Source organism: Zoogloea sp., assembly GCF_017302315.1.
Classification (GTDB): domain Bacteria; phylum Pseudomonadota; class Gammaproteobacteria; order Burkholderiales; family Rhodocyclaceae; genus Zoogloea.
The window spans coordinates 1-48,011 of record NZ_JAFLDT010000025.1 but is presented as its reverse complement, the minus strand read 5'-3'; the positions used below and the strand labels follow the sequence as shown (position 1 = coordinate 48,011).

Sequence of the window (48,011 nt, the reverse complement as noted above, 5' to 3'; positions counted from 1 at the left end):
GGCCGTTGCCGCCGCAGCTGGGGCCGTCCTGCTTGTGCTCGAGGCCCAGGTCGTGGCCCTGGACGTTCATCAGCACGAAGCGGGTGGCGTTCCACAGCTTGTTGCAGAAGTTGCGGTAGCCCTCGCAACGGCTCATGTCGAACTTGATGTCGCGACCGGGGCTGGCCAGGCTGGCGAAGGTGAAGCGCAGGGCGTCGGTGCCGAAGGCGGGGATGCCTTCGGGGAATTCCTTGCGGGTCTTCTTCTCGATGCTGGCGGCCTGCTTGGGGTTCATCAGGCCGGTGGTGCGCTTGGCCACCAGGGCATCGATGCCGATGCCGTCGATCAGGTCGATGGGGTCGAGCACGTTGCCCTTCGACTTGGACATCTTGGCGCCTTCGGCGTCGCGGATGAGGCCGTGGACGTAAACGTGCTTGAAGGGGATCTTGCCGGTGATGTGCTTGGTCATCATGACCATGCGCGCCACCCAGAAGAAGATGATGTCGAAGCCGGTGACCAGCACGGTGGACGGCAGGTAGAGGTCCAGCGCGTCGTTGGATTTCTCCGGGTATTCGGAGGTCCAGTCCAGGGTCGAGAAGGGCCACAGGGCGGAGGAGTACCAGGTGTCCAGCACGTCCGGGTCGCGGTTCAGGGCGCCGCTGTAACCAGCCTTGTCGGCCAGGGCGCGGGCTTCATCCTCGCTGTGGGCGACGAAGGTCTCGCCGTTCTCGCCGTACCAGGCGGGGATTTGGTGGCCCCACCAGAGCTGGCGGGAGATGCACCAGTCCTGGATGTTGTTGAGCCACTGGTTGTAGGTATTGACCCAGTTCTCCGGGACGAACTTGATCTCGCCGGACGAAACCACTTCCAGCGCCTTTTCGGTGATGGACTTGCCGTCCTCGCCGGGCTTGGACATGGCCACGAACCACTGGTCGGTGAGCATGGGCTCGATGACCACGCCGGTACGGTCGCCACGGGGTACCTGCAGCTTGTGGGGCTTGACCTCGCCGAGCAGGCCGAGGGCTTCGAACTGGGCTACCACCTGCTTGCGGGCTTCGAAGCGGTCCAGGCCGGCCAGGTCGGCGGGCAGCGGGGTGTTGCCGCTGACCACACCCTGGGTGACCACACTACCCTGCGCCGGCACGGTGCCTTCCAGGGTCAGCACGATGATCATCGGCAGGCCGTGGCGCAGGCCGACGGCGTAGTCGTTGAAGTCGTGGGCGGGGGTGACCTTGACCACGCCGGTGCCGAATTCGCGATCCACGTATTCGTCGGCGATGATCGGGATCTCGCGGTTCACCAGCGGCAGGCGCACGGTCTTGCCGATCAGGTGGGCGTAGCGCTCGTCTTCAGGATGGACCATCACGGCGGTGTCGCCGAGCATGGTCTCAGGCCGGGTGGTGGCCACGGTGAGGCTGCCGCTGCCGTCGGCCAGCGGGTAGCTCAGATGCCACATGAAGCCGTCTTCCTCTTCCTGGACCACTTCCAGGTCGGATACGGCGGTGTGCAGCTTCGGGTCCCAGTTGACCAGGCGCTTGCCGCGGTAGATCAGGCCTTCGTTGTACAGACGCACGAAGGTTTCGGTGACCACCTTGTTGAGGCCCGCGTCCATGGTGAAGCGTTCGCGGCTCCAGTCGGGGCTGGTGCCCATGCGGCGCATCTGCTGGGTGATGGTGCCGCCGGAGTATTCCTTCCACTCCCAGACCTTCTCGAGGAACTTCTCGCGGCCTAGGTCGTGGCGGGAGATGCCCTGGGCGTCCAGCTGACGTTCGACGACGATCTGGGTGGCGATGCCGGCGTGGTCGGTGCCCGGCTGCCACAGGGTGTTCCAGCCGCGCATCCGGTGGTAGCGCGTGAGCGCGTCCATGATGGTCTGGTTGAAGCCGTGACCCATGTGCAGGGTGCCGGTGACGTTGGGCGGCGGCAGCAGTATGCAGAAGGATTGGTCGGCGGGCTTGCTGCGGTCGAGACCGGCGGCGAAATAGCCGCTCGTCTCCCAGTGCTCATACCAGCGGCGTTCGATCTCCGCCGGCTCGAAACTCTTGGCCAGTTCCATGGGGTCTGTCTTTGAAGGCAAAACGCGGATTATAGCGGATGCACCCGCCCCGCCCGCCGGGAAGACTTGGCGGGGGGCGGTGGCAAGGGGTGAATTCAGCCCTCGTTGTCGTCGAGGGTGTTGGCGATCTCGGCGGAGATGAGGGGCTGGAGGGTTGCGCGCAGGTGGGCGCTGGCCTTTACGCGCAAACGTTCGGCCAGATCGTCAAGCTCGCGGGAGACGAGCTGGGGGAGTTCATTGGCCACCCAGTCGTCGATGAGCCGGCTGATGGCGGTGTCGAGGGTGACCAGACGTTCGGCCAGGTCGCCTGGAGGCTGGGTGATGCCAGCCGGGGGGGCTGTGTGGGCAAGCTCCGCTTCAGTCCGCATGGGCTCCAGGATGATGGGCTCGCTGGTGCCGATGTAGGGCTCGATCCGCTCATCCACCACGTCGGTCAGAACGGGGAGGTCGTCACCGTCAATGCTGGTGGGCTCGTCATCGTGGTTTCGGCTGGATTCGGCTTCCTCGTCTTCAAGGGAAATTTCGAACTCGGGGTTTCGGGGGGTGTTCATTCGCCACTCCGTTGGGCCAGATCGTGGGCGCTCAGGGTGTAGCCGCGCGCCTTGTAGTGCCGGTAACGACCACGGGCTGCCTGGCGTTCCGGGTCGGTGGGGCCGACGATCTCGAGCACCAGCGCAAAGCGCTCGAAGCCATCGGGCAGCTCATCGCCGAGATTGATCAGCACGTCCTCGTGGGGCAGGGTGTCGAGGCGGCTGCCGATCACCACAGGGGTTTCGGCTGCGAGGGGCGAGTCGGCGGCGACGTGGGGAATGAAGGACAGGGGCTGGAGGCCCCAAAGCATCTGATCGAACTGGCGGGCGATACCGCCATCCGGCGCGAAGACCGAGATCCGGTGCCCGCCTGCGCGTGCCTTGGTGCTCAGCACGCAGGCGACCCGCAGGCGGTCGGGGGCGTTGTGATAGAAGCGGATCTCGGTTGTCACGTTGCGGGTGTCCGGGGTCTCAAAGCCCGGCGCGGCCAATCAGGAAACGGGTCAGCAGGGGCACGGGGCGCCCGGTGGCACCCTTGTCTGCACCGGATTTCCAGGCGGTGCCGGCGATGTCCAGATGTGCCCACTTGTAGGCCTTGGTGAAACGGGCCAGGAAGCAGGCGGCCGTGATGGTGCCGGCCCCCTTGCTGCCGATGTTGGGGATGTCGGCAAAATTGCTCTTGAGCATGTCCTGGTATTCGTCCCACAGGGGTAGCTGCCACGCCTTGTCGCCCGCGGCCTGACCCGAGGCCAGCAGCTCGGCCGCCAGGGCGTCGTCGTTGGCGAGCAGGCCGGAGGTGAGGTTGCCCAGGGCGATGATGCAGGCGCCGGTGAGGGTGGCGATGTCCACCACCGCAACGGGGTCGAAGCGCTCGGCGTAGGTTAGGGCGTCGCACAGGATCAGGCGGCCTTCGGCGTCCGTGTTGAGAATCTCGATGGTCTGGCCGGACATGGAGGTGACGATGTCGCCGGGCTTGATGGCCGAGCCGCCGGGCATGTTCTCGGTGGTGGGGATCAGGCCGACCACGTTTATAGGCAGCTCCATGCGGGCGATGGCCTTGAAGGTGCCGAGCACGCTGGCGGCGCCGCACATGTCGTACTTCATCTCGTCCATGCCTTCGCCGGGCTTGAGGGAGATGCCGCCGGTGTCGAAGGTGATGCCCTTGCCCACCAGCACGACCGGCTTGTCCTTGGGTTTGCCGCCCTTGTAGTTGAGGATGATGAACTTGGGCGGCTCGTGGGAGCCCTGGGCCACCGACAGCAGCGAACCCATGCCGAGCTTTTCCATGTCGGCACGTTCGAGGATCTCGACCTTGATTTTATGCTCCTTGGCGAGTTTCCGGGCGGTGGTGGCCAGGTAGCCAGGGGTGCACACATTACCCGGCAGATTGCCGAGGGTCTTGGCCAGGGCCATTCCGTCGGCAATCGCCTCACCTTCCCTCACAGCGGCATCGAGATCAGCGGCGGGCTTGCCACGGGTGACAAAGACGAGGTTCTTGACGCCCTTCTTCGATTCGTCCTTCTTTGATTTCAGCTCGTCACAGCGGTAGGTGCTGTCCTTGAGGATCTGTGCAGCCTGGGCGAAGCGCCAGGCGGCGTCGCGGCCGGGAAGGTCCACATCGGTCAGGCAGAAGGCGGCATCGTCTGCCGGGGAGCCGGTCAGCTGGCGGGCGGCGGCCGAGACAGCGTCGCGGAAGGTCTTGTCGGTGAGTTCGCCGGCTTTGCCCAGGCTGACCAGCAGCACGCGCGGCGTGGCCAGGCCGGGGAGGGCGTGAAGGGTGAGGGTGGCGCCGGCCTTGTCGTCCAGATCACCCCGCGCAAGGATGGCGGCGATGCTGCCGTCCGTGGCCTTGTCGAGGGCCTTGGCTGCGGCGCTGAGCTCGCCACCGGAAAATACGCCTGCTACCACACAGCCGTTCTTGAGTTTTTCCGGCGACCCGGCCTTTATGGTAAATTCCACCCGCTTCTCCTTGGAAACACGCGTCAATTGGGACTTCGCGGCACATTATGGCCGGCACCCCGGCGGACGTCAAAAAGGCCTTTCCCCGGCGCGACCATTCCCCCCGCATGATTTTTCTCCGAGCTGCCCAGCGCGAATTCACGCAGAACGCCGTGGCGGTCTTCGTGGCGCTGTTCGCCATCCTGATTTCCACCGTTCTCATCCGGCTGCTGGGGCAGGCGGCTGGCGGGCGGGTGCCCGCCGATGCGGTGCTCGCCCTGATCGGTTTCGGTGCCATTGCGCAGATGCCGGTGGTGCTGTCCCTCACCGTTTTCATCGCGATTCTCATGTCCCTGTCCCGCTGTTACCGGGATTCGGAAATGGTGGTGTGGTTCTCCAGCGGATTGCCACTGACCGCCTGGATGCGTCCGGTGCTGCGTTTTGCGGTGCCAGTGGTTGTTGTGATTGCAGCCATGTCGCTCTTTGTGGCGCCTTGGGCGCAGAAGAAGAGTGTGGAATACAAGGAGCAGTTGAACAACCGGGACGATGTATCCCGGGTGGCGCCGGGGATGTTCAGGGAGTCCTCCGGGGGCGAGCGCGTTTTCTTCGTGGAAGCCCTGTCGGGTGAGGAAGGACGCGTGCGCAACGTTTTTGCCAGTAGCATGCAGCATGGTCGCCTGGGGGTGATGGTCGCGGCCCAGGGGCATATGGAGGTGGATGCCTCGGGCAATCGCTTTGTCGTTCTCGAGAACGGTCGGCGCTATGAAGGAACGCCGGGCACGCCGAGTTACCGGGTGATGGAATTCGAGCGCTACCAGATCCGCATGGAGTCCAAGGAGGCGAGTGGTGGCCCCCGGCAGCCGAAGACCCTGACGCTGCCGGCATTGCTGAAGAACCCGGACAAGCGCAACCAAGCCGAGCTGCTGGGGCGTATCGGTACGCCTTTGCTGGCCATCATGCTGGCCTTGCTCGCCATTCCACTGTCGTTCGTCAATCCCCGCGCGGGACGGACCAACAATCTGATTCTCGCTGTCCTGGTATATCTGATCTACAGCAATGCGCTGAGTGTGTGTCAGGCCTGGGTGGGACAGGGGCGCTTGCGCTTTGAGGTTGCTCTGCTGGCGCCGCACCTGATCATGCTGGGGGTGCTGGCCCTGCTTTTCTACAAGCGCCTCAGCGTGTTTGCACGGTGGCGGAGGACTTGATGATTCCTGTCTATATCCGCTATGTGAGCCGTGAAATCTACGCAGCAGTGGCACTTGTGCTGCTCGCCTTTCTGGGGCTCTTTGCGTTCTTCGATCTGGTCAATGAGCTTGATGAGGTCGGGAAGAACGGTTACGCGCTGCATCATGCGGCGATCTACGTGGCGATGATCATGCCGGGGCGTGTCTATGAGCTCATGCCCATCGCGGTGCTGATCGGTACGCTCTATGCGCTCACGACACTGGCCCGCCACTCGGAGATCACCGTTCTGCGGGCTTCGGGTTTGTCCACGCGGCGCTTCCTGCTCGCCTTGCTGTCGGTGGGAAGCGTATTCGTATTGCTGACCTTCGTTTTCGGCGAGTATCTTGCGCCGCCGGCGGAGCGCGCGGCGCAGCAATGGCGGCTGGCGGCCACACGCTCCATGGTTTCCCAGGAGTTGCGCACCGGGCTGTGGGTTCGGGACGGCAAGCTGTTTGTGAATGTGCGCAGCATTCTGCCTGATACTTCTCTGCAGGGGGTTCGCATTTACGAGTTCGATGACAGGGCTGCACTGGTGTCCATCAGCGAGGCGGAGTCCGGCGTCTTTCAGGAGGGTGCCGGATGGCGTCTGAGGGGGGTGGGCAAGACGCTGTTCCAGGGGGATCGGACGGAGGTTCTCACCTTGCCGGAGCTTGTCTGGCGCTCCGAGCTGACGCCGGATGTCCTGTCAGTGTTGATGGTTGTGCCGGAGCGGATGTCGGTGACAACGCTGTATTCATACATACGTCACCTTGAAGACAATAAGCAGCGCACCACGCGTTATGAGATCGCGCTCTGGAAAAAACTGGCCTATCCGTTTGCTGCCCTCGTCATGATGGGGCTGGCGCTGCCATTCGGTTACATGCAAACCCGCATGGGGGGCGTGAGCCTGAAGGTTTTTTCCGGGATCATGATCGGGGTCGGCTTCCATCTGCTGAACGGGCTGTTCTCCAACCTGGGCGTCATCAACGGCTGGATGCCGGCAGTGGCCGCACTGACGCCCAGTATCGCCTTCCTGCTGGCGGCAATGGGCATGATGTGGTGGGTGGAGCGCCGTTGAGGGCGTTTGAAGGGACGGGCTGCGCGGCCTGATTGCGCCGCCAAAATAGTTACCGCCCGCCGGATCTGGTCACCCTTGACGGAGTAAAACCGAAGCTTTCGCTACGATGGCTTCGCAAGCCCTGAAGCTTGTCAGTGCTGAGGCGCGGCGGGCAGGAGAACAATCCGCGTACCCGCGAGGCGGTCGTGCAGGAATTGGCGGTCCCTGTCGATCAGTGCCCACATCAGGCCGACGCCGAAAAAAAGCACCGATGGCCACGCCAGCGCATACCTGAGCCATCCCTGGCGCAAGCTGACAGGATTTCCGGACACGTCCACGATGCGCAGCTTCCAGGTCTGCATGGCAAGGGTCTGACCGCCACGCCGCCAGTACCACAGGAAGTACATGCCGAGTACGCCGAATATGTACACCCAGAGGATCCCGCCGGATGGCGTGTATTCGGTGCCGATACCGAGTATCAGCAATGGCACCATGAAGGTCAGGGCAAGGACGCCCAGCAGGAGCAGTGACTCGTAGAGCATGCTCGCCAGCCGGCGGCGCAGGCCCGCGAGTTCGACGGAAGTGCGATGGGCGGGCTGGCCCCCTGGTGCGGCGGCTTGTTGGAAAGGCATGGGCAGGTTCAGGGCTTGACGCCCGCCGCGACAGTGTTGGCGGCGGCGGTGCCGCTATCGGCGGCAGGCAGGGCGCTTGCGGGCGCTGCCGCAGTTGCGCTGGCAGGTTCGGGAATGGTGTCCGGTTGCAAGGGGGCGACTGCCGGTTTTTTCGGCACGATGACCCGTGGAGGTGGTGGGGCCGTGAGGGGCTTGAGCGGCATGGCCGCTGTCTTGGTTTTGGGTGCTTTGACCCGGGGCTTTGCGGCGGCTTCCTTGAAGCGGGTCTTCTCTTCGCTCGGCAATTCCTGATAGGCGTTCCATTTGTCGCGCAGCACTTCCCGCTTCTCGGGCGGGATGCGTTGGAGGTTGCGATACTGGTCGCGCGCAGTGGTGCGTTGTTCGGGGGTCAGTGAGAACCAGGTTTCGATCCGTCGTTGCAGCCGTGACTGCTCCTCGGGCGTGTAGCCCGGGAAGCGATCGGCAATGCCGACCCATTTGCGCTTCCTGTCGTCAGGAAGATTCTTCCATTCGCTTGCCAGCGGTGCCAGGGTGCGCTGCTGGTCCGGGGTCAGATCCGTCCACGCCGGGGCCGTGATCGGCGGCGTTGCCAGAGCCTGAGTCGAAAGAATGACAAGGGCGGCGACGATCAGTCGGGCGAGTCGTTTTGAACCCATGCGTCGAATCCGCGATCCAGGTAGGCGTCAATCGGAAGGTCGTCGGCAAGCAGGGCGCTGTCGACCTCTTCGAGGTCCGCCGTGTGCTGCCATTCGCCCAGGAAGCCACTGCCCAGCGCAAGCAGGATGACGAGAATCGTCGCAAGCGTCGTGCGCCCGTGGGGCATCAGATGTTCTGAGAGCGTCTGGCCGATGCCGGCAAGACTGAGCTTTCTCACAGTCTTCTTCTGGCGCGACAGCGCTAGCTGCCGAGCCTCAAGAAGGCGATCTGCCACCGAGGCGGAGCAATTGCGGGCCGCTACGTTGAGGTGCTGGCGTATCCGGTTGTGGAAGTCCTGTTCGTTCATGGTTTGATACCTTTTGCAGCAAGTGCGGCGGCCAGGGTGTGCGTCGCCCGGGAGCAATGCGTCTTCACGCTGCCTTCCGAGCATCCCATGGCCGCAGCCGTTTCAGCGATGTCCATTTCCTCCCAGTAACGCATCAGGAAGGCTTCACGTTGACGGGGCGGGAGCTTTTCAATCTCTCTTTCTATGACGCCCAATGTCTGGCGTTGTTCCAGTTGGGCCTGGGGAGATTCACTCTTGTGGTCGCGGTCGGCCGACTCGAGAGTGTCGAGCGGGTCCTGATCGTCGTCCTCCGGGCCGGAAAAGGCCGATAGCAGCGTGGTCCACATGCTGCGGACCTTCTGGCGCCGGTAGTAGTCCCTGATGGCATTCTGCAGGATGCGCTGGAACAGCATGGGAAGCTCGTCGAGCGGCTTGTCTCCATACTTTTCGGCAAGCCGCATCATCGAATCCTGGACGATGTCGAGGGCCGACTCTTCGTTGCGAACCGCAAACAAGGCGTGTTTGAAGGCCCGTTTCTCGACGCTGGCGAGGAAGTCCGATAGTTCGAGGCGGGATGGCAGGGGGTGATCCTCTGTGAGCCAGGTGGGGGTGTTCCTGGAGGTCGTCGTTTCTGGTGCAGTGATGAGGGCGGCGGCACCGATACGGTGCGCCTTGACCAATCGCCGGGTCGGCGGTATGGTTCAACGTTTTACATCGCCGATACAGCTCGGGTGCAGTGATGGTCATTACCGGTGCGGAAATTGTAATCAGGTGCCTCCAGGAAGAAAAGGTCGATTATCTTTTCGGCTATCCCGGTGGGGCTGTGCTGTACATCTACGATGAGCTCTTCAAGCAGGATTCGGTGCGCCACGTTCTGGTGCGCCACGAGCAGGCGGCGATCCATGCGGCGGACGGATATGCCCGTTCGACCGAGAAGGTGGGCGTCGCCCTCGTGACATCGGGGCCGGGGGCGACAAATGCTGTGACCGGCATTGCGACCGCGTTTTGCGACTCAATTCCCATGGTGGTGATTTCCGGCCAAGTTCCCTCCGCCGCCATCGGACAGGACGCTTTCCAGGAGGTCGATACCGTTGGCATCACTCGCCCCTGTGTGAAGCACAACTTCCTGGTCAGGGATGTCCGGGAGATCGCGGAAACGATCAAGAAAGCCTTCTATCTGGCCCGTACGGGCCGTCCCGGCCCGGTCCTGGTCGATATTCCCAAGGACATCACCGCTCAGAAGTGCGAGTTTGTCTACCCGCAAAGCGTCTCCATGCGCTCCTACAACCCGACGATCAAGGGACATCAAGGCCAGATCAAGAAGGCCCTGCAGCTTCTTCTGGAAGCGAAGCGGCCCATGGTCTACGCCGGCGGTGGCGTGGTGCTTGGCGATGCGGCGGACAAGCTGACGACACTGGTGCGCAAGCTGGGTTTCCCCTGTACCAATACCCTCATGGGCCTGGGAGGCTATCCGGCCACTGACAGGCAGTTTGTGGGCATGTTGGGCATGCACGGCAACTACGAAGCCAATATGGGCATGCACTACTGCGACGTTCTCCTCGCAGTTGGCGCCCGTTTTGACGATCGGGTGATCGGCAGCCCGGCGCATTTCGCCTCCGAACCGCGCAAGATCATTCATATCGACATTGATCCTTCGTCCATCTCGAAGCGTGTGAAGGTGGATGTGCCTATTGTGGGTGATGTGGGCGAGGTTCTTGGAGAGCTGCTTGCCTTGCTTGAGGGCGCCTCCGAGAAGCCCGACCAGGAGTCCCTTGGAAGCTGGTGGAAGCAGATCGAAGAGTGGCGTCGCCGGGATTGCCTGAAGTTCTCCCAGGACGACGGCCTGATCAAGCCTCAGTACGTGATCCGGAAGCTATGGGAAGTCACGGGGGGGGATGCCTTCGTGACCTCCGACGTGGGCCAGCACCAGATGTGGGCTGCCCAGTACTACAAGTTCGACAAGCCGCGCCGTTGGGTGAATTCTGGCGGACTCGGCACCATGGGCTTCGGTCTGCCCGCTGCCATGGGTGTTCAGCTCGCGCATCCCGGGTCGCCAGTCGCCTGTGTTACCGGCGAAGGGTCAATCCAGATGAACATCCAGGAGCTCTCTACCTGCAAGCAGTTCCGTCTGCCCATCAAGGTCGTCCTGCTCAACAATGGCTACTTGGGCATGGTGCGCCAGTGGCAGGAGCTCTTCCACGGGAACCGTTACTCCGAGTCCTACATGGATGCCTTGCCTGATTTTTCGAAGCTGGCTGCGGCCTACGGCCATGTGGGCCTGCGGGTGGACAAGCCGGGCGATGTGGAGGGGGCGCTACGGGAGGCGTTCAAGCAGAAGAACGATCTGGTCTTCCTCGATTTTCAGGTCGATGCCACAGAGAACGTGTATCCGATGGTTCAGGGGGGCAAGGGCCTGACGGACATGATCCTGTCGGCCGAGGATCTCTGATCGACTGGCAAGGCCTGCAGTGGGAATCCGCTTGCGCCCGTTTCCCGAACCATCCCAGACGCTCGACGCCCAATGGTTGCGCGGGCTGATGACCATCCAGAACAAGACGCCTATGAGACACGTCATCTCCCTTCTCATCGAGAATGAATCCGGTGCGCTGTCGCGCGTGTCCGGCCTGTTTTCCGCCCGTGGCTACAATATCGAGTCACTTACGGTGGCGCCCACCGAAGACGCTTCCCTGTCGCGCATGACCATCGTCACGTCCGGCTCGGATGACATCGTCGAACAGATCACAAAGCATCTCAACAAGCTGGTCGAGGTTGTCAAAGTGGTCGATCTGTCGGAATCTGCCCACATCGAGCGCGAGCTGATGCTGGTCAAGGTGCGGGCAACCGGCAAGGACCGGGAGGAAATGAAGCGCATGGCAGATATCTTCCGTGGGCGAATCATTGATGTCACCGATACCAGCTACGTGATCGAGTTGACCGGTAATCAGGCCAAGCTCGACTCTTTTGTTGGCGCCATCGACGCGAGCCTGATTCTTGAAACCGTCCGCTCCGGCATCTGCGGTGTTGGCCGCGGTGATCGGGTATTGAAAGTTTGATGCGGGTCCGGTTTGGGTGATGACGCCCGAGCCGTCCCGTGAATTGCTCCTCTTTTGTCAGAAAGGCATGAAATGAAGGTTTATTACGATAAGGACGCTGACCTCTCCCTGATCAAGGGCAAGCAGGTCACCATCGTTGGTTACGGCTCCCAGGGCCATGCCCACGCCCAGAATCTGCGCGACTCCGGTGTCAACGTGACCGTCGGTCTGCGCAAGGGTGGAGCCTCCTGGAGCAAGGCTGAAGGTGCCGGCCTGAAGGTTGCCGAAGTGGCTGAGGCCGTTCGTGCCGCCGATGTGGTCATGATCCTGCTTCCGGATGAGAACATTCCCGACGTTTACAAGAATGATGTTGAGCCGAACATCAAGCAGGGTGGCGTGCTGGCCTTCGCCCATGGCTTCAACGTGCATTACAACCAGGTCATCCCCCGTGCCGATCTGGATGTGATCATGGTTGCCCCCAAGGGCCCCGGCCACACCGTCCGTTCCGAGTACCTGAAGGGCGGCGGCGTGCCTTCCCTGATCGCTGTGTACCAGGACAAGTCCGGCAAGGCCCGTGACATCGCCCTGTCCTACGCTGCGGCCAACGGCGGCACCAAGGGTGGCGTGATCGAGACCAACTTCCGCGAAGAGACTGAAACCGACCTCTTCGGCGAACAGGCCGTCCTTTGCGGTGGCGCCGTCGAGCTGGTGAAGATGGGCTTCGAGACCCTCGTTGAGGCGGGCTACGCCCCCGAGATGGCTTACTTCGAGTGCCTGCACGAGCTGAAGCTGATCGTTGACCTCATGTACGAAGGCGGTATCGCCAACATGAACTACTCCATCTCCAACAACGCGGAGTATGGCGAGTACGTGACCGGCCCCGAAGTGATCAACGAAGAGTCCCGCTACGCCATGCGCGAAGCCCTCAAGCGTATCCAGACGGGTGAGTACGCCAAGATGTTCATCCTGGAAGGCAAGACCAACTACCCGTCCATGACCGCCCGTCGTCGTCTGAATGCCGTGCACCCGATCGAGACCGTCGGTGCCCAGCTGCGTGACATGATGCCGTGGATCAAGGCCAACAAGCTGGTGGATCAGTCCAAGAACTGATCGCATCGGGCCTGAAACGCGCACGGGGGACGAAAGTCCCCCGTGTCGTTTTCGGATCGCGCGCAGCGTCCTGCGTTACAATCGCATTCGACTTCACCCATCGTCCCCTCCATGGCCGATCTGCAATCCCGCAAACCCCTGCTCAACCCGGAACGGCGTCGCAGGGGCATCTACATTCTTCCCAATCTGTTCACCACGGCCGCGCTCTTCGCAGGTTTCTACGCGATTGTCCAGGCCATGAACGGGTTGTTCGAGCAGGCGGCAGTGGCGATCTTCATCGCCATGGTGCTCGATGGCCTGGATGGCCGGGTGGCCCGTCTGACGCGGACCCAGAGTGCTTTCGGCGCAGAGTACGATTCGCTCTCCGACATGGTTTCCTTCGGGGCGGCCCCGGCGCTGATCATGTACGAATGGGCGCTCAAGGGCATGGGCAAACTCGGATGGATGGCGGCTTTCATCTATTGCGCAGGTGCGGCCCTGCGGCTTGCGCGCTTCAACACCAATATTGACGTCATCGACAAACGCTATTTCCAGGGCTTGCCCAGTCCGGCTGCGGCCGCCCTGGTTGCAGGGCTGGTGTGGGTCGTGATTGATAATGGTATTGCCGGGCCCGATGTGCGCTGGTACGGCTGTGCTCTTACCATCTTTGCTGGCGTTTCAATGGTCAGCAACGTGCTGTTCTACAGTGGAAAAGAGATCAACCTGCGCCGTAGTGTGCCCTTCATTGTCATCATCGCCTTCGTTCTCGGCTTTCTGCTGATTTCCAGCTATCCGCCCGGAGTGCTGTTTGGCCTTTTCCTCTGTTATGCGGTCTCTGGCTATGTCCTGGGTGCCTGGGCCTGGATCAAGGGTCGTCGGCAAAAGGCTTCGGTTGCAGCGTCGGAAAAGACTGATTTATAGTCCGGGCCCCGGTGCGCTTGGCTGTGAGCCGAGTGTCCAGATGCCAGATTCAATTCGCAAACTCCTGCACCTTCGGCTGATTGAACGCCGAGGGTGCGCCTCAATCCAACTACAAAGAACCGGCGGGAGCCCATGATGAACGACCAGCTGATCATTTTCGACACGACCCTGCGCGATGGTGAGCAAAGCCCGGGTGCATCGATGACGCGGGATGAAAAGCTGCGTATCGCCCGGCAACTTGAACGGATGAAGGTTAACGTCATCGAGGCGGGCTTTGCGGCAGCCTCCAATGGCGACTTCGAAGCCGTCAAGGCTGTTGCTGAGGCCATCCGTGAGTCCACCGTGTGTTCCCTGGCGCGGGCCAACGAGAACGATATCCGCCGTGCCGGTGAAGCGATCCGTCCTGCTGCGTCGGGCCGTATCCATACTTTCATCGCCACCAGCCCGATCCACATGGAGAAAAAGCTGCGCATGACGCCCGACCAGGTGGTCGAACAGGCCGTGCGGGCAATCGGCTGGGCGAAGGAATACACGGACGATATCGAGTTTTCTGCGGAGGATGCCGGCCGTTCCGAAATCGATTTCCTTTGCCGAATCTTCGAGGCGGTGATCAAGGCCGGGGCGACGACCATCAACGTCCCTGACACCGTGGGTTACAACGTGCCGGAGCAGTTTGCGGAGACCATCCGCCGCTTGATCGAACGTGTGCCCGGCTCCGACAAGGTAGTCTGGTCGGTGCATTGCCACAATGACCTGGGGTTGGCCGTTGCGAATTCCCTGGCTGCGGTGCGTGCCGGTGCCCGGCAGGTCGAGTGTACGGTCAATGGCCTGGGTGAGCGTGCCGGCAACGCCTCGCTCGAGGAGATCGTGATGGCGGTGCGGACCCGCAAGGATGTCTTCCAGTGCGATACCCGGGTGGATACCACCCAGATTGTCCCGGCTTCCAAGCTGGTTTCCGGAATCACGGGTTTTCCCGTTCAGCCCAATAAGGCGATTGTGGGTGCCAACGCCTTTGCCCACGAGTCCGGGATTCACCAGGATGGTGTGCTCAAGCATCGTGAGACTTATGAAATCATGCGTGCCGAGGACGTGGGTTGGAGTACCAACAAGCTGGTGATGGGCAAGCACTCCGGACGCAATGCCTTTCGCTCGCGCCTTCAGGAGCTGGGTGTCGATATCGCTTCTGAGGAGCAGCTCAATCATGCCTTTGCCCGATTCAAGGAGCTGGCCGACAAAAAGCACGAGATCTTCGATGAGGATCTGCAGGCGTTGATGAGCGATGAGAGCTCAGAGCCGAAGGAGTATTTTCGCTTGCTGTCGTCCTCATTTCACTCGGAGACTGGCGAGATACCCTGCGCGCGAGTGACCCTCGCGGTAGGGGGGGCTGAAGCCAAGGCCGAGTCCTGTGGTTCTGGGCCCGTGGATGCGGCCTTCAAGGCGATCGAGGTGGTCGCGAAGAGTGGAACCGAGCTGTTGCTGTATTCGGTGAATGCCATCACCACCGGTACCGACGCCCAGGGTGAGGTCACCGTGCGCTTGTCGAAGGATGGCCGTGTGGTGAATGGCCAGGGCGCCGACACCGACATCATCGTGGCCTCCGCCAAGGCCTACCTCAATGCCCTGAACAAGATCCAGGCGGGGGCGGAGAAGATGAATCCGCAGGTCTGATACCGCCGTTCAGGCTTTCCCGGACATCCGCGCCAGACGTGAAGGCGCGGTGTTGCGGGCGTAGAGCACCACGACGATGAAGAAGATCACGCTGAGCACAGCCTCCGCCAGGGCAAGCATGTTTCCAGGGGGGGCGTCGTTGGTGCGCACGACTCCTTCCGTCAGATAGAGCAGGATCATCATCGAACTCCACTGGTAGGTGTAGCGTGTTCCGCGCAGGATGCCGAAGAGCGCGGCCATCAGGGGCAGAACCTTGAGCGTCATCCAGGAGCCACCCGGGCGCAGGGGGGCCAGCGTCGTCTCCCAGGCGAGGCACAGGGCGATCAGGCTGAGCAGGGTGATGCTGGCAATCAGGGAGAGGGTCTTGGGTTTCATGGTCTGGCGAGCTTGAGTGCGGTTTCGGCCAGGCGTTTGCCCAGGGCCGTGGCGAGGCGTCGTTCCTCGTCGGTCAGTTGGGTGTTTTCGTCCTTGCCCGCCCAGTGCGTTGCTCCGTAAGGTGAGCCGCCGCTGCGGGTGAGCGTCAGATCGGGCTCCGAGAAGGGAAGGCCGACGATCAGCATGCCGTGGTGGAGAAGGGGTGTCATCATCGACAGCAACGTGCTCTCCTGCCCACCATGCTGACTGGCGGTGGATGTGAATACGCAGGCAGGTTTGCCGGCCAGGGCGCCAGAGAGCCACGGGCCGGCCGTGCCGTCCAGAAAGTGTTTCATGGCAGCCGCCATGTTCCCGAAGCGGGTGGGGCTGCCGATCGCAAGGCCGATGCACTCTTCCAGATCCCGCATTTCGGCATAGGGGGCGCCGTGGCCGGGCACATCGGGTTCCACAGCCTCACATACGGTCGACACGCGTGGCACCGTCCGTAACCTTGCGGCTGCTCCGGGCACGGAGTCGATACCCCGTGCGATCATTTCCGCAAGGGCACGAACCGAGCCCCGGTGACTGTAGTAGAGAACGAGGATTTCCTGCATGAATGAGGTCTTTGACGCGGAAAGGCATTATACGTAAATGAACTCCGCGCTTGATTCCGGTGACCGCCTTCGTTCATCAGTCGTGGCATTGCAGCTATTGCTGAGCGCGGTATTGCGGCGTTTCAGGGATGGTCGGTGCTCTCAGGTTGCGGCCAGTCTGGCGTTTACGTCCCTGTTGTCACTTGTGCCCTTTGTGACGCTCGTCGCCGTGGTATTCAGCAAGTTTCCCCAGTCCCAGCGATTCAGGGATGCGTTGCAGGGCTTCCTGCTTGATAACCTGCTTCCCGAGAAGGCGGGAAAGGTGATCGCCACCTACGCTTTGCAGTTCAGCCAGAAAGCCACCAATCTGACCATTGTGGGCGGCGTTGTGCTGATCCTGACGGCAATCATGCTGATGCGGACCATCGATCAGGTGATCAACCAGATCTGGCGGGTGCAGGCCCACAGACCCTGGGCCAGCCGCCTGGTGGCATATTGGGCTGTACTTTCCCTGGGGCCTCTCCTGTTGGCCGGGGGCGTCTTTGCTGCCGGAGCGATGCTGAGTGTGTCCCTGGATCTGATGAATGAGCCCGTCTGGCTGGAGGTGGCAGGTTTGCGGCTGGTTTCCCTGGCTGTGCTCTCCGGGGTTTTTGCAACGCTGTATTTTGCTGTTCCGCATTGCAGTGTCCGGCTTGCCGACGCCGGTCTGGCGGGCTTGCTGGCGGCCGGTGCGTTCCTTGTCATGCAACGGCTTTTTGGGCTCTACCTGGCTCACTTTCCCAGCTACACCCTGGTCTATGGGGCATTCGCCGTCGTACCGATCTTTCTTCTGTGGCTCTATCTCTCGTGGATCATCATCCTGCTCGGAGCCGTCGTCGCGGCCGTCCTTCCCGAGCGGAGTCTGCGGAGGCGACCGTTGCCCGATTTTCCCGGGCGTCCCCTCTATGTGGCATTGCTGATCCTTGCCGAGCTCGCTGAGGCTCAATCTGTCGGCGAGTGCCGGTCGGTGGTGCGACTGGCCGACGTGGCGCGGGTCGGCCATGACGAGGTTCGAGAGGCGCTCGCGCTTCTTTCTTCATCGAGAATCGTCGTGCGCGGGGATTCCGGTGGATGGTTGCTGGCGCGTTCTGCCGAGGGTGTGCTGTTGTCGGAACTGGTGGCGCTTTTTGGCTTGGCGCCCCTGCCGGACACCGATGGTCGGGCAAACGGGCCTGAATCATGGGTCGTGGCGCCATGGCAGCACTTGCTGTCGGCCGTGCACACGGCGGCGGATGTGTCACTCAGCCAGTTGCTGGCGCGCGGGCGGGCCGCCAGTCAAAGGGGGTAGGGGTCGATTTCGTACTGAAAAAGTTCTACTGCGGCGGTCTGCATGTCGAGGCTTAGGAGGCGTCCCTGGGCGATGTAGAGGCGATTGGTGTCCGACACAAGCATGAAGCGGCGTGCCGAATAAGTACCCGCAGGAGCAAGAATGGACTGCTGACGACCGAGCGCAAGAACTGGCGGCAACACCAGGGCTGGACTCATGGGCCGGGTGCGGTTGGCATTGCGGAAGCCAACGGTAACCGGTTTGGCGGAATTGGCAAGAACTTGCAGGCCGAGCTCGATCTGCTCGGGTGTCTCGGTGCGGATCCAGCGCACCACGCACAATGTCCAAGGCTCCCCATCGCTGCGGCGCAGGGCCAGCGCCATGCCGGCAGTCAGATCACTGGCCGTACCCGTGACTTGCATGATGGCGTAGCCGGTGGGGCTTTCATTGATCACCATCCATTCAGATGAGTACAGCGCCTGACGGGGCAGGCCCGGATCACGGAGCATCTTCCAGATGGTGTCAAGTCCACAGCAAACCCGAACGGCATATTGACTGCGTCGGCGCGAGTGCTCCCGGCGCGGTGGGCAGGCCCAGTACTCCCTGACCCGCCTCAGGAGTGAGGCCGCTTCCGCCCGGTCCAGCCCAGCATGGAAGTCGCTGGGTGGAGGGGCGTCGCCTTCAAGGCGATCTATCAGGGATGTGGCACGACGGGCAAGTTCTTCACCCGAGAAATAGAGCAGCCCGTCCAGGTCGGGTGGATGGCGCCGGTGTATCGACATGGGCTGAGTGTCTTGATCCGGGTCCAGCCAGAACCAGCCCAGTTCGTCGTCCCCCGGGGGCGAGTGGCGAATCGAGGTGCTGCTTGCATTGCCGGCGATGAACTCGGACAGCCAGCAGATCTCCTTGCCCGTGAGACCCTCTGGGTGAGCGGCCGAAAAGGCCAGGAGATACTTGTAAGCGGCTTTGGCACTTTCGGGTGCTTCGTCGCCTTGCCCGGGCTCCGCCTCCGCTCCGCTCCCTGCATATAGGGAGTGGGCTTTCAGCCAGAAGTCGTAGGGCGCGCTGTTGCCTGCGAGGTGGGCCACGGTGAGCTGCTCGCCGAGCAGCTCAAGCGCCTTGGCGCTGATCGTGGCCGGATTGCGGCGTAGTGTCCGAACCAGCCGGTGGCGTATTTCGTTCAGGACTTCCTCGTGCCAGATAACCAGCTTGCCGAGTGCCGACACCAGTCGTGTCGCTGAACGATGCAACCCAAGAGTCAGCGGCAGCGAGGCAACGGCCAGGCGCCCACGGAACTGTCGGCTGATGGCCATGCTGCGGGTGTGCAAGAGATCCAGGCAGCGTTGGAGCTGGCTGCGACTCACATCGGAGCGGCCGAGCTCGTCAAGATGGCGAACAAGCGTCGCCAATTCCAGGTCTGCGTCGTCAGACAGGGGGGAAGCCAGCCAGTCGAGAACTGGCGCTGTGCGATCGGAAAGGTTGGAGTCGGCGGCGCTCATTGCCTGGGAAGTCTCGTGGCCAGGACGTCATTGTAATTAAATCCCCGGGACATGTGCCGCGTTTCGGCGTTTTTGAACCAGGTTGAGACCTGGAGGGATGTAGGGTGACGAAGCCGTGATAGATGCATGAACCTTGATGTTTTTCCCCGGGTAATCTATTATCCGACGTTTTTCCATTTCATCGGATCAGGAACAAGTCATGGTTGTTATTCGTCTCGCCCGCAGCGGTTCCAAGAAGCGTCCTTTCTACAACATCGTTGCCGCCGATTCCCGTAATCGTCGCGATGGTCGTTTTATTGAGCGTATCGGTTACTACAACCCCGTCGCTTCCGGCAATGCCGTCAGCCTCGTGGTCAATGCCGAGCGTCTGTCCCACTGGCAAGGTCACGGTGCCCAGCTTTCCGACACCGTCTCCCGCCTCGTGAAGCAGGCCGCCAAGGCCGCCGCCTGAGTTGTCAGGGTCTTCCGATCTGTCTCAAGACCCATCCATGATCGTCCTGGGGCGCATCGTTGCGCCCTTTGGCGTCGGGGGCTGGGTCAAGGTGCATCCCTTTGGCGATGATCCGCTTTCCTGGAAGAAGATCCCCCAGTGGTGGCTCGCCACGGATCCGGATGGCAAGGAGTGGGTTCCGTTTACGTTGAAGGGGTGCAGGGAGCATGGCAAGGGCGGTATTGTTGCCAGCTTTGCCGAAGTGCCTGATCGTAATGGTGCCGAAGCGGTCACGGGCTACTTTGTTGCTGCGCCTCGTGATGCCTTGCCCAAGCCTGAAAAGGACGAATACTACTGGGCGGACCTGGTTGGGCTGGACGTTTTCAATGCTACCGGTGTTCCGTTTGGCAAAGTGTCGGGGCTGCTCTCCACCGGCGCACATGACGTGCTGCAGATTCAGGATGGAGATGCCGAAAGGCTGATCCCCTTCGTCGCAGCGTATGTCACGGAAGTGGACGTTTCTGCTGGCAGGATTCAGGTGGATTGGGAAGCCGATTGGTGATGTCTGATCAGGGTCGCAAGGCCTACGACGTCCTGACGCTGTTTCCCGAAATGTTTTCTGCCCTGTCGCAGTTCGGCATAACCGGGCGGGCGCGGGACAGGGCACTGTACGAGATTCACTGCTGGAATCCTCGGGATTTCACTGAAGATCGGCATCGCACGGTGGATGACCGTCCGTATGGCGGTGGTCCGGGGATGGTGATGTTGCCGGGGCCGCTGGAGAAGGCCATCGGTGCGGCGAAGGCCAGACAACTGGAGTCAGCGGGCACGGCGGGGCGGGTGATCTATTTGTCGCCCCAGGGGAAGCCGCTGGATCACCGGAAGGTGCTTCAGCTTCTGTCCGAACCGTCCCTCATCCTGCTGTGTGGCCGGTATGAAGGCGTCGATCAGCGGTTGATCGATCGTTGCGTCGATGAAGAGATTTCTCTGGGTGATTTTGTCCTCTCGGGAGGAGAGTTACCGGCGATGGTGTTGCTTGATGCGCTCATCCGGCAGCTACCAGGCGCATTGAATGACGAGGACTCCGCGGTGGAGGACTCGTTTGTGGACGGGCTGCTTGATTGCCCGCATTACACCCGTCCGGTGGATTACCACGGGGTGAGCGTTCCGGAGGTGTTGCTCTCGGGCAACCATGCCGAGATCCGCCGCTGGAGGTTGCAGCAGTCCCTTGGGCGTACCGAGCAGCGGCGCCCGGATCTGCTGGCCGGTCGAGTGTTGAGTAAGGAAGAATTCCGACTGCTGGAGGCATTCCGGCAGTCAGAAGCGAAGCCGGTAGCGTAGTCTCCCGGTTTCATAACAAAGCCGTGCACCAGGTGGCGACCTGCTCTGCACGAAAGGCCACTGGCCCCATTTTTATCAGGAGTTACGCATGAACCTCATTCAGCAACTGGAACAGGAAGAAATCGCCCGTCTGACCCAAGGCAAGGCCATCCCCGAGTTCGCTCCCGGCGACACTGTGGTGGTTCAGGTCAAGGTGAAGGAAGGCAACCGCGAGCGTCTGCAGGCTTACGAAGGTGTTGTCATTGCCAAGCGTAACCGCGGCCTCAACTCCGGTTTCATCGTTCGCAAGATCTCTTCCGGCGAAGGCGTGGAGCGTACGTTCCAGACCTACTCGCCCCTGGTGGCCAGCATTGAAGTGAAGCGTCGCGGCGATGTTCGCCGCGCCAAGCTCTACTATCTGCGCAGCCGCTCCGGCAAGTCCGCACGTATCAAGGAAAAGCTGGACTACAAGTCCTTCGCTGCCAAGGCTGCTGCTGCCAAGGCCTGAGCGATTTCCAGGGCAAAAAAAAACGGAACTTCGGTTCCGTTTTTTTTCGCCCTGATCTCGTAGCCCTCCATTTCGGGAGGGGTGGGTTTCAGATCGTGCGTTTGTCGTGCTCGATCAGCGCATAGGCTGAGTGATTGTGGATGGATTCGAAATTCTCGGATTCCACCGTATAGGCATCAATACGGACTTCCCTGTTGAGGCAGCCAGCCACGTCGCGCACCATGTCTTCGACGAACTTGGGGTTGTCGTAAGCGCGTTCGGTCACGAATTTTTCGTCGGGTCGCTTGAGAAGACCATATAGCTCACAGGATGCCTGCCCCTCGACGAGCTGTACCAGCTCCTCGATCCAAAGGTGGTCATTCGTTGTGGTGGTTACCGTGACGTGGGAGCGCTGGTTGTGCGCGCCGTATTCCGAAATCTTCTTCGAGCAGGGGCACAGACTCGTGACAGGCACGACGATGCGCATCGTGAACTCGTAGGCGCCGCCTTCCCTGATTTCGCCAATGAAAGTGACCTCATAGTCCATCAGGCTCTGGACGCCCGAGACGGGGGCTGCCTTGTTGATGAAGTAGGGGAAGGTCATCTCCACGTGGCCGGTCTCGGCTTCGAGCTTCCTCACCATCTCACGCAGCATCGGTTCAAAGGACTCGACCGAGATCTCGCGCTCATGGCTGTTCAGAATCTCCACGAAACGGGACATGTGGGTGCCCTTGAAGTTGTGGGGCAGACCGACGTACATGTTGAAGACCGCAATGGTGTGCTGGACGCCGCCATTCTTGTCCTGGACGCGGATCGGGTGACGGATGGCTTTGATGCCGACCTTGTTGATGGCTAACTGGCGGGAGTCCGCGGAGTTCTGGACATCCGGAATCGGAGTGGGGGCTTCGCACGTAGTCATGACTGTTCTCGTTAAATCTCGTTGGGGAATGGGGATCTATGGCCCCTTGGTAAATTGATCCTATCATTCCCGACAAAAGCACTCAACTATTCGGCCTATAGGCCTCTTCAATCCGTTGGCGGATTGCCTGGGCATTGAGGCCGATTTCGGCCATCAGCTGCGCCTGGTCACCATGGTCGATGAAGCGGTCGGGCAGGCCGATCTGCAGCAAGCGGGTGGGCTTTCCGGCTTCGTGAAGCACGCGGGCGATCTCGGAACCCGCACCGCCGATCGTGGCGTTCTCTTCGAGGCTTACCAGCAGATCATGGGTGTCGGCCAGCCGGAGGATGAGATCCCGGTCAATGGGCTTGGCAAATCGCATGTTTGCGACCGTAGCGTCCAGCTCTTCACCGACCTGCAGGGCGGCGCCCAGCATGCTGCCGAAAGCCAGCAGCGCGGTGCGATTGCCGTTACGACGGATCTCACCCTTGCCGATGGGCAAGGTCTGCATCGTGGCCTGCGGGGTGACGCCGAGGCCGCTGCCACGGGGGTAGCGCACGGCGGTGGGGCCGTCGTGCCGATAGGCGGTGTAGAGCATCTGCCGGCATTCGTTTTCGTCCGCCGGGCAGAAGATCGTCAGGTTGGGGACGCACAGCAGATAGGAAATGTCGAAGGCGCCGTGGTGCGTGGCTCCGTCGGCACCCACCAGGCCCGCCCGGTCGATGGCCATCATGACTGGCAGGTTCTGCAGGGCGATGTCATGAATCAGCTGATCGTAGGCGCGCTGCAGGAAGGTCGAGTAGATGGCCACCACAGGCTTGAAGCCTTCGCAGGCAAGGCCTGCGCCGAAGGTGAGGGCGTGCTGCTCGGCGATGCCCACATCGTAGTAACGGGTGGGGTGCTCCTGAGCGAAACGGACCATGCCGGAGCCTTCGCGCATCGCCGGGGTGATGGCCACAAGCCGCTCGTCGGCGGCGGCCATGTCGCACAGCCAGTCGCCGAACACCTGGGTGTAGGTGAGCTTGCCGCCGCCCTTGGCATCCTTGCCGGTGGCAATGCCGGCCGTGTGGTCGAAACGGGAGACGCCGTGGTAGAGGATGGGGTCGGCCTCGGCCAGCTTGTAGCCCTGGCCCTTGCGGGTGATGACGTGCAGGAACTGCGGGCCCTTCAGCGTGCGCAGGTTCTGCAGCGTGGGGAGCAGGGACTCCAGGTCGTGCCCGTCGATGGGGCCGATGTAGTTGAAGCCGAATTCCTCGAACATGGTGCCCGGCATCACCATGCCCTTGACGTGCTCCTCGGTGCGGCGCGCCAGTTCAAAGACGGGCGGAGGCAGATTCTCGAGGAAGCGCTTGCCGATCTTGCGGGCACCGTTGTAGAGCTTGCCCGACAGCAAGCGTGACAGGTGCTTGTTGAGGGCTCCAACCGGTGGCGAGATAGACATCTCGTTGTCGTTGAGGATGACCAGCAAGTTGGTGTCGTGGATGTCGCCCGCGTTGTTGAGGGCCTCGAAGGCCATGCCGGCGGACATGGCGCCATCTCCGATCACTGCAATGGCGCGACGATCCTCGCCACGCATGCGGGCGGCCTCGGCCATGCCCAGGGCCGCCGAGATGGAGGTGGACGAGTGGGCGGTGCCGAAGGTGTCGTAGTCGCTCTCAGAGCGCCTCGGAAAGCCCGAGATACCCTGGTATTGACGAAGTCCGGCCATGGCTTCGCGGCGGCCGGTGAGAATCTTGTGGGCGTAGGTCTGGTGGCCCACGTCCCAGACGATGCGGTCTTCAGGCGTGTTGAAAACGTAATGCAGGGCAACCGTGAGCTCAATGGTACCTAGGTTGGACGAAAGATGACCACCTGTGCGGGATACAGAGCTGATCAGGAAATTGCGCAACTCGTCGGCCAGCTGGGAGAGCTGGCTGGGGTCGAGCTGGCGCAGGTCCGCGGGCGAGGCAATGCTTTCCAGCAGGCTGCTGCGGGGAGTGGCGGGCTGCGTTCCGAGGGGCATTCCGGGTTACCGGGTCGTTAATGAGTGTTCTTGGGTGTGCGATGGCGGGTGTCAAAACTGCCGGTGGACGATGAATCTCGTCAGTTCGGAGAGGCGGCGAGCGGGCTGTCCGAATGCGGCAAGGCGATCCAGCGCTTCTGCGCACATTTCTTCGGCCAGTGCGCGCGCGCGCGTGACGCCCAGCAGGCTGACGTAAGTCGGCTTGTCATTGGCGGCATCCTTGCCCGCCGTTTTGCCCAGCGTGGCTGTATCCGCTTCGGCATCGAGGATGTCGTCCACCACCTGAAACAGCAGGCCTATCACCTTGCCCACGTGGTCCAAGGATGCCAGTTCGTCTTCGCCAAGGTCACGGCCGCATTGTACGCCAAGGCCGATGGATGCCCGGATCAGTGCGCCGGTCTTGTGGATGTGCATGAACTCCAGTTCGGCAAGGGTTAGCTGCAGGCCTACCGATGCCAGGTCAATGGCCTGCCCGCCGGCCATCCCACGGGATCCGGAGGCAATGGCGAGCTGGCGGATCATGCCCAGTTGTCGTTGGGGGGAGTCGCTTACCTGCGATTCCGCGATGTGCTGAAAGGCCAGGGTCTGCAGGGCGTCGCCGACCAGCAGGGCCGTCGCGTCGTCAAACTGGACATGGACCGTGGGTTTGCCACGGCGCAGTGTGTCATCGTCCATGCAGGGCATGTCGTCATGCACCAGCGAATAGGCGTGGATCATTTCAATGGCGCAGGCCGCCCGGTCGAGGCGCTCAGGCGCGCCGCCGCTCACGTCCCCCGCGGCGTGAACAAGCAGTGGGCGCACACGCTTGCCGCCACCCAGTACGGCGTAGCGCATGGCTTCGTGGAGGCGGGCAGGGGCGATATCGGGTGCGGGGAGGGCGCGCGCCAAGGCGGCCTCGGTGCGCTCCTGGATGTGGGACATCCATTGGTTGAAGCCTTGGGTGGTCATGCCGATGGGGCTTCCGTATCAGTGGTTTCGAGGAGGCGGATGGATTGCTCCGCCTTGCCGAGGAAGTCCTGGCACTGGCGCAAGAGCACGAAGCCGCGCTGATAGGCGGCAAGAGCCTGATCAAGGGGGAGCTGGCTGTTCTCCATCTCCTGGACGATCACTTCCAGCTCGGAGACTGCGGATTCGAAACTGGGCGTCTTGGAAGGCTTGACCATTCTCGGCTGGATTCAAGGTACTGAAACCGTAAAAATAGCCTATGGCCGGGCTTCAGGTCAAACGCGTAATACTATATAATCTCGCGTTTTACGTTTCGGGCTTTCGCTTTGAATCAGGGGGTTCGGGATGTCTGACATTGCTTCTCAGGCACTTCTTTCGCCGGCGGTTTCCCAGTTGCCGGTCTCGTGGTACTTCGATGACAAGGTTTTTGAACTGGAGAAACGTCTCCTTTTCGATGCCGGTCCGGGCTACGTCGGCCACGAACTCATGGTGCCGGAGCTTGATCGGTACCGTTCCCTCGAATGGCTGGACCACTCCAAGCTATTGATCAATCGTGAGGATGGCTTCTACCAGATGTCCAACATCTGCCGCCATCGCCAGGCCATCATGTTGCAAGGCGCCGGAACGGCTGACAGGAACATCGTCTGTCCGATTCACCGCTGGACCTACAATCCCGACGGCTTGCTCATTGGAGCACCGCATTTTGCGGACAATCCCTGTCTCAATCTACAGCGTCAAAAGCTAGAGAACTGGCAGGGCCTGTTGTTCAAGGGTCCCCGTTCCGCCAATGCCGATCTGGCGGGCATGCAGGTGGCAAGGGAGCTCAACTTTGCCGGTTACAAGCTCGACAAGGTCGAGATCCATCACTGCAACTACAACTGGAAGACGTTCATCGAGGTCTACCTCGAGGACTATCACGTGGTGCCCTTTCATCCGGGGCTTGGTCAGTTCGTCACCTGCGATGACCTGACGTGGCAGTTTGGTGAATGGTATTCGGTGCAGCGCGTCGGGATCACCTCCCTTCAGAAGCCCGGTTCCCCCACCTACAAGCGCTGGCACGAGGCCGTCATGGCCTGTCATGGCGGCGAAATGCCGAAGCACGGTGCCATCTGGCTGACCTACTTTCCCAACATCATGGTCGAGTGGTACCCCCATGTGCTGGTGGTGAGCACACTGATTCCGACGGACGTGAATAAGACCACCAACGTGGTCGAGTTCTACTATCCCGAAGAGATCCTCGAGTTTGAGCGCGATTTCGTTGAGGCCGAGCAGGCCGCATATATGGAAACCGCGATTGAGGACGACGATATTGGCGAGCGCATGGATCGTGGGCGTTTGGCATTGATGCGTGAGGGGCGCAATGAGGTCGGGCCCTACCAGTCACCCTATGAAGACGGGATGCAGCACTTTCACGAATTTTATCGGCGCATCATCCAGCCACACCTCTGACGTGTCCGAACGCAGTAAAAAACGGGAGCCGATTGGCTCCCGTTTTTTTATTGATGCCGCCTCGTGAAAAGCAGGGGCGGCTGGAGTGGAGGGGTCAGCGATTTGATTCGCGGACGATCTTCCATTGCCCGTTCTCGAGCTCGTAGTGAAGCGTCTTTGGCCCGGCGTCCTTGAAGTCGGCGGATCGGTAGTGCTGGGTGAAGCTAGCCTCGGCAGCCGTGGCGGATACGTTGCGCACGTTCAGCTTTTCAACCGTCACCGTGATATCGCCGGGTTTTGCGAGGCGCTTTTCGCGCACGGCCATCCAGGCATCAAGCTTGCCCTGTTCGGGCTGGAAGCGGGACGAATAGAAAGTCTTGTAGCCTTTGAAATCCTTTGCAGACCAGGCGGCCGCCCAGGACTTGATCAGCGATTCGATGGCGGGGGCGGCGGCAGGCGTGGTGGCCGCCACGGGTACGGCCGCTGCTGCCGTGGCGCTGGCGGCAGGCAGGGGTACGGGCGCAGGTTCAGGGCGACCCCGCATGGCACCGATAGTGTCAAGAGGCGGTACGTTCGGTAGTTCGGTGCTGCATTGGACCACGTCGTCCTGTGCCGGGTCTGTGACGCCTGCTTCCTCGGGGGCCGTCTTGGCGACGGAGGTGAGTTGCACCGCGGGCAGAATGCGATGCGTCTGGGTGAGTACGCGCAGTTCGGCCTGGGTCAGATCATAGCGGGCGCGCACTGTTGCCCGCTTGGCATCGAAGAGTTCGTTTTCGGTGTTGAGTACGTCAAGCAGGCTGCGCTGGCCGATGTCGAACTGTTGACGGTAGGCATCCCGAGCTTTCTCGGTGGAAAGCTGGTGCTGTTCCAGGTACACGAGTTGCTCCTTGAGCTTCTTCACGTCGTTCCAGGCGATCGCTGTTTGCTGTCGGACGTCCCGGCAGGCTTTGTCACGCAGATCGGTGGCGTTGTAGAGCTGCTCGTGGGACTGGCGGATGCGCGCCTCATCGGAGCCACCCTTGTAGAGATTCCAGTTGAGCAGCACCTGCAGCGCCGTCGAATTGGTTTCACCGGTAACACCAAGAAGGTTCTTGTCCATGCCGGTACTGGCGCGAAACTCGACTGTCGGCAGATTGTTGGCACGCTGGACGTCAATATTGGCCCGGGAGGAGCGGATGTTGGCGACCGCTGCACGGAAGCTGGGGTTGTCATTGATCGCCTGCCGCAACAGGTCTTTTTCGACGGGCAATTGTTGACCCAGAGCCGGGCTTGCTTCGAGCTTGTCCGCGGGTGCTTCACCCACCACACGTTGGTAGCGCTGGCTGACGTCGTGGAGGTTGGAGCTTTCGGTCAGCCAGTTGGATTGGGCCAGGGCCAGCCGGCCGAAGGCTTGCTCCAGGTCCACGCGGCGGCCCACACCGGCTTTCACTCGCCGTTCGATCTGGTCCACGGTTTCCTTGTGGATGGCCCAGTTTTCCTGGGCCAATCTGCTCAAGTCGCGGTAGCGCTGGACATCCAGGTAGGCACGAGCGGCCTCGTAGGCGATCTCGTCAGTGGTGCCAAGGAGTTCGAAATACCGGACCGCCCGTGCGAACCCCAGGCGTTTCACTTCGTTGCCGGTGGCGAAGCCGTCGAAGAGCAACTGGCGCAGTTGCAGTTGATAGCCGGGCCGCGTGTAGGTGTCGGAAGGGCTGGTCGGCGTTTCACGCCGTTCCCGGCCGGTATAGCCTTGCAGGTCGATGCGAGGGAACAAGCCTCCGCGTGCCACGTCCCGTTCAGCGTCAGATGCCTGGTAGTTGTGCAGTCGGGCAAGCACCTCGGGGTTGCGGAGAACGGCCTTTTCGATGGCGTCCGGAAGCGTGCCGGGGGTTCCCGCCTGGGCAAACGATGTTGCCACGAAGCAAAGCGCGAGGCTGGCGGAGAGCGTTGTTGCGTTGAACATTGTCATCTCGTTCTTGGGGGAGAAGGGGTTCTGGAGTGCAGGCTGATCATGCGATGAGCTGTCTTTCCAGAATGCAGCACGATTTTAGGCGTCGTTGGACGCTTGATTTGCGCATTATTTCTTTCCTGGCTCGGTTACATGGCCTGGATGCTTGTTCCGAATAAATATTTCACAATTGTCGGCGGCAAAGCGCAAAGCTTAACTTTTTCCGATCCCTGCCGTTGATCCTCACTCTTCTGGCCCCAAGCACATCTGATCCACCGGGCATGCTGTCCCCAGGGCACTCCGTGCAGGAAGTACGTGTTTTCCGTTCCGTGATGCCATTTCACTTTCCTCTCCGCGGCGCAGTTCACTTGTTGGCTCTGCGCCGTCTGGGAGGATTGCTAGGGGTCATCTGTCTCGCCGGCGGGGGGGTGGATGTTGTTCAGGGTGGCTTTGAGCTGGAGCGCATGCGACTTGCTGCTCAGCAGCGCTTTGGGTCGGCGGGGGGTGAAGCCGTTGATGCGTGGCGCAATGCCCTAGGCGGCTGGCGTGGTCTGGGTGAGGATGAGCAGCTTCGCAGGATCAATGATTATTTCAACCGCCGCGTCCGCTTTGCCGACGACAATGCGGTGTGGTCCCAAGCCGACTACTGGGCAACGCCCATGGAGACGATTGCCCGGGGTGCAGGAGACTGCGAGGACTTCGTCTTTGCCAAGTACTTCACCTTGCGTGAGCTTGGCATTGCCGAAGACCGTTTGCGCATGACCTATGTACGGGCCACCGTGGGCGGTGCAGGCAGCGGCGTGAGTCAGGCTCATATGGTCCTGAGCTATTACCCATCGCCGGACGCCGTACCCCTGGTGCTCGACAACCTGATTTCCGAGATCCGGCCGGCAACGGGGCGTCCGGATCTCGCGCCTGTTTTCAGTTTCAACATGCAGGGTGTCTTTGTCGGCGGTGCCAGCCAGGCGTCGAGCCCGGTGGACCGGGTGTCCCGCTGGCGGGAGCTGCTCTTGCGCATGCGTTCGGAAGGCTATACGCCGTGAAGGAATGGAAATGTCCCTCCTGAGAAGATTGTGGATCAGCGTGGTGGTGGCCATGACGGTGGTGCTGGTAGGCGCCTTCACCGTCAGCCTCTTGACTGCGCGCAGTTACTTCGAGCAGCAGTTGAGCGCCCAGGCCAGTGACGGTGCCGTATCGCTGGCCTTGTCCATGTCCCAGCAAAGCAAGGACGTTGCGACCATGGAACTACTGGTGACGGCGCTATTCGATGGCGGGCACTATCGTCAGATCCGCTTCACCGACCCATCAGGTCGCATACTTGTCGAGCGCACCCAGGAGGATACGGCCGAAGGCGTACCGGCTTGGTTGATTTCCTTGGTGCCCCTGGAGGCACGTCCGGGGCAGGCCCTGGTCAGCGATGGCTGGAGGCAGGTGGGGAAGGTCAACGTACTGGCAGCACGCAGCTATGCGTACCGTTCGTTGTGGCGTGGATCTCTGCAGCTGGGAAGCGTGATGCTCGCAATCGGCCTGTTCTGGGCCATGGCCGTGTCGATGCTGCTGCGCTGGGTGCGCCGGCCCCTGGACGAGATGGCCGAGCAGGCCGAGGCCATCGGCGCCGGCCAGTTCCGGGTCATCGACGAACCGCGAGTGCTTGAACTCCAGAGCATGGCCCGCGCACTGAACCGTATGTCCGAGCGCGTCCGCATGCTGTTTGCCGAGCAGGCCGGCCGCATAGCGCTATTGCGTGACGAGGGCAGTCACGACAGTGGGACGGGCCTCCTGAATCGGGCGGCCTTCAACGGCGAACTCCGTCGGGTGCTCTCCGACCCGGACGTGACACCGGGAGGCTGTCTTGCCGTGCTGCGCATCGCAGATCTCGTCGTACTCAATCAGAAACTCGGGCGGGCGCGGACCGATGAGTGGCTGACCGCCGTGGCCGAGGTGCTGAGGGTCGGGCTGGCCGAGGGAGACGATGTGGCATTGGGGCGCCTTGGCGGTGCCGAGTTCGGGGTGCTGGTTCCCGGCCTGGGTTTGGCTGACGGACGAGCGATGCTCGAGCGTCTGTGCAGCGCCGTTATCGCGCTGGATCTTGAACTGGACGACGGTGCGTATCGCTTGCGCCTGGACGCTGCAGCCGTGGCCTATCGGCGTGACGATACGCCAGGGGCTTTGATGGCACGCGTCGATTCTGCCCTGATGCGCGCCGAAGCCGAGGGTTGTATCGTGGCAGAGCCGGGCGGCTCCCCCTTGCCCATCCCGGTGCCGGGAGCCGAGGGATGGCGCGAGATGCTTGACGCAGCGCTGTCCCGCCACGAATTCACCCTCACCGGCTATCCCGTACTGAGCGCCGAGGGTCGGTTGGTCCATCGGGAGTACATGCTTCGGCTGCCGACCGGCGGTGCGGTGTTGACGGCCGGGCAGTTCATGCCGGCCGCGGTTCGGGTGGGCCTCGCGGCGGCCTGCGACCTTGAGGCGGTCCGGCTCGGCATTGCTCGCCTTGCGGCGTCCGCCGAGCCCATTGCGATCAACGTGGCGCCCCGTTCCCTCATTGAGGCCGGCTTCCTCGATGCGCTCGACATCCTGTTGGCGACGGCCGGAGAGGCCGCGTCGCGGATTTCCGTGGAGGTCAGCGAGCGGGGGCTGGACGCCAGTCTGGCCGGGCTTGAGCCTTTGGCGGAAGTGCTTGCACGGCATGGCGCACATTTGGGGATCGAGCATTTCGGGCGACAGCTAGCCGCCTTGCCGCGCTTGTATGCCCTGCGCCTGGCCTACCTCAAACTGGATGGCAGCTTCGTCGCGGGTCTGCATGAAAATGCCGGGCACCAACGCCTCGTCAAGGCCATCGTCGATGTGGCGCGGGGGCTGGATGTGGTTGTGTATGCCGAGCAGGTTCATTCGACCGAGGAATGGGCGGCGGCTGGCGCGCTCGGGGTTGGTGGCATGACCGGCCCCGAGGCTTCGAGGCGTATGGCCGTTTCCTGATGATTGGGCGGCGGCACTGAGCTGGCGGCGGAAGAAGGGGGCCTCTCTCGAGGCCCCCTTCTTTTTGTGGTCTTCCGGGCGTCAGTCGGCGCTCAGTTTGCCCTTGGTGAGCAGATCCTGAATGATCTGCGCATCGGTGCTCAGGGCTCCGCTATTGGTCAGATCCACACCTTGCAGCACGATCTTCTGATCGGTTGCCGCCGGGCTGAAGGTGCCGCCGGTATAGCCCCCGGTACTGCTGATGTGCACGACGGTGTCGGTGCCCGACTTCTCGAAGTGCAGGTAGCTACCCAGATTGCCCGGGGTCACTCCGCTATGACTTTCACCCTGTAGTAGATCACTGAGGTCAAGCACGTCACCGCCGCTGAGGGCCGCGCTCTTGTCGAAGTCGGTGATGGCGTCGATGGCCGGAGCTCCGGCCGTGCCCGCATCACCCAGGGACCACTTGAAGGTATCCGAGCCCAGGCCACCGGTGAGCGTGTCATTGCCGGCTCCACCGGAAATCAGGCTGGCGCCGCTGCCACCGGTTACCGTGTCATTGCCAAGGCCGGCGTAGATCACGTCCTTCCCATCACTACCGGTGATGTGGTCGTTTCCGTCCGTGCCGTCAAGCCGCTCGCCGGAGCGGAGCAGCCAGGCTCCGTTCTGGGTCGTACTCTCGATGATGTCCTGCGTCTCGGTCAGTGTCGGGGCGCTGGTGGGCGTGAACAGGGCGAACTCCTCGGTGCCCAGGGTCTTGTAGGCGGTGACTGGCTCGCTACTCAACTTGACCTCGATGCGCAGGCGCGCGTTGCCCCCTTGTTCCCAATAGACGATCTCAAGGGGCTGCAGGCCGCTCTCCAGACTGATATTGGTGAAAACACGTTCCGTGGGCGACTGGATGCCATCGAACATGGCCACGGTTGCACTACCGATATTGACCCGGAAACCGTCATCTGCGGTAACGCGGATGTCGTAGGTGCCACCCGCCACGTTCATCATGCCAACGAAGCGGAGACCGGAATCGGTGGTGTTGCCAATGCCCGTGGTGGTCTTCAGATCGACTGCGTCGGAGCCGGTCGTGCCGCCGCGGAGGAAGTTGTAGAGAGCCCCCGAGTTCACATCCAGGTTGGCCCCGAGCGTCGGGTTGTTGCCCAGGTTGCCGTTGACTGCTGTCGCGGTAGTGCTGCCGGTGGTGTAGCCGAATCCGTAATCGATCTTGTCGGCACTGAACGTGGCGTCAGATCCCGAGGCAGGTGCCTCCTCGTAAGTGCCGAGAATGCTCTCTCCGCTACGTCCATTGACGATGGTCGTCATGTCCGAAAGCCTGTCAAGATTGCCCAGCGTGGTGTCGTCGGCGTGGGTACGGGTGACACCTGAGGTGGTCTCGTTGTAGCCGTAGTATTCCCCGGCCAGACCGAGGGTGCTCGAGTCGATCAGCTGGCTGGTGCTGGTCAGGGTGACAACGGCTTCGGTCTCACGGCTCACGTTGAAGGTTACGCTCGCCCCCGCGGTGTCGCCGTCTTTATCCATCAGCACGAAGTCGAAACCGTCAACAATCGGGGTGGTCACGGTTGGCCGGGGCGTATAGCTGTAGCCACCGGTGTTCATGTTCACCACAAGGGTGCCGCCGTCGTCGGTGCGTACGGTCAGTTGGTGAGTGGCCGGATCGTAGGTGCCCTGACTGGTTCCACCCGTGACCGAGACACCGGTGCTGCCCGTCGGGTCATAGGTGTAGGTGATTCCATCCACCTTGATTGACTGAATGTGACCACCGTCGGCACCGAACCCCGATGCACCGCCCAGCAGGCCACCGGAAAGAATGTCACCGCTGGCCGACTGGGGAACGGTTGCCTGCAGCGCGCTTGATAGCTGACTGAAGTCGCTGATGACCTTGGCGTCGAGATTGGTGTCCGTCAGGCCATCATAGGCAATCGGATTCAGCGGAGCCTGAGATGCACCGGTTCCCATGCCGAGGGCGTAACTGGTGATGTCGTTGGCGGTCAGGAAGGCTTTCCAGGCGGTCTCGTCGGCGGTTCCGATGGCGGTGCCGGAATTCGGAACACCATCGGACAGGAAGTAGGCCACATTCTGGCCGGAGGCGAGCTTGCCCGTTGATGTGAATGCCGCCTCCCCGGCGGCGATCGCCGCGTCGTAGTTGGTGGTTCCACCCAGCGACACTGCGGCGAGTTGCCCCTTGCCCACGGCCACCGTCGTCCAGGTGGTTCCCACTGCTGAGGCCGAGCTATTGAACGTGACAATGCGGATGCGAACTTCACCGAGCGTATCGTAGGTGTCAATCAACTGATTGAGCGCCGTAATCGCCGAGCGCAGACGTGTCGTGCCGCCTACGCCATCTGCCGTGTTCATGCTGCCGGAGTTGTCGAGAATGATCAGGAGATTGGTGTCCTGGGGCGGAACTTCGACGGCCTGGACGACGGAGCTGGCCTTGGGGGCATCGTCCTCCACGTTGACCGTCAGGGTGCTGGTGGTGGTGGTCACGCCGTCGCTGACCTTGATCCCCAGGTCCAGGGTGAGGAGGTCTTCCTCGGTCGTGACGGGATGGTCGATCGGGCCGGATAGTTTCACCGTGTGGGTGCCGTCATCGCTGATCGTCGCCCGAACGATTTCCACGCTACCGGCACTGCCGATCAGCAGCTTGGAGTCACTCCCTGTCCAGGTGATGGCGACGCCATTGGATGTCAGCGCCGTCGTCGGTGCGGTCAGCGTCACGTTGAGGGGATTGCCATCCACGTCGGATACGCTGATCGTGCCACCGGCGGTGGTCAGGTTTGTGGTGTCTGTGCTGCCGTTGCTGTCAGCGATACCTGCCGCCAAGCCCTCCTCGGAAACATTCACGGTGGCTGTTCCGACTACCGGCGCATCGTTCGTGCCCGTAACGTTGATGACCAAAGTGGTCACCGTGCCATCGGCGGCTTGAACGTTGAAGTGGTCCTCGACCACCTCTCCCTGCTTCAGGGACTGCACGTTGGTGGATGCGTTATCGAGGCTGTAGCTCCAGCTACCGTTGGATTGCAAGCTCAGCGTGCCATAGGTGCCCTGGGCAGTCTGGGCGATGAAGGACGACTGGCCCGCATCGGGGTCCGTGATGGTCAGGCTGCCACCCGTGGCGAGGGTTCCGTCTTCGGACACATTGCCGGTAGCAACACCGCCGATTACCGGCGCATCGTTCAGGCCGTTCACCTGGATGGTCAGCGTGGTTGTCGCGGTGCCGCCATTGCCGTCAGAAACGCTGTAGGTGAAGACATCGTTGGCTGACTGGCCGGCGACAAGCGCCTTGGCCGCATCGCCCGGGGTATAGGTGTAACTGCCGTTCGGGGCAATCAGCAGGCTACCAAAGGCGCCGGTGACGGTTGTGCCGCCGGAGGCCACCGGGACACCACTACCACTTCCGAAGGAGATCGAGGTCACATTCAAGCTCCCTCCATCGATGTCGCTGTCGTTGGTCAGCACTCCGCTGGCAGCATCCTTCGACAGGAGGGTGTTCTGATCGGTGCTGCCGGTGTCCGCAATGGCCACCGGTGGGTCGTTTACCGGTGTGACGTTGACGGTGGCGGTAGCCTGCGGCGAGGAGGCGCCGTTGTTGTCGGTGGCGGTGAAGTGGAAGCTGGTGCTGCCATTCCAGTTGGGAGCGGGCTGGAAGTAGAGGGTGAGGGCGCCCGCGGTGGCCGCGAGGGGCGTGCCTGCGGTGACGGGCTGGGTCATGGCGGCATCGCGGTAGAGGGTACCGTTGGCGGGCAGATCGGCCAGGGTGAGGCTGGTGACGGTGCCATCCACATCGGTGCCGGTGAGGGTGACGGGGATGGGGGTGGCCGGATCTTCGGCGCCGGAGGCGGTGACGTTGGCGACGGTCGGCGTCTCGTTGGAGCCAAGGACGGTGACGGTGACGTTGCGGGGTGTGCCGTCGGCGGTGGTGACGGTGAAGGTCTCGGTGCGGGAGTCGCCTTCGTTCAGGGCCTGGACGTTGCCGGCCGTGTTGTTGAGGACGTAGGTCCAGGTGCCGTTGGCGGCGATGTTGAAGCTGCCGTAGGTGCCGCTGGCGCTGGCCGGCGTGAAGGTGGCGGGGCTGTCCACATCGGTGGCGGCGAGGGTGCCGGTGGCGGTGAGCTGTCCGGCGGTGTCTTCCTTGACGGATCCGGTGGCCAGGCCGGTGATCACGGCGGCGTCATTGGCGCCGGTGACGGTGATGGAGAGGTTGGCGGTGGCGGTGAGGCTGCCATCGCTGAGCTGATAGGAGAAGACGTCCTGGACGGAGTCGCCGGTGTTGAGGGCCTGGGCGGCGGCTCCGGGCGTGTAGGTATAGCTGCCGTCGGCACGGATGAGCAGGGAGCCGTAGGTTCCGGTGAGGGTCACGCCGGCGGCGCCGGGATCCGTGAAGGCACCGCTGGTGCCGGTGCGCACACCGGAGACGGTGAGGCTGGGGCTGTCGATATCGGAATCGTTGGTGAGCACGCCGGTGGCCGGTGTGCGGCTGACCGGGCTGTCCTCGGTGGTGGTGGCGCTGTCATTGACGGCCAGTGGGGCATCGTTGGCCGGGGTGACGTTGACGGTGACGGTACTGGTGGCAGTGCCGCCCTTGCCATCGGAGATGGCGTAGGTGATCTCCACCGGCCCATTGAAGTTGGGCGCCGGGTTGAAGGCGAGGGTGCCGTCGGGGTTGATGGTGACGCTGCCCTTGGCCGGATCGACGGTGGCGCTGGTGACGGTGAGGGGGTCGCCATCCGGATCGGAGTCATTGCCCAGGACGTTGAGGGTTACCGGGGTCTCTTCGGGGGTGGTGGCGGTGCTGGGGTTGGCGACGGGGCCGTCGTTGGTGCCGTTGATGGTGACAAGGACGCTGCTGGCGGTGCCGTCCGTGCTGAAGACCGGGAAGGTTTCCGAGAGCGTCTCACCAACGCCCAGGGCTTGAACGCTCGGGTGCGCATTGTTGAGCGTGTAGGTCCAGTTGCCACCTGCATCCAGGTTGAAGGTGCCGTAGGTGCCTGCGACGCCGGTTTGCGGCTGGAAGCCGGCTTCACCGCTGTCCACATCGGTGATGCTCAGGGTACCGCCGGTACTGAGCTGGGTGTCCTCGGTGACGTCGCCGGTGCCCGGGCCGATCAGGGCCGGGTCGTTGGTGCCCACCACGGTGATGGTGACGGTGCTGGTGCTGCCGTCAGAAAGGGTGACGGGGAAGACCTCGGTGCGGGTCTGGCCCTCGCCCAGGCTCTGGACGACGCTGGCGGGGTTGTCCAGGAGGTAGGTCCAGGTACCGTCTGGGTTGAGGGTGAAGCTGCCATAGGTACCCGGTGTGGTCGGCTGGGGCACGAAGGTGGCGCCACCGCTGGCGGTGAGGGTGCCGTTGGCCGAAACGGGGTTGTCTTCCTTGACGACACCGGTGCCCGGTGCGCCGATGGTTTCGTTGGTGCCGAGAATGGTGATGACGACGGTGCTTTCGGTCCCATCCACGCTGCGCACGGTGAAGGACTCGGTGCGTGAATCACCGTTGGCAAGGCTCTGGACAATGGGATTGCCGTTGTCCAGGGTGAAGGTCCAGTTGCCGGACTCACTGATGGAGAAGCTGCCGTAGGTGCCGGGGACGCCGGTCTGAATCTGGAAGGCGGCCTCACCGGCGTCCGGGTCGGTGATGGTCAGGGTGCCGGCGGCCAGCAACACCGTGTCTTCCTGGGTGGTACCCGTGCCACTGCTGATAGTGGCCGCGTCGGGCAGGGGTGTGACATTGACGGTGACGGTGCTGGTGGCGGAGCCACCCTTGCCATCTGAGATGGCGTAGGTGATCTCCACCGACCCGTTGAAATTGGGCGCCGGGTTGAAGGCGAGGGTGCCGTCGGGGTTGATGGTGACGGTGCCCTTGGCCGGATCGACGGTGGCGCTGGTGACGGTGAGGGGGTCGCCATCCGGATCGGAGTCATTGCCCAGGACGTTGAGGGTCACCGGGGTCTCTTCGGGGGTGGTGGCGGTGCTGGGGTTGGCGACGGGCGGGTCATTGACCGGGGTCACGTCAATCGTGACCGTGCTGGTGGCGCTACCACCCTGACCATCGGAAATGCTGTAGGTGATGACGACCGGGCCATTGGTATTGTTGGCCGGTATGAACGTGAGGGTGCCATCGGGATTGACCACGACACTGCCAAGCGTCGGGTCCACCGTTGCGCCCGTGACCGTGAGGGGGTCGCCTTCCGGATCACTGTCGTTGCCCAGCACGGATACCGTCACCGGGGTGTTCTCGGGGGTGGTAGCGGTGTCCGGATTGGCGACGGGCTGGTCATTGACCGGGGTGACGGTTACCGTGAGGGTGGACGTTGCCGTCCCACCCTTGCCATCGCTGACCGTGTAAGTGATGACGACCGTGCCGGTGATGTCCGGCGCCGGTGTGAAATTCAGCGTGCCGTCAGGATTGACCACGACGGTTCCGCGCGTGGGGTCGACGGTGGCGCCGGTCACGGTGAGGGGGTCACCGTCCGGGTCGCTGTCGTTGCCGAGAACGGCCACCGTGATCGGGGTGTCTTCGGGTGTGGTGGCGACGTCGGGGAGGGCGACGGGGCCGTCATTGACCGCGGTGACGTTGATGGTCACCGTTGCCGTCGAGCTGCCACCCCGGCCATCGCTGATGGTGTAAGTGACGGTGTCGGTGCCGTTGAAGTTTGGGTTGGGCACATAGCGCAGGCTGCCATCGGGATTGATGGTGACCTGTCCATTGACGGCCGTGGCGCCGGTGACACTCAGGGCGTCATTATTGGCGTCGCTGTCATTGGCAAGAACGTCCACGACCAGAGGCTGATCTTCGGTGCCCGTGATGTTGTCATCGGTGGCAAGCGGTGGGGTGTTGATGGTCTGCGTCGTGAGCGCTGCAGCAGGAAGAAACTCGACACCGTCTCCCGTGGTGGCGTAGTCGTAGGAAACCGGGGTCACCTCTTCGAGGATCCGGACAAGGCGCACGAAATCGTGGGTCTGGTCGCCGAGACCGCCACCGGTAAGGCCGGCGGCCGGGTCTTCGAGATCTTCGAAGGGGTCCTTGCCCGCGTTCAAGGCCTGGATCACCCGGTCCGCCTCGGCTCCAAGGCTGGAGACGGCATTTTCGCTGCGCTCAGGGCTCGCCGTGGCAAAAAACTCGTCGTTGAGCAGCAATTCGCGGTCGGGGCCGATACTGACCTTTGCGCCGCCCGGAAGACGCAGTTCAACCACCGCGCCGTTTCGGGTCACGATCTCCTGACCTTCCGTCACCACGTCTCCGGGCTTGATCGCGCTGAGCTTGCCGCTGTTGTCACGAAGGTAGGCTTCGCCCTGGACGAATACGACGGTGCCTTTGGCGAGCGCATTGGTGGTGACGTTGGCTGTCGAGGGCGAGGTGGCCATGATGGTCTCCGATGATCGGTTTTTCAGATGAGACGGAATCTACGACGGGGTGGAAGACGCCGCCATTGTCCACAAGGACAGGTCGCGTGATGGATGCCACGCGGGAGGATGATCAACGTACACCGTGCACCCGGAGGGCAAGCTGCAGGCGGTCAGCAACCTGGAGCTTTTCGAAGACGGCCTTGAGGTGCGCCTTGACGGTACGTTCGGTGATGCCGAGGGCATCGGCAATGGCGACATTGCTTTCGCCCAGTGCGGCGTGATGGGCCACTTCCCGCTCACGTTCCGTCAGCGGACGGGCCCAGTCTGCCAGCCCGGCACGGGGCAGCCGGCTGTCCACAAGGCGCAGCAGGCGCGAGAGCAGGGCGCGGCCAACCCAGAGTTCGCCGCCTGCAATGACTTCAAGTGCTTGACGCAGGGTATCGATGGGAGCGTGGCTATGGCAGTAGCCACAGGCGCCGGCGTTCAGTGCGGCCAGGCCTTCCTCGTCGTCCGGACGGGATGAGGTGGCGAGAATGGCAAGATCCGCGGCATTGTTCTGCCACGCGTCTTGGGTCCACAGCGGCGGGGCGGCGGGCGGATATCCACCCAGGTCGACAACCACGAGGCGATGACCGGCTTTGCGCCAGGTGTCGAGCCCACTCAGCTCGGTGGCGCGGATCGGACTGGAGGAGAGCGCCCGCCAGCGCTCTGCCAGCAGGTCGTCCGGGGTGAGAATCAGCAGGGGTTGCGGAGTGCTCATGGGTGTGGGGCGATGTTCGGTCAGCGTTCCGTCAGTGCGTTGGCCTTGGCGCGCAGAACGGGTTTCATCAGGTAGCTCAGGAGCGACTTCTTGCCCGTGAGGATGTCCACTTCTGCGACCATGCCGGGGATGATGGGCATGTGGGCATCGCCGATGGTGCTGCGGGTCGTTCTGACACGCACGATGTAGAAGGCATTGCCCTTCTCATCAGTGATGGTGTCGGCTCCGATGTGATCCAGGGTTGCTTCAAGCCCGCCATAAGTGGAAAAGTCGTAGGCGGTGAACTTGACCAGCGCGGCTTGACCGGGGCGCAGGAAGGCAATGTCCTTGGGTTGGACACGTGCTTCGAGGAGGAGGGCGTCGTCGCTGGGCACGATCTCGATGATCTCCTTGCCGGGCTGGACCACGCCGCCGACGGTGTTGGCGAAGAGCTGCTTCACGGTGCCGTTCATCGGCGCGCGGATCTCGGCCTGCTTGACCCGGTCGGCCAGACCCTCGCTGCCGGCGGACAGGGCGGCCAGCTTGGCGTTGGTGTCGGAGAGCTCGCTGCGGGCTTGATTGCGCAGGTTCAACCCGACCTCGTCGATCTTGTTCTGGGCTTCCGAAATGGCGGCCTGGATGCGGGGAATCTGGGCGCCCGCAGCGTCCCGCTCACCCCGGTAGCGGGCCACGTCCCGCTCGAGCCGCAGGAGTTCCACTTCGGAGACCGCACCGGTCTTGGCGAGGGGGCGGGTGACTTCGAGTTCCTTGGCGGTAAGGGTGTAGCTCTGGGTGGCCTGCTCGCGCTTGGCGATCAGTTCGTTGAGCTCCTGGCGGCGCTGGGTAAGTTGCTGACGGGCAATACCCACCGCGGCTTCGAGTTCCATTCGCTTGTTTTCGTAGGCGCTACGCTCCTGCTCGACCAGATCGGGCGCTTCCTTGATCAGTTCGGGCGGCGGTATGAAGGGCTTGCCGCTCGCGACGGCAGTGAGCCGCGCGGCTTTGGCGAGGAGGGCGATGTACTGGGCCCGGTTCTCCCTCAGGGAGGACACGAAGCGGGTCGGATCCACCTTGAGCAGGAGCTGTCCGGTCTTTACCTGCTGGCCTTCCTTGACCAGGATCTCCGATACGATGCCGCCGTCGAGGCTCTGCATTACCTGAACCTGGCGCGAGGGTATGACCTTGCCTTCGCCACGGGTGACTTCGTCAAGCTGCGCAAATGCTGCCCAGACGATCAGCACGAACACCGCCGTACAGGTTATCCAGACGGCAATCCGGCTTCCTCGCAGTTTTTGTTCCGACATGGCCCATTCGGCATCGGCCATGTAGTCCGAGTCATCGTGGATCTCACGGCGCTCGGCGCCGTCCAGGACGCGGTCGAAGAGGCGTGAGCAGCGTTGGTAAAGCGGATCGTAGAGCCGTTGCAGCAGGGGAATGAGTGATTTCATGATGTCACCCCGCCCGTCCGATGCGGCCCTGCTGGAGGGCTTCGACCACCTGGGCCTTGGGGCCGTCGGCGACGATCTGCCCCTGGTCGAGGACGATCAGGCGGTCCACGAGATCGAGCAATGAGGTTCGGTGGGTCACCAGGATCATTGTCTTGCTCGCCGCAAAGCGGCGTAGACGCTGCTTGAGGCCTTCCTCGCTCTGGTGGTCCATGCTGCTGGAGGGTTCGTCGAGCAGCAGCATGGGCGGGTCATTGAGCAGCGCCCGGGCAATCGCCACGGCTTGCCGCTGACCGCCGGAGAGGGACTCGCCACGTTCTCCGATCGGCATCTCGAAACCCTGGGGATGGGTATCCGCAAACTCCTTGACGCCAGAGAGTTCGGCAGCGGCCAGGATCGCGCTGTCGTCGGCGAAGGGGGCGCCCATGGCGATATTGTGCTTGAGGGTCCCGTAGAACAGGGTCACGTCCTGGGGAACGAAGCCGATGGCCCGGCGCAGCTCGGCGGGGTCGATCTGCCGCGCGTCGATGCCGTCGATGAAAACGGCACCCTCGGTGGGCTGGTAAAGGCCGAGCACGAGCTTTTCGATGGTTGTCTTGCCCGAGCCGATGCGGCCGATGATGGCCACCTTTTCACCGGCCTTCAGGCGGAAGCTGACCTTTTTGAGCACGGCCTGATCACGGCCGGGATAGCAGAAACTGACGTCCTTGAACTCGATGTTGCCGCTGAAGCTGGGGCGGTGCACGAAGCTGGCGCCTTCCGGGCGTTCGATGGGCAGCTCCATGTGGGAATTGACCGAGGCCAGGGAGGTGCGGGCGTTCTGATATTGCATCATCAGGCCTGCCACCTGCCCGAGGGGCGCCATGGCCCTGCCCGACAGCATTGACGCAGCGATGATCCCCCCCATCGACATGTTGCCTTCGGATAGTTCATACACGCCGACGATGATGACGGCGATGTTGACGAATTGCTGCATGAACTGGGCAAAGTTGACCGTGCCGGATGACAGGAGCTTGAGGCGGCCCCCGATCTGCGCAAGAAAGAGCGTGGCGCGTTCCCACTGGCGCTGGATCAAGCCCTCGGCGCTGAGGGTCTTGACCGTCTCGAGCCCGACCAGGCTCTCCACCAGGGTGGCATTGCGCTGGGCGCTTGCCCGGTAGGTGGTTTCGGTGAGTTCATGCATCTTTTCCTGGGACACCAGGGTGACGAAAAGCACCGCAAGCATGCCTACCAGAGGGGGCAGCAACAGCCACGGGGAGATCCACACCATCACGATCAGAAAGAGCACGACAAAGGGCAGATCGATGAGGGTCGTGACGGTGGCCGAGGCGATGAAGTCCCGGACACCCTCGAACGCCCGGAGGTTGGCGGCGAAGGACCCTACGGAGGCCGGGCGCGCGTCCATGCGCAGGCCGAGAACCCGTTCCATGATGCGCGCCGAAAGCTGCACGTCGATGCGCTTGCCCGCGGTGTCCACGATGTAGGCCCGGAGGGTGCGCAGGACGAAATCGAAAAACAGGACCAACATGGCGCCGATGGCGAGGACCCACAGGGTTTCGACGGCGTGGTTGGGGACCACCCGGTCATAGACCGTCATCGAGAACATGGGAATGGCTAGCGCAAAGAGGTTGATGACCAGCGCGGCCAGCAGGGTGTCCCGGTAAAGGCGCCAGTTCTCCATGACCGTGCCCCAGAACCAATGGCTGGCGCGTACTGCATTGACCTTGGGGGAGCGCGCCTCGAAGCGGAAACGCGGCCGCACGAAGCACACCAGCCCTGTGTAGAGCGCGGCGAGTTCTTCGGCTGTCAGGTCGTCGGCAGACTCGCCAGCCTCGGGGAAGCGCACTCGCATGCCGCCATCGGGCAGGTGTTCGAGCAGGATGCAGGCACGGCGGTCGTGCAGGAGCAGGATGGCCGGCAGCAGGTTTGGTGTGATCCCGGAGAGCGGTTTGCGGACGATCCGCGCGGTGAGGCCTGCGCGGGCTGCGGCCCGCGGCAGCAGTGAAGGTGTGAGGCGATTGTCCACCAGGGGCAGTCCGGCAGAGAGTGCTTCTGCCGTAAAGGGGGTACCGTGAAGGCGGGTCAGGACGACCAGCGCATCAAGCAACGGGTCTTCATGGGTGGAGGCTTCGCCCGGTTGCCACCCGTTGTCCGGGCTACCCGCATCGGGAATGCGGGGCTGTGTGGCTGGGGATGCAGCGTCGGTCATCGGCACAATCACTTCGTGGTCGTTTCACGGTCCGGCAGCCTGGCGAGCTGACGGGGGAGATGCCATGGGCAAGGCCGATGGCTTCCGGATTGTAGGGATAACGGGTGTCGCAGGGGGAACTTGAGCCTCCAGGCAGGTGCCGCCGGGCGCTCTTGAAGTCCGGTGCCGCTGCGTGTGAAGCGGTATTGGCGTGGGGGCGAGTTCGCTCGCGTGAAACCGGGGCGCTTTGCAGATCTGCCTGCACGGGATCAGATCACGTCGTCGGGGCCCAGCAGATTGAGCCCCTGTCGCAGGCGCGCCCGGGCGCCCTTGCGGGCAAGCAGCTTGCGTTGGGCATCGGGCGGGAGGTCGGTGAGGCGCAGGAGGCCCCGGTCGATGAGGACGTCCACCACATCTTCGATCACCCGGATTAGATCCGCGTCCAGCCTTGCAAACTCGGCCGGGCCGGAAAAGGGAGCGAGATCGGCATGGCCGGCCGGGAGTTCCTCCCGGTGGTCGGGGCCCGAGGCGGTGAAAGCCGCGGTGACGACGCCTTGGGCATCGCGTTGAACGTAGGGCATGAGCAGCACTCGCGCAGGGATGAAAGAGGGCGCCACGCAAGGCGCCCTTCCATTCATGCCGCCGGAGTCTGAAGATCCTTTGGCAGCGGAAAGGTCACCCGTTCGGGAACACCATCTAAGGACTTTACGGATGCGGCCCCCATTTCCTTGAGGCGTGCGATCACCTCGTCAACCAGGACTTCCGGTGCGGAGGCTCCCGCCGTGACACCGATGCGTTTCCTGCCGACGATCCAGGCCGGGTCGATGGCGGCGGCGTTGTCGATGAGGTAGGCCGGCACGCGGAGCAGTTCGGCGACTTCGCGCAGGCGGTTGGAGTTGGAGCTGTTGACCGAACCGACCACCAGAACGACGTCGGACCGGGGGGCCATGAATTTCACGGCATCCTGGCGATTCTGGGTGGCATAGCAGATGTCGTCCTTCTTGGGGCCGACGATGTCCGGGAAGCGCTCGCGCAGGGCGGTGACAATGGCCGCTGCATCGTCCACCGAGAGCGTGGTCTGGGTGACGTAGGCGAGCATGTCGGGCTTGGCAACCTGCAGCCCGGCCACATCGGCGACGCATTCAACCAGGTAGATGCCGTCCTTGACCTGACCCATGGTTCCTTCGACTTCCGGGTGACCCTTGTGGCCGATCATGATCAGTTCGCGTCCCTGATCACGCATGCGGGCTACTTCGATGTGCACCTTGGTGACCAATGGGCAGGTGGCGTCGAACACCCGCAGGCCACGGGCTTCGGCTTCGGTGCGTACCGACTGGGGCACGCCGTGGGCGCTGAAGATCACGGTGTTGCCGGCCGGCACGTCATCCAGGGATTCAATGAAGATGGCGCCCTTGGCGCGCAATCCATCCACCACGAAGCGGTTGTGAACGACTTCGTGGCGAACATAGATTGGCGCGCCGAACTGGACGAGGGCACGTTCCACGATCTCGATGGCACGTTCGACGCCGGCACAAAAGCCGCGGGGGTTAGCGAGCAGGACTTCCATGCTGGGGCTCCGGGGCTCAGTTGACGCCGATCACTTCGACTTCGAAGCGAATGGACTTGCCGGCCAGGGGGTGGTTGAAGTCGATGATGGCATGAGTGTCGAGCACTTCGCGGATCAAGCCGGGGTAGCGGGTGCCGTCGGGCGCCGTGAATTCCATGATGACCATGGGCTCCACCTCGGTGCCGTCCGGGAAGTCCTCGAGACGGACCTTCTCGACCAGGTCTTCGCGATGAACACCGAAGGCGTTCTCGGGTTCGAGCAGGAAGGTGTGGCGCTCGCCGACGGTGATGCCCGCCAGGCAACGTTCGAGGGTCGGGGCGATGTCACCGTGACCCAATTGCATGGTGGCCGGTTGAGACTCGAAAGTGCTGATCAGCGCCTGCCCGTTATCGAGGGAAATGCGGTAATGGAGGGTCAGCAGGCTGTCGGGTTGGACGATCTGGGTCATGAGAGTTTCTCTTGGGCGGTGGCGTGGCGGCTCTCGCGAACCTGGGCGATGAACATCAGGACGACGCCCACGCAGATGGCGGAGTCGGCCACGTTGAAGGCGGGCCAGCCGTAGCGGCCGATGTGGAAATACAGGAAGTCGACGACTGCGCCGAAGACAAAGCGGTCGATGACATTGCCGATGGCTCCGCCGATGATCAGGGAGAAGGCTAGGGGCTGCAACAATTCATGTTGATGGCGGGCCAGCAGGCGTAGCAGCCAGCCGCAGATGGCTGCGGCCAGTGCCACGAAGAACCAGCGCTGCCAGCCACCCTGGTCGGCGAGAAAGCTGAACGCCGCGCCAGGATTGAAGGCAAGTACGAGGTCAAAGTAGTCGGTGACGTGGATGACCTCGCCGTTGCGCAGGGCGCCGCGGACGAGGTGTTTGGTCCACTGGTCTACCAGCACGACGATGGCTGAGAGGCCAATCCAGTTGCCTAGGCGTAATTTCAAGGGCTGGGCTCCGGTGGGAAGGGGGCTCAGGCGACCGTGCGTGCTTCGCCGGTGCCGTAGAGATTGGACGTGCACCGGCCGCAAAGTTCCGGATGATCGGCGTCATGGCCCACATCGTCCCGGTAGTGCCAGCACCGTTCGCACTTTTTGTGGGCAGAGGGGCTGACCAGGATCGCCTCGTCGGCCTCGGACGGCACCTTGATGAGCGTGGTCTTCGAGCAGATCAGCACGAAGCGCAGGTCGTCGGCGAGGCTGGCGAGGAGCGCGTATTTGCCTTCTGCGGCACGGATTTCCACTTCGGCCTGCAGGGAAGAGCCCACCTGGCCGGCGGCGCGTACGGCCTCGATCTCCTTCTGCACGTCGGCGCGGATGGCGCGGATCGCCGTCCAGCGCTCAAGCAATGCATCTTCGCCGTCCTGGGCAGGAAGGGCGTGGAAGGTGTGGAGCATCACACTGTCGTCCGCATCCTTGACGAGGAGCTGCCAGATTTCCTCGGCGGTGAAGGACAGGATGGGTGCCATCAGGCGCACCACCGACTGCAGGATGTGCCACAGGGCGCTCTGGGCTGAGCGGCGGGCTGCGGACTTGGCCTGGGTGGTGTAGAGGCGATCCTTGAGGACGTCCAGATACACGGCCCCAAGATCCTCGGAGGCGAAGTTCTGCAGGGCCTGCACGATGCGGTGGAATTCGTAGCCGGCGTAGTCTGCTTCGGCCTGGGTCTGCAGCTTGCGGGTCAGGGCCAAGGCGTAGCGGTCGATCTCCAGCCATTCGGACACGGGCAGCATGTCGGTGGTGGCGTCGAAGTCGGCGGTGTTGGCCAGCAGGAAGCGCAGGGTGTTGCGCAGGCGGCGATACACCTCGACGACACGGTCAAGGATCTCCTTGGAAATGGACAGCTCGCCGGAATAGTCGGTGGAGGCGACCCACAGGCGCAGGATGTCGGCGCCGAGCTTGCCGGTGACTTCCTGGGGCACGACCACGTTGCCGAGGGACTTGCTCATCTTGCGGCCGGCGCCGTCCACGGCGAAACCGTGGGTCAGCAGGGCCTTGTAGGGCGGGTGACCGTCGATGGCGCAGCCGGTGAGCAGTGACGAGTGGAACCAGCCGCGGTGCTGGTCGGAGCCCTCCAGGTACAGATCCGCACGCGGGCCGCTGGCGTGGCCGTCGGGGTGGGAGCCGCGCAGCACGTGCCAGTGGGTCGTGCCGGAGTCGAACCAGACGTCGAGGGTGTCGCTGATCTTGTCGTACTGGCCCGCTTCGGCACCCAGCAGTTCGGCGGGGTCGAGCTTGAACCAGGCGGCGATGCCTTCCTTCTCGATGCGCTGGGCGACTTCTTCCATCAGCTCCACGGTGCGCGGGTGGAGCTCGCCGGTGGCCTTGTCGAGGAAGAAGGGAATCGGCACGCCCCAGTTGCGCTGGCGCGAGATGCACCAGTCAGGCCGGTTGGCGATCATGGCGTGCAGGCGCGCCTGCCCCCAGGCCGGGAAGAACTGGGTCGCGTCCACACCGCCGAGGGCCAGTTCGCGCAGGCTCGGGCCGCCGTTGGGCTTGAGGTCCATACCCACGAACCACTGGGCGGTGGCCCGGTAGATCAGCGGCGTCTTGTGGCGCCAGCAGTGCATGTAGCTGTGGGTGATCTTCTCGTGGGAGAAGAGGGCGCCGACTTCCTGCAGCTTGTCGACGATGACCGGATTGGCCTTCCAGATGTGCAGGCCGCCGAAGAAGGGCAGGGATTCGGCATACACGCCGTTGCTCTGCACCGGGGTGAGGATGTCGTCGTTGGTGAAACCATTGGCCTTGCAGGAGTTGAAATCCTCCAGACCGTAGGCCGGGGCCGAGTGGACGATGCCGGTGCCGGCGTCGAGGCCCACGTAGTCGGCGACGAAGACCGGCGACAGGCGGTCGTAGAAGGGATGGCGGAAGTTGATCTTCTCGAGCCTGGCCCCTGCCGTGCGGGCAACGATGCTGCCCTCGAGGCCGAAGCGCTTGAGGCTGCCTTCAACCAGTTCGGCGGCCAGCACCAGCAGGCCGCGGGGGGTGTCCACCAGGGCGTATTCGTGTTCCGGGTGGGCGTTGAGGGCCTGGTTGGCGGGGATGGTCCACGGGGTGGTTGTCCAGATCACGGCCCAGGCATCCTTGCCGGCGGGCAGGGCTGAAAGGCCGAAGGCGGTGGCGAGCCTTTCGGGTTCGGCACAGGGGAAGCCCACGTCCACCGCCGGGCTGGCCTTGTCCTGATATTCGACTTCTGCCTCGGCCAGGGCCGAGCCGCAGTCGAAACACCAGTTGACCGGCTTGAGCCCCTTGAAGACCCAGCCGCGCTTGACCATCTCGGCCAGGGCGCGCACTTCACCGGCTTCGTTGCCGAAGTCCATGGTGCGGTAGGGCTTGTCCCAGTCGCCCAGCACGCCAAGGCGGATGAAGTCCTTCTTCTGCTCCTCGATCTGCTCACCTGCGTAGGTACGGCACAGCTCGCGGACCTTGTCGGCGGGCAGGCCCTTGCCATGGGTCACTTCGATCTTGTGCTCGATGGGGAGGCC

40 protein-coding genes are annotated in these 48,011 nt (G+C 62.7%); 15 read left to right on the top strand and 25 right to left on the bottom strand.

Annotated elements, in window-relative coordinates; translation table 11 throughout:
- The 4 genes from J0L98_RS09865 to J0L98_RS09850 form a co-directional block, all read right to left on the bottom strand.
- On the bottom strand, positions 1–2,035 hold a 2,035-nt coding region (locus J0L98_RS09865), incomplete at its 3' end, for a valine--tRNA ligase (protein ID WP_296411574.1).
- A gap of 95 nt (positions 2,036–2,130) precedes the next feature.
- On the bottom strand, positions 2,131–2,586 hold the full coding sequence (locus J0L98_RS09860) for a hypothetical protein (RefSeq protein WP_296411572.1): 456 nt from the start codon (positions 2,584–2,586) through the stop codon (positions 2,131–2,133).
- Entirely contained in the window at positions 2,583–3,017 is a 435-nt protein-coding gene (locus J0L98_RS09855; RefSeq protein ID WP_296411570.1) for a DNA polymerase III subunit chi, read from the bottom strand. The genes J0L98_RS09860 and J0L98_RS09855 overlap by 4 nt, the downstream gene beginning before the upstream one ends.
- Before the next feature lie 19 nt (positions 3,018–3,036).
- The gene (locus J0L98_RS09850; protein WP_296411569.1) at positions 3,037–4,524 is read right to left on the bottom strand and encodes a leucyl aminopeptidase; all 1,488 of its coding nucleotides are present in this window, start codon (positions 4,522–4,524) and stop codon (positions 3,037–3,039) included.
- A 107-nt stretch (positions 4,525–4,631) separates the two neighbouring features.
- Here J0L98_RS09850 and lptF point away from each other — a divergent pair, with 107 nt between their 5' ends.
- Entirely contained in the window at positions 4,632–5,708 is a 1,077-nt protein-coding gene (gene lptF / locus J0L98_RS09845) for an LPS export ABC transporter permease LptF (protein ID WP_296411568.1), read from the top strand.
- Entirely contained in the window at positions 5,708–6,784 is a 1,077-nt protein-coding gene (lptG, locus tag J0L98_RS09840) for an LPS export ABC transporter permease LptG (protein ID WP_296411567.1), read from the top strand. Before lptF ends, lptG begins: the two co-directional genes overlap by 1 nt.
- 131 nt (positions 6,785–6,915) lie before the next feature.
- Here lptG and J0L98_RS09835 read toward each other — a convergent pair whose 3' ends face one another.
- Genes J0L98_RS09835 through J0L98_RS09820 form a run of 4 tightly spaced genes read right to left on the bottom strand, consistent with a single transcriptional unit; the run spans position 6,916 to position 9,057 of the window.
- The gene (locus tag J0L98_RS09835; protein WP_296411566.1) at positions 6,916–7,395 is read right to left on the bottom strand and encodes an RDD family protein; all 480 of its coding nucleotides are present in this window, start codon (positions 7,393–7,395) and stop codon (positions 6,916–6,918) included.
- A gap of 8 nt (positions 7,396–7,403) precedes the next feature.
- Positions 7,404–8,051 carry a DUF3106 domain-containing protein gene (locus J0L98_RS09830; protein WP_296411565.1) on the bottom strand — a complete coding sequence of 216 codons (648 nt, stop codon included), beginning with the start codon at positions 8,049–8,051 and terminating at the stop codon, positions 7,404–7,406.
- Positions 8,024–8,398, bottom strand: coding sequence for a DUF3619 family protein (locus J0L98_RS09825; protein ID WP_296411564.1), 375 nt, complete (start codon positions 8,396–8,398; stop codon positions 8,024–8,026). Before J0L98_RS09825 ends, J0L98_RS09830 begins: the two co-directional genes overlap by 28 nt.
- On the bottom strand, positions 8,395–9,057 hold the full coding sequence (locus J0L98_RS09820) for an RNA polymerase sigma factor (protein ID WP_296411563.1): 663 nt from the start codon (positions 9,055–9,057) through the stop codon (positions 8,395–8,397). The genes J0L98_RS09825 and J0L98_RS09820 overlap by 4 nt, the downstream gene beginning before the upstream one ends.
- Positions 9,058–9,116: 59 nt before the next feature.
- Between J0L98_RS09820 and J0L98_RS09815 the strand changes: the two genes are divergently transcribed.
- The 5 genes from J0L98_RS09815 (at position 9,117) to J0L98_RS09795 (ending at position 15,087) form a co-directional block, all read left to right on the top strand.
- Positions 9,117–10,826, top strand: a complete 1,710-nt coding sequence (locus J0L98_RS09815) for an acetolactate synthase 3 catalytic subunit (protein ID WP_296411575.1) — start codon at positions 9,117–9,119, stop codon at positions 10,824–10,826.
- Positions 10,827–10,938: 112 nt separating this feature from the next.
- Complete coding sequence (gene ilvN / locus J0L98_RS09810; protein ID WP_296406099.1) at positions 10,939–11,430, top strand: acetolactate synthase small subunit; 492 nt, start codon at positions 10,939–10,941, stop codon at positions 11,428–11,430.
- Positions 11,431–11,502: 72 nt separating this feature from the next.
- Entirely contained in the window at positions 11,503–12,519 is a 1,017-nt protein-coding gene (gene ilvC, locus J0L98_RS09805; RefSeq protein ID WP_296411562.1) for a ketol-acid reductoisomerase, read from the top strand.
- 111 nt (positions 12,520–12,630) lie between these two features.
- Positions 12,631–13,419: a CDP-diacylglycerol--serine O-phosphatidyltransferase gene (gene pssA / locus J0L98_RS09800; RefSeq protein WP_296411561.1), complete on the top strand. Its 789-nt coding sequence runs from the start codon at positions 12,631–12,633 to the stop codon at positions 13,417–13,419.
- A 135-nt stretch (positions 13,420–13,554) separates the two neighbouring features.
- Positions 13,555–15,087, top strand: coding sequence for a 2-isopropylmalate synthase (locus J0L98_RS09795; RefSeq protein WP_296403820.1), 1,533 nt, complete (start codon positions 13,555–13,557; stop codon positions 15,085–15,087).
- 9 nt (positions 15,088–15,096) lie between these two features.
- Here the strand turns inward: J0L98_RS09795 and J0L98_RS09790 are convergent, their stop codons facing one another.
- Both J0L98_RS09790 and wrbA read right to left on the bottom strand, forming a co-directional pair.
- Positions 15,097–15,462: a DUF2069 domain-containing protein gene (locus J0L98_RS09790; RefSeq protein ID WP_296403818.1), complete on the bottom strand. Its 366-nt coding sequence runs from the start codon at positions 15,460–15,462 to the stop codon at positions 15,097–15,099.
- Positions 15,459–16,055 (bottom strand): NAD(P)H:quinone oxidoreductase, encoded by a 597-nt coding sequence (gene wrbA, locus J0L98_RS09785; RefSeq protein ID WP_296411560.1) that lies wholly within the window; start codon positions 16,053–16,055, stop codon positions 15,459–15,461. The genes J0L98_RS09790 and wrbA overlap by 4 nt, the downstream gene beginning before the upstream one ends.
- 97 nt (positions 16,056–16,152) lie before the next feature.
- Between wrbA and J0L98_RS09780 the strand changes: the two genes are divergently transcribed.
- Positions 16,153–17,361 carry a YihY family inner membrane protein gene (locus tag J0L98_RS09780; RefSeq protein WP_296411559.1) on the top strand — a complete coding sequence of 403 codons (1,209 nt, stop codon included), beginning with the start codon at positions 16,153–16,155 and terminating at the stop codon, positions 17,359–17,361.
- Here the strand turns inward: J0L98_RS09780 and J0L98_RS09775 are convergent.
- Positions 17,349–18,839 carry a hypothetical protein gene (locus tag J0L98_RS09775; protein WP_296411558.1) on the bottom strand — a complete coding sequence of 497 codons (1,491 nt, stop codon included), beginning with the start codon at positions 18,837–18,839 and terminating at the stop codon, positions 17,349–17,351. The two genes, J0L98_RS09780 and J0L98_RS09775, sit on opposite strands and share 13 nt — an antisense overlap.
- A gap of 199 nt (positions 18,840–19,038) precedes the next feature.
- Between J0L98_RS09775 and rpsP the strand changes: the two genes are divergently transcribed.
- The 4 genes from rpsP (at position 19,039) to rplS (ending at position 21,097) form a co-directional block, all read left to right on the top strand.
- Positions 19,039–19,290 carry a 30S ribosomal protein S16 gene (gene rpsP / locus J0L98_RS09770; protein ID WP_296403811.1) on the top strand — a complete coding sequence of 84 codons (252 nt, stop codon included), beginning with the start codon at positions 19,039–19,041 and terminating at the stop codon, positions 19,288–19,290.
- Positions 19,291–19,327: 37 nt separating this feature from the next.
- A complete protein-coding gene (rimM, locus tag J0L98_RS09765) occupies positions 19,328–19,831 on the top strand; it encodes a ribosome maturation factor RimM (RefSeq protein WP_296411557.1) in 504 nt (167 codons plus the stop codon).
- Positions 19,831–20,610: a tRNA (guanosine(37)-N1)-methyltransferase TrmD gene (gene trmD, locus J0L98_RS09760; RefSeq protein ID WP_296411556.1), complete on the top strand. Its 780-nt coding sequence runs from the start codon at positions 19,831–19,833 to the stop codon at positions 20,608–20,610. Before rimM ends, trmD begins: the two co-directional genes overlap by 1 nt.
- 88 nt (positions 20,611–20,698) lie before the next feature.
- Positions 20,699–21,097 (top strand): 50S ribosomal protein L19, encoded by a 399-nt coding sequence (gene rplS / locus J0L98_RS09755; RefSeq protein WP_296403804.1) that lies wholly within the window; start codon positions 20,699–20,701, stop codon positions 21,095–21,097.
- A gap of 88 nt (positions 21,098–21,185) precedes the next feature.
- Here rplS and folE2 read toward each other — a convergent pair whose 3' ends face one another.
- From folE2 to xseB, 4 genes are all read right to left on the bottom strand, one after another.
- Positions 21,186–21,995 (bottom strand): GTP cyclohydrolase FolE2, encoded by an 810-nt coding sequence (folE2, locus tag J0L98_RS09750; protein WP_296411555.1) that lies wholly within the window; start codon positions 21,993–21,995, stop codon positions 21,186–21,188.
- Between the two features lie 82 nt (positions 21,996–22,077).
- Positions 22,078–23,976 carry a 1-deoxy-D-xylulose-5-phosphate synthase gene (dxs, locus tag J0L98_RS09745; RefSeq protein WP_296411554.1) on the bottom strand — a complete coding sequence of 633 codons (1,899 nt, stop codon included), beginning with the start codon at positions 23,974–23,976 and terminating at the stop codon, positions 22,078–22,080.
- Between the two features lie 51 nt (positions 23,977–24,027).
- Positions 24,028–24,924 carry a farnesyl diphosphate synthase gene (locus J0L98_RS09740; RefSeq protein ID WP_296411553.1) on the bottom strand — a complete coding sequence of 299 codons (897 nt, stop codon included), beginning with the start codon at positions 24,922–24,924 and terminating at the stop codon, positions 24,028–24,030.
- Positions 24,921–25,139, bottom strand: coding sequence for an exodeoxyribonuclease VII small subunit (gene xseB, locus J0L98_RS09735; RefSeq protein WP_296411552.1), 219 nt, complete (start codon positions 25,137–25,139; stop codon positions 24,921–24,923). Before xseB ends, J0L98_RS09740 begins: the two co-directional genes overlap by 4 nt.
- Positions 25,140–25,266: 127 nt before the next feature.
- Between xseB and J0L98_RS09730 the strand changes: the two genes are divergently transcribed.
- On the top strand, positions 25,267–26,370 hold the full coding sequence (locus tag J0L98_RS09730) for an aromatic ring-hydroxylating dioxygenase subunit alpha (protein WP_296403795.1): 1,104 nt from the start codon (positions 25,267–25,269) through the stop codon (positions 26,368–26,370).
- A 94-nt stretch (positions 26,371–26,464) separates the two neighbouring features.
- Here the strand turns inward: J0L98_RS09730 and J0L98_RS09725 are convergent, their stop codons facing one another.
- Positions 26,465–28,291: a TolC family outer membrane protein gene (locus J0L98_RS09725; protein ID WP_296411551.1), complete on the bottom strand. Its 1,827-nt coding sequence runs from the start codon at positions 28,289–28,291 to the stop codon at positions 26,465–26,467.
- A gap of 413 nt (positions 28,292–28,704) precedes the next feature.
- On the opposite strand from J0L98_RS09725, the gene J0L98_RS09720 reads away from it, so the two are divergent.
- The gene (locus J0L98_RS09720; RefSeq protein ID WP_296411550.1) at positions 28,705–29,319 is read left to right on the top strand and encodes a transglutaminase-like cysteine peptidase; all 615 of its coding nucleotides are present in this window, start codon (positions 28,705–28,707) and stop codon (positions 29,317–29,319) included.
- A gap of 10 nt (positions 29,320–29,329) precedes the next feature.
- Positions 29,330–31,258 (top strand): LapD/MoxY N-terminal periplasmic domain-containing protein, encoded by a 1,929-nt coding sequence (locus tag J0L98_RS09715; RefSeq protein ID WP_296411549.1) that lies wholly within the window; start codon positions 29,330–29,332, stop codon positions 31,256–31,258.
- A gap of 81 nt (positions 31,259–31,339) precedes the next feature.
- Here the strand turns inward: J0L98_RS09715 and J0L98_RS09710 are convergent, their stop codons facing one another.
- From J0L98_RS09710 to ileS, 9 genes are all read right to left on the bottom strand, one after another.
- A complete protein-coding gene (locus J0L98_RS09710; RefSeq protein ID WP_296411548.1) occupies positions 31,340–38,614 on the bottom strand; it encodes a retention module-containing protein in 7,275 nt (2,424 codons plus the stop codon).
- A gap of 112 nt (positions 38,615–38,726) precedes the next feature.
- Complete coding sequence (locus J0L98_RS09705) at positions 38,727–39,356, bottom strand: response regulator transcription factor (RefSeq protein ID WP_296411547.1); 630 nt, start codon at positions 39,354–39,356, stop codon at positions 38,727–38,729.
- Between the two features lie 20 nt (positions 39,357–39,376).
- A complete protein-coding gene (locus J0L98_RS09700; RefSeq protein ID WP_296403783.1) occupies positions 39,377–40,783 on the bottom strand; it encodes an HlyD family type I secretion periplasmic adaptor subunit in 1,407 nt (468 codons plus the stop codon).
- Between the two features lie 4 nt (positions 40,784–40,787).
- Positions 40,788–42,989 carry a type I secretion system permease/ATPase gene (locus J0L98_RS09695; protein WP_296411546.1) on the bottom strand — a complete coding sequence of 734 codons (2,202 nt, stop codon included), beginning with the start codon at positions 42,987–42,989 and terminating at the stop codon, positions 40,788–40,790.
- Between the two features lie 248 nt (positions 42,990–43,237).
- On the bottom strand, positions 43,238–43,549 hold the full coding sequence (locus tag J0L98_RS09690) for a hypothetical protein (protein WP_296411545.1): 312 nt from the start codon (positions 43,547–43,549) through the stop codon (positions 43,238–43,240).
- Positions 43,550–43,602: 53 nt separating this feature from the next.
- Positions 43,603–44,535: a 4-hydroxy-3-methylbut-2-enyl diphosphate reductase gene (gene ispH / locus J0L98_RS09685; protein WP_296411544.1), complete on the bottom strand. Its 933-nt coding sequence runs from the start codon at positions 44,533–44,535 to the stop codon at positions 43,603–43,605.
- A 16-nt stretch (positions 44,536–44,551) separates the two neighbouring features.
- Positions 44,552–44,983, bottom strand: coding sequence for an FKBP-type peptidyl-prolyl cis-trans isomerase (locus tag J0L98_RS09680; RefSeq protein ID WP_296411543.1), 432 nt, complete (start codon positions 44,981–44,983; stop codon positions 44,552–44,554).
- Positions 44,980–45,474, bottom strand: a complete 495-nt coding sequence (gene lspA, locus J0L98_RS09675; RefSeq protein WP_296411542.1) for a signal peptidase II — start codon at positions 45,472–45,474, stop codon at positions 44,980–44,982. Before lspA ends, J0L98_RS09680 begins: the two co-directional genes overlap by 4 nt.
- A 26-nt stretch (positions 45,475–45,500) precedes the next feature.
- Positions 45,501–48,011, bottom strand: a 2,511-nt coding sequence (gene ileS / locus J0L98_RS09670) for an isoleucine--tRNA ligase (protein ID WP_296411541.1), incomplete at its 5' end; no start/stop codon positions are given.

Coding starts and splice junctions, on each gene's coding strand:
- J0L98_RS09860 (WP_296411572.1), bottom strand. CDS start 2,586: ATGAACACCCCCCGAAACCCCGAGTTCGAAATTTCCCTTGAAGACGAG.
- lptF (WP_296411568.1), top strand. CDS start 4,632: ATGATTTTTCTCCGAGCTGCCCAGCGCGAATTCACGCAGAACGCCGTG.
- lptG (WP_296411567.1), top strand. CDS start 5,708: ATGATTCCTGTCTATATCCGCTATGTGAGCCGTGAAATCTACGCAGCA.
- J0L98_RS09835 (WP_296411566.1), bottom strand. CDS start 7,395: ATGCCTTTCCAACAAGCCGCCGCACCAGGGGGCCAGCCCGCCCATCGC.
- J0L98_RS09830 (WP_296411565.1), bottom strand. CDS start 8,051: ATGGGTTCAAAACGACTCGCCCGACTGATCGTCGCCGCCCTTGTCATT.
- J0L98_RS09825 (WP_296411564.1), bottom strand. CDS start 8,398: ATGAACGAACAGGACTTCCACAACCGGATACGCCAGCACCTCAACGTA.
- J0L98_RS09815 (WP_296411575.1), top strand. CDS start 9,117: ATGGTCATTACCGGTGCGGAAATTGTAATCAGGTGCCTCCAGGAAGAA.
- ilvN (WP_296406099.1), top strand. CDS start 10,939: ATGAGACACGTCATCTCCCTTCTCATCGAGAATGAATCCGGTGCGCTG.
- ilvC (WP_296411562.1), top strand. CDS start 11,503: ATGAAGGTTTATTACGATAAGGACGCTGACCTCTCCCTGATCAAGGGC.
- pssA (WP_296411561.1), top strand. CDS start 12,631: ATGGCCGATCTGCAATCCCGCAAACCCCTGCTCAACCCGGAACGGCGT.
- J0L98_RS09795 (WP_296403820.1), top strand. CDS start 13,555: ATGAACGACCAGCTGATCATTTTCGACACGACCCTGCGCGATGGTGAG.
- J0L98_RS09790 (WP_296403818.1), bottom strand. CDS start 15,462: ATGAAACCCAAGACCCTCTCCCTGATTGCCAGCATCACCCTGCTCAGC.
- wrbA (WP_296411560.1), bottom strand. CDS start 16,055: ATGCAGGAAATCCTCGTTCTCTACTACAGTCACCGGGGCTCGGTTCGT.
- J0L98_RS09775 (WP_296411558.1), bottom strand. CDS start 18,839: ATGAGCGCCGCCGACTCCAACCTTTCCGATCGCACAGCGCCAGTTCTC.
- rpsP (WP_296403811.1), top strand. CDS start 19,039: ATGGTTGTTATTCGTCTCGCCCGCAGCGGTTCCAAGAAGCGTCCTTTC.
- rimM (WP_296411557.1), top strand. CDS start 19,328: ATGATCGTCCTGGGGCGCATCGTTGCGCCCTTTGGCGTCGGGGGCTGG.
- trmD (WP_296411556.1), top strand. CDS start 19,831: ATGTCTGATCAGGGTCGCAAGGCCTACGACGTCCTGACGCTGTTTCCC.
- rplS (WP_296403804.1), top strand. CDS start 20,699: ATGAACCTCATTCAGCAACTGGAACAGGAAGAAATCGCCCGTCTGACC.
- folE2 (WP_296411555.1), bottom strand. CDS start 21,995: ATGACTACGTGCGAAGCCCCCACTCCGATTCCGGATGTCCAGAACTCC.
- dxs (WP_296411554.1), bottom strand. CDS start 23,976: ATGCCCCTCGGAACGCAGCCCGCCACTCCCCGCAGCAGCCTGCTGGAA.
- J0L98_RS09740 (WP_296411553.1), bottom strand. CDS start 24,924: ATGACCACCCAAGGCTTCAACCAATGGATGTCCCACATCCAGGAGCGC.
- xseB (WP_296411552.1), bottom strand. CDS start 25,139: ATGGTCAAGCCTTCCAAGACGCCCAGTTTCGAATCCGCAGTCTCCGAG.
- J0L98_RS09730 (WP_296403795.1), top strand. CDS start 25,267: ATGTCTGACATTGCTTCTCAGGCACTTCTTTCGCCGGCGGTTTCCCAG.
- J0L98_RS09725 (WP_296411551.1), bottom strand. CDS start 28,291: ATGTTCAACGCAACAACGCTCTCCGCCAGCCTCGCGCTTTGCTTCGTG.
- J0L98_RS09715 (WP_296411549.1), top strand. CDS start 29,330: ATGTCCCTCCTGAGAAGATTGTGGATCAGCGTGGTGGTGGCCATGACG.
- J0L98_RS09710 (WP_296411548.1), bottom strand. CDS start 38,614: ATGGCCACCTCGCCCTCGACAGCCAACGTCACCACCAATGCGCTCGCC.
- J0L98_RS09705 (WP_296411547.1), bottom strand. CDS start 39,356: ATGAGCACTCCGCAACCCCTGCTGATTCTCACCCCGGACGACCTGCTG.
- J0L98_RS09700 (WP_296403783.1), bottom strand. CDS start 40,783: ATGAAATCACTCATTCCCCTGCTGCAACGGCTCTACGATCCGCTTTAC.
- J0L98_RS09695 (WP_296411546.1), bottom strand. CDS start 42,989: ATGACCGACGCTGCATCCCCAGCCACACAGCCCCGCATTCCCGATGCG.
- J0L98_RS09690 (WP_296411545.1), bottom strand. CDS start 43,549: ATGCCCTACGTTCAACGCGATGCCCAAGGCGTCGTCACCGCGGCTTTC.
- ispH (WP_296411544.1), bottom strand. CDS start 44,535: ATGGAAGTCCTGCTCGCTAACCCCCGCGGCTTTTGTGCCGGCGTCGAA.
- J0L98_RS09680 (WP_296411543.1), bottom strand. CDS start 44,983: ATGACCCAGATCGTCCAACCCGACAGCCTGCTGACCCTCCATTACCGC.